Annotated in this window: 35 protein-coding genes and 2 pseudogenes; 13 read left to right on the top strand and 24 right to left on the bottom strand. The window is 74.8% G+C overall.

The window, feature by feature from the left end; translation table 11 throughout:
* Positions 1-213 precede the first annotated feature (213 nt).
* Positions 214-621 (top strand): FKBP-type peptidyl-prolyl cis-trans isomerase, encoded by a 408-nt coding sequence (locus ACWDVG_RS27845; RefSeq protein WP_451703083.1) that lies wholly within the window; start codon positions 214-216, stop codon positions 619-621.
* Between the two features lie 61 nt (positions 622-682).
* Here ACWDVG_RS27845 and ACWDVG_RS27840 read toward each other — a convergent pair whose 3' ends face one another.
* A complete protein-coding gene (locus tag ACWDVG_RS27840; RefSeq protein WP_451703080.1) occupies positions 683-2179 on the bottom strand; it encodes a long-chain-fatty-acid--CoA ligase in 1497 nt (498 codons plus the stop codon).
* A 159-nt stretch (positions 2180-2338) separates the two neighbouring features.
* Between ACWDVG_RS27840 and ACWDVG_RS27835 the strand changes: the two genes are divergently transcribed.
* Both ACWDVG_RS27835 and ACWDVG_RS27830 read left to right on the top strand, forming a co-directional pair.
* On the top strand, positions 2339-3484 hold the full coding sequence (locus ACWDVG_RS27835; RefSeq protein ID WP_451703078.1) for a helix-turn-helix domain-containing protein: 1146 nt from the start codon (positions 2339-2341) through the stop codon (positions 3482-3484).
* Between the two features lie 50 nt (positions 3485-3534).
* Positions 3535-4452 (top strand): hypothetical protein, encoded by a 918-nt coding sequence (locus tag ACWDVG_RS27830; RefSeq protein WP_451703077.1) that lies wholly within the window; start codon positions 3535-3537, stop codon positions 4450-4452.
* Between the two features lie 34 nt (positions 4453-4486).
* On the opposite strand, the pseudogene ACWDVG_RS27825 reads toward ACWDVG_RS27830, so the two are convergent.
* From ACWDVG_RS27825 to ACWDVG_RS27810, 4 genes and pseudogenes are all read right to left on the bottom strand, one after another.
* Positions 4487-5697, bottom strand: a pseudogene (locus tag ACWDVG_RS27825) (glycosyltransferase).
* 64 nt (positions 5698-5761) lie between these two features.
* Positions 5762-6514, bottom strand: coding sequence for a DUF4232 domain-containing protein (locus tag ACWDVG_RS27820; RefSeq protein WP_451703075.1), 753 nt, complete (start codon positions 6512-6514; stop codon positions 5762-5764).
* Between the two features lie 165 nt (positions 6515-6679).
* Positions 6680-7495, bottom strand: a complete 816-nt coding sequence (locus tag ACWDVG_RS27815) for a pyridoxamine 5'-phosphate oxidase family protein (RefSeq protein ID WP_451703074.1) — start codon at positions 7493-7495, stop codon at positions 6680-6682.
* Positions 7492-8817 (bottom strand): globin domain-containing protein, encoded by a 1326-nt coding sequence (locus ACWDVG_RS27810; RefSeq protein WP_451703072.1) that lies wholly within the window; start codon positions 8815-8817, stop codon positions 7492-7494. Before ACWDVG_RS27810 ends, ACWDVG_RS27815 begins: the two co-directional genes overlap by 4 nt.
* Before the next feature lie 410 nt (positions 8818-9227).
* Here ACWDVG_RS27810 and ACWDVG_RS27805 point away from each other — a divergent pair, with 410 nt between their 5' ends.
* Both ACWDVG_RS27805 and ACWDVG_RS27800 read left to right on the top strand, forming a co-directional pair.
* The gene (locus ACWDVG_RS27805) at positions 9228-9665 is read left to right on the top strand and encodes an SRPBCC family protein (RefSeq protein ID WP_451703070.1); all 438 of its coding nucleotides are present in this window, start codon (positions 9228-9230) and stop codon (positions 9663-9665) included.
* 61 nt (positions 9666-9726) lie between these two features.
* On the top strand, positions 9727-10803 hold the full coding sequence (locus ACWDVG_RS27800) for a MerR family transcriptional regulator (RefSeq protein WP_451703068.1): 1077 nt from the start codon (positions 9727-9729) through the stop codon (positions 10801-10803).
* A 68-nt stretch (positions 10804-10871) separates the two neighbouring features.
* On the opposite strand, the gene ACWDVG_RS27795 is transcribed toward ACWDVG_RS27800, so the two are convergent.
* The 7 genes from ACWDVG_RS27795 to ACWDVG_RS27765 form a co-directional block, all read right to left on the bottom strand.
* Positions 10872-11696: a DUF1295 domain-containing protein gene (locus ACWDVG_RS27795; protein WP_451703066.1), complete on the bottom strand. Its 825-nt coding sequence runs from the start codon at positions 11694-11696 to the stop codon at positions 10872-10874.
* Entirely contained in the window at positions 11693-13072 is a 1380-nt protein-coding gene (locus ACWDVG_RS27790; RefSeq protein WP_451703063.1) for a class I SAM-dependent methyltransferase, read from the bottom strand. Before ACWDVG_RS27790 ends, ACWDVG_RS27795 begins: the two co-directional genes overlap by 4 nt.
* Positions 13069-13824, bottom strand: coding sequence for a DUF1365 domain-containing protein (locus tag ACWDVG_RS27785; RefSeq protein WP_451703061.1), 756 nt, complete (start codon positions 13822-13824; stop codon positions 13069-13071). The genes ACWDVG_RS27790 and ACWDVG_RS27785 overlap by 4 nt, the downstream gene beginning before the upstream one ends.
* On the bottom strand, positions 13821-15077 hold the full coding sequence (locus tag ACWDVG_RS27780; RefSeq protein WP_451703058.1) for an NAD(P)/FAD-dependent oxidoreductase: 1257 nt from the start codon (positions 15075-15077) through the stop codon (positions 13821-13823). The genes ACWDVG_RS27785 and ACWDVG_RS27780 overlap by 4 nt, the downstream gene beginning before the upstream one ends.
* A 274-nt stretch (positions 15078-15351) precedes the next feature.
* Positions 15352-16017 (bottom strand): sigma-70 family RNA polymerase sigma factor, encoded by a 666-nt coding sequence (locus tag ACWDVG_RS27775; RefSeq protein ID WP_451703055.1) that lies wholly within the window; start codon positions 16015-16017, stop codon positions 15352-15354.
* A 188-nt stretch (positions 16018-16205) separates the two neighbouring features.
* A complete protein-coding gene (locus tag ACWDVG_RS27770) occupies positions 16206-17579 on the bottom strand; it encodes a cryptochrome/photolyase family protein (protein WP_451703053.1) in 1374 nt (457 codons plus the stop codon).
* Positions 17580-17748: 169 nt separating this feature from the next.
* Positions 17749-19416 (bottom strand): molybdopterin-dependent oxidoreductase, encoded by a 1668-nt coding sequence (locus tag ACWDVG_RS27765; RefSeq protein WP_451703050.1) that lies wholly within the window; start codon positions 19414-19416, stop codon positions 17749-17751.
* A gap of 300 nt (positions 19417-19716) precedes the next feature.
* On the opposite strand from ACWDVG_RS27765, the gene sigK reads away from it, so the two are divergent.
* Both sigK and ACWDVG_RS27755 read left to right on the top strand, forming a co-directional pair.
* Positions 19717-20304, top strand: a complete 588-nt coding sequence (gene sigK / locus ACWDVG_RS27760; protein ID WP_451703085.1) for an ECF RNA polymerase sigma factor SigK — start codon at positions 19717-19719, stop codon at positions 20302-20304.
* Positions 20301-21056, top strand: a complete 756-nt coding sequence (locus ACWDVG_RS27755; protein WP_451703048.1) for an anti-sigma factor — start codon at positions 20301-20303, stop codon at positions 21054-21056. The genes sigK and ACWDVG_RS27755 overlap by 4 nt, the downstream gene beginning before the upstream one ends.
* Before the next feature lie 117 nt (positions 21057-21173).
* Here the strand turns inward: ACWDVG_RS27755 and ACWDVG_RS27750 are convergent, their stop codons facing one another.
* Complete coding sequence (locus ACWDVG_RS27750) at positions 21174-23249, bottom strand: MMPL family transporter (protein WP_451703046.1); 2076 nt, start codon at positions 23247-23249, stop codon at positions 21174-21176.
* A gap of 105 nt (positions 23250-23354) precedes the next feature.
* Positions 23355-24281 (bottom strand): SDR family oxidoreductase, encoded by a 927-nt coding sequence (locus ACWDVG_RS27745; RefSeq protein WP_451703044.1) that lies wholly within the window; start codon positions 24279-24281, stop codon positions 23355-23357.
* Between the two features lie 242 nt (positions 24282-24523).
* Between ACWDVG_RS27745 and ACWDVG_RS27740 the strand changes: the two genes are divergently transcribed.
* Both ACWDVG_RS27740 and ACWDVG_RS27735 read left to right on the top strand, forming a co-directional pair.
* Positions 24524-26023 (top strand): cryptochrome/photolyase family protein, encoded by a 1500-nt coding sequence (locus tag ACWDVG_RS27740; protein WP_451703042.1) that lies wholly within the window; start codon positions 24524-24526, stop codon positions 26021-26023.
* Positions 26024-26116: 93 nt separating this feature from the next.
* Entirely contained in the window at positions 26117-27370 is a 1254-nt protein-coding gene (locus ACWDVG_RS27735; RefSeq protein WP_451703040.1) for an NAD(P)/FAD-dependent oxidoreductase, read from the top strand.
* Between the two features lie 91 nt (positions 27371-27461).
* Here the strand turns inward: ACWDVG_RS27735 and ACWDVG_RS27730 are convergent, their stop codons facing one another.
* From ACWDVG_RS27730 to ACWDVG_RS27720, 3 genes are all read right to left on the bottom strand, one after another.
* Positions 27462-28121, bottom strand: coding sequence for a fasciclin domain-containing protein (locus ACWDVG_RS27730; RefSeq protein ID WP_451703039.1), 660 nt, complete (start codon positions 28119-28121; stop codon positions 27462-27464).
* Between the two features lie 181 nt (positions 28122-28302).
* The gene (locus ACWDVG_RS27725) at positions 28303-29853 is read right to left on the bottom strand and encodes an SDR family oxidoreductase (RefSeq protein ID WP_451703036.1); all 1551 of its coding nucleotides are present in this window, start codon (positions 29851-29853) and stop codon (positions 28303-28305) included.
* 125 nt (positions 29854-29978) lie between these two features.
* Positions 29979-30554, bottom strand: coding sequence for a fasciclin domain-containing protein (locus tag ACWDVG_RS27720; RefSeq protein ID WP_451703035.1), 576 nt, complete (start codon positions 30552-30554; stop codon positions 29979-29981).
* Between the two features lie 179 nt (positions 30555-30733).
* On the opposite strand from ACWDVG_RS27720, the gene ACWDVG_RS27715 reads away from it, so the two are divergent.
* Positions 30734-32245: a DUF4246 domain-containing protein gene (locus tag ACWDVG_RS27715; protein WP_451703033.1), complete on the top strand. Its 1512-nt coding sequence runs from the start codon at positions 30734-30736 to the stop codon at positions 32243-32245.
* Positions 32246-32294: 49 nt separating this feature from the next.
* Here the strand turns inward: ACWDVG_RS27715 and ACWDVG_RS27710 are convergent, their stop codons facing one another.
* Together ACWDVG_RS27710 and ACWDVG_RS27705 are read right to left on the bottom strand one after the other, a co-directional pair.
* Positions 32295-32663: a VOC family protein gene (locus tag ACWDVG_RS27710; protein ID WP_451703031.1), complete on the bottom strand. Its 369-nt coding sequence runs from the start codon at positions 32661-32663 to the stop codon at positions 32295-32297.
* Positions 32664-32721: 58 nt separating this feature from the next.
* Positions 32722-34179: an MFS transporter gene (locus ACWDVG_RS27705; protein WP_451703029.1), complete on the bottom strand. Its 1458-nt coding sequence runs from the start codon at positions 34177-34179 to the stop codon at positions 32722-32724.
* 98 nt (positions 34180-34277) lie between these two features.
* Between ACWDVG_RS27705 and ACWDVG_RS27700 the strand changes: the two genes are divergently transcribed.
* A complete protein-coding gene (locus tag ACWDVG_RS27700; RefSeq protein WP_451703027.1) occupies positions 34278-34886 on the top strand; it encodes a helix-turn-helix domain-containing protein in 609 nt (202 codons plus the stop codon).
* A 46-nt stretch (positions 34887-34932) separates the two neighbouring features.
* Here ACWDVG_RS27700 and ACWDVG_RS27695 read toward each other — a convergent pair.
* Both ACWDVG_RS27695 and ACWDVG_RS27690 read right to left on the bottom strand, forming a co-directional pair.
* A pseudogene (locus ACWDVG_RS27695) lies at positions 34933-35679 on the bottom strand (cytochrome c oxidase assembly protein); the annotation flags it as partial.
* Positions 35676-36167, bottom strand: coding sequence for a DUF2243 domain-containing protein (locus tag ACWDVG_RS27690; RefSeq protein ID WP_451703024.1), 492 nt, complete (start codon positions 36165-36167; stop codon positions 35676-35678). The pseudogene ACWDVG_RS27695 and the gene ACWDVG_RS27690, both read right to left, overlap by 4 nt.
* Before the next feature lie 475 nt (positions 36168-36642).
* Between ACWDVG_RS27690 and ACWDVG_RS27685 the strand changes: the two genes are divergently transcribed.
* On the top strand, positions 36643-38661 hold the full coding sequence (locus ACWDVG_RS27685) for an ABC transporter ATP-binding protein (RefSeq protein WP_451703023.1): 2019 nt from the start codon (positions 36643-36645) through the stop codon (positions 38659-38661).
* Positions 38662-38685: 24 nt separating this feature from the next.
* Here ACWDVG_RS27685 and ACWDVG_RS27680 read toward each other — a convergent pair whose 3' ends face one another.
* Positions 38686-39774, bottom strand: a complete 1089-nt coding sequence (locus tag ACWDVG_RS27680) for a polyprenyl synthetase family protein (protein ID WP_451703021.1) — start codon at positions 39772-39774, stop codon at positions 38686-38688.
* Complete coding sequence (locus ACWDVG_RS27675; RefSeq protein WP_451703019.1) at positions 39771-40910, bottom strand: tetratricopeptide repeat protein; 1140 nt, start codon at positions 40908-40910, stop codon at positions 39771-39773. Before ACWDVG_RS27675 ends, ACWDVG_RS27680 begins: the two co-directional genes overlap by 4 nt.
* Positions 40911-41198: 288 nt before the next feature.
* Between ACWDVG_RS27675 and ACWDVG_RS27670 the strand changes: the two genes are divergently transcribed.
* Positions 41199-42350 (top strand): AI-2E family transporter, encoded by a 1152-nt coding sequence (locus ACWDVG_RS27670; RefSeq protein WP_451703017.1) that lies wholly within the window; start codon positions 41199-41201, stop codon positions 42348-42350.
* A 60-nt stretch (positions 42351-42410) separates the two neighbouring features.
* Here the strand turns inward: ACWDVG_RS27670 and ACWDVG_RS27665 are convergent, their stop codons facing one another.
* Positions 42411-43115, bottom strand: coding sequence for a hypothetical protein (locus ACWDVG_RS27665; RefSeq protein WP_451703016.1), 705 nt, complete (start codon positions 43113-43115; stop codon positions 42411-42413).
* Positions 43116-43229: the final 114 nt, after the last annotated feature.

Below are 43229 nucleotides of genomic sequence, written 5' to 3'. Positions count from 1 at the left end.
GCCGGATCAGGGAGCGGCGGCTGGTGCGTGCGATCGCAAGGCGGAGGAGGGAGGCGATGCGGAGCATCGGGCGACCGACGACAACGCGGCGAGCGTGCGTGCCAGCCGCCGCGAGCCCGGCATGATCGGCGAGACACCCCCTAGGCTGCTCGGGGATCCATGGGTCCGGACGGTCCGTACGGGGGACTTCCGGTGGAGAGAGTGAGGCCGCTGATGGGTGAAGCGACGAAGCCCCGGGTCGAGGTGCCGGAGGGTGCGGCCCCCGCCGAGCTGACCGTCCGGGACCTGGTCGTCGGTGACGGTCCCGAGGCAAGGCCGGGCATGGTGCTCAAGGTGCACTACGTGGGCGTGACCTTCGCGACCGGCAGGGAGTTCGACTCCTCCTGGGACCGCGGCGAGCCGTTCAAGTTCGCCCTCGGCGGCGGCCGGGTCATCAAGGGCTGGGACCGCGGGGTGCGGGGCATGCGGGTCGGCGGTCGACGCGAGATCGTCGTCCCCCCGCGCCTCGGCTACGGCAGGGAGTCGCCCTCGGCGCTGATCCCCCCGGGCTCGACGCTGGTCTTCGTGGTGGACCTGGTGGACGCGTACTCCCCGACCGGCGGGTGGAGCAGCGCGTCGTGAGCCCGCCCCTCCCGCCTCCCTCCGAGGGCAGGAGGCGGGAGGGGCGGACCCAGCGCCCCGATCACGACCTCCCGGCCGCCGGGAGGGTGATCTCGCGCTTGAGGATCTTGCCGCTGGGGCCCAGCGGCAGCGCCTCCACGAGCTCCACCCTGCGGGGGTACTTGTAGGCCGCGACGCGCTCCTTGACGTACTCCCGCAGCTCGTCCGGCGTGGCCTCGGCGGTGGGGCGCAGGACGACGGCGGCCGCTACCTCCTCGCCCAGTTCGGCGTGCGGGACGCCGACCACGGCGGCCAGGGCGACGGCCGGGTGCTCGTGGAGGACCTCCTCGATCTCCCGCGGGTAGACGTTGTAGCCGCCGCGGATGATCATGTCCTTCTTGCGGTCGACGATGTAGAGGTAGCCGTCCTCGTCCGCCCGCGCGAGGTCTCCGGTGCGCAGCCACCCGTCGGGTACGGCGGCGGCCGTCTCCTCGGGCCGGTTCCAGTAGCCCTTCATCACGTTGGGGCCGCGGACGGCCAGTTCGCCGATCTCGCCGGGCGCCACGTCCTTGCCCGCCTCGTCCAGGAGGCGCACCTCGACGTCCCGGATGGGGGTGCCGACGGAGCCGGCCTTGCGGGGCCGGTCGGGGTGGTTGAAGGTGACGACCGGGCTGGTCTCGGACATGCCGAAGCCTTCGAGGACGGCGCAGTCGAAGCGCCGCTCGAAGCCGTGCAGGATCTCCACCGGCAGCGAGGCGCCGCCGGAGATGCACATCCGCAGGGTCGAGACGTCCGCGTCCGACGGGTGCTGGAGCAGTGCCGCGTACATGGTGGGGACGCCCTCGAAGACGGTGGCCCGCTCGCGGGCGATGGCGTCGAGGACGGCTCCGGGTTCGAACCGGGGGATCATGACGAGGCAGGCGCCGCTGCGGACGGCCGCGCTCATGGTGCAGATCTGGCCGAAGATGTGGAACAGGGGCAGGCAGCCCACCACGACGTCGTCCGGGGTCATCTGCTGGATCTCGACGGTGTTGACCTCGGTGTTGTGGCGCAGGCCGGCGTGGGTGAGGACGGCGCCCTTGGGGCGGCCGGTGGTGCCGGAGGTGTACAGCAGGACGGCCGTGTCGTCGCCGTCGACCTCGGCGACCTCGGTCAGCGGCTCGTGTCCGGCCAGGGCGGCGGCGAACGCGACGGGTTCGACGGCCGTGTGCCGTACGCCCGCGGCGTCGGCGCCCCGCGCGCCCTCGCCGGGCGCCTGGTGCCACTCGAAGAGCAGTCCGGCACCCGAGTCGGTGAGGTGGAACTCCGTCTCGCGGGTCTTCAGGAGCGGGTTCATCGGAACGACGACCGCTCCGGCGCGCAGGGCGCCGTAGTAGAGGACGACGAACTCGGGGACGTTCGGCAGCATCAGGGCGACCCGGTCGCCCGGCCGCACGCCCTCGGCCCTGAGCAGGGCGGCGGCGCGGGCGCTGCGTGCGTCCAGGTCCGCGTAGGTGATGACCTGCTCCCCCAGGCGCAGTGCGGGGCGCTCGGGCTGCCGCCCGGCCGTCTCCACGAGGAACCCTGCCAGATTGGCCATGACCTGCCTCCGTTGCACGGAACACCAGACGTTCACATCGCCGACATCTTGCAGCTCGGTAAGGGCGCGCCCTATGGCCGGCACGACACCGCTCGGCCCCCGGGTTTGTCCGCCGGAACAAAACGGGGTGGATAAGCTGCGGCTGTGAATCTTTCGGGTGTGGGAGAGGCGCTTCTCGCGAGGCTGCCCGAGCTGGCCGAGGAGATGGCCCTGCGCATCCGCTCGGAGGTCGTCGCGTACCAGGACGAGTCGTTGATCCCCCTGGACTCGCTGCGCCGTTCGTGCGCCGCCAACGCGCGCCTCATCCTGAGCCACCTGCGCGTGGGGGGCGACCCGGACGCGAGTTCGGCGCGGGAGACGGGCCGGGTCCGCGCGGAGCAGGGCGTTCCGCTGGCGGACACGCTGCACGCCTACCGGATCGGTTCGGCGCTGCTGTGGACGGAGATCCTGGCGGAGGCGCGCACCCGCCCGGAGGTCACCGACGGACTCCTGGTGGCGCAGTCCGCGGAGTTCTGGGCCCTGTCGGGGCTGTACGCGGAAGCGGTGGCGGTCTCCTACCGGGAGACGGCGGCGGAGCTGACCGCGCGGGGGCAGGCCAGGCGCTCGGCGCTGGTGGAGGCGTTGTTCACGGGCACGGTCACCGACCGGACCCTGTGGGAGGCGGCCCGTGAGCTCGGGCTCCCCGAGCACGGGCCGTACGCGGTGGCCGTCGCGGAGGCCGCCGCGCCGGGCGAGGAGCCGCTCGCGGGTGCGGAGACGGCCTTGCGGCGGGCGGAACTCCCTTCGGCGTGGCGGTTGTTGCCGGACCAGCAGCTGGCGCTGATCGCGCTGCCCGGAGCGGCCGCGGAGGACCGCTGCCTGCGCGTCCTGCGGCGCAGGCGTGCGCGCGTGGGGTTCAGTCCCTGCTTCGGTTCGCTGCGGGACGCTCCGCAGGCGCTGCGGTTCGCCCGTCTGGCGCTGTCCAGACTGCCGGGGGCCGGGCCCGGTGTGGCGCGGTTCGACGACGATCCGCTGGCGATGGTGGTGGCCGCGGCGCCCGCGGAGGCCGCCCACCTGGTGGAGGTGACGCTCCGGCCGGTGCTCGACCTGCCCGCGGCGGAACGGTCCCGGCTGCTGCGGACGCTGGAGCACTGGTTCGCGTCCGGCGGCTCGGCCAACGCGGCGGCGAGCACCCTGTTCGTCCACCCCAACACCGTCCGCTACCGTCTGCGGCGCGTGGAGGAGCTCACCGGGCGGCTGCTGTCCGATCCCCGGGCGACGGCGGACATCGGCGCGGCGCTCGTGGCGGTCGGCAACCGCGAGTGAGAGCCGTGGGCCGGGGCGGAACGCGCGGCCCCGCCTGGCACGATGGCGTCATGGTCATCGGTACGTCGCCCACGCCTCCCGCTCCGCCCGGTCCCGCCGGCGCCGCGGCCCACGCCCGCGCCCTGCACGACCGTCCCGCCGCCCATGTGGGGGCGCCGGCCGTGCTCGTCGCCCCGTACGGGCCCGGGTCGGGCCGCGCGGTCCGGCGGGAGGCGCTGCGGCCCGTGTACGGGGCGGTGGCGGCCGAGCTCGGCGAGCCCACCCTGTACGGGGGTTCGGCGGCCGGCCCCAGCGTGCGCTGGCACACGGACGGTCACGTGGTGCTGCTGGCGGGCGGTCCGCAGGGCGCGACGCTCTCGGTGCACACGGCGTCGGAGCTGCACGGGCGGGAGTACACCGCCGTCGAGTCGTGTTCGGTCGGGGGGCGTCCCGAGGAGCCGCACGGTTTCGACGCGTTGCCGTATCTGTGGCTGCTGCACCGGGGGCCGGAGCGCGGCTGGCCGGCGTTCCGCTGGGACGGGCACCACACGGCCTCGTCGTGGGAGCACCTGGAGTGCTCGCTCGCGCTGCTCCTGGACTCGTGGATGGAGCAACTGCCGGTGCAGATGCCGGGTGACTGGGCCTCGTTCGTCGTGCAGTGCGCGCGGGACTGGCCGCGGCGCCTGCGGGTGGGGTACGGCCAGGACCCGGGAGAGCTGTCGTTGATGGTGGACCACCGGACCACGCCCGAGGAGCCGGGGTTCGAGGAGACGATGCGGGAGCGGGGGTGGCAGGTGCGGGACGGGGGCTGGTGGCGGGCGGTGTTCGCGGACGAGGACCCCGGGGCGGCGAGGGCGGCGGCCCGGCTGCTCGTCGCCGACGTCCGGGGCCGTGGTTCGGTCTGCCCGGACGAGCTGGTGGCCTGGGAGCTGACGGTCGCCGACCGCGGCCGGCTGTGGCTGCCGGGCATCGGCATGCCGGTGAACTGAGCCGGGAGAGAAGCCGGTTGACGACGGAGTGCGGTCAGGGGGTCAGTCGGTCGAGCGCGGCGAGGACCGGCGCGACGCCGTCCTCGGTGGCCAGGCGGTCGGCCAGCGCGCGGGCGCGCGTGCGGTGGGAGGCGTCGCGGGTCGCGCGGCGCAGGGCGGCGGCCAGCGTGCCGGAGGCGAGGCGGCGCAGCGGCAGCGCGCCGGGCGCGGTGCCCAGCGCGGTCAGCCGGGACGCCCAGAACGCCGCGTCGAACTGGACCGGCACCGGGATGTTCGGCACCCCGGCCCGCAGGACGGCGCCGGTCGTGCCCGCTCCCGCGTGGTGGACCACGGCGGCGGTGCGGGGGAACAGCAGGGCGTGCGGCACCTCGTCGACGGTCAGGATGTCGTCGTCCCCGGCGGCGAGACCCGCCCAGCCCCGCTGGACGATCCCGCGCACGCGCGCCGCGCGCAGGGCGGTGACGATCTCGCGGCTCAGCCGCTCGGGATCGGGCACGGTGGCGCTGCCCAGGCCGACGAAGACGGGTGGGGGCCCGGCGGCGAGGAAGTCCTCCAGGTCCCCGGAGAGCCGCTGCCCGGTCTCGTGCGGCCACCAGTACCCGGCCACCTCCAGCTCGGCGGGCCAGTCCCGGGGCCGGGGGACGACGAGGTCGCTGTAGCCGTGCAGCACGGGCCGCGCCCGACGGTCCCGGGAGCCCGTCGTCACGAGTCCGTGCCGTCGCCGCAGCGACCGTACGGCGTCGGCGAACAGCAACTCCACCGATGCCGACACGGCCTGTCCGCTCAGCCGGTTCCCCACGGCGCCCAGGGGTGTGTCCCCAGGACGGGGGCGGGAAACTCCCGGGTGGGGTGGAGCGGTTGGAGATGGAGCCCCAGGGCGGGGACGGCCAGGCCGTCGGCGATGGCGTGGCCGAGCGGCCCCAGCGACCCGCCGACCAGCAGGACGTCCCCCCGGCGCGCCACCTCGACCAGGCCCGCCGTCATCTCGTCGACCGCGCGCCGCCCCATGGTCACCAGTCGTGCGAGCTTTCCCGCGCCGGTCCGCGCGTCGTGCAGCCGTCGGCCGTGCGGGGAGTGCAGCTCGGCGCGGGGGTCCACCGGCAGCGGGCGGAAGCGCACTCCCGACCCCGCCACCAGGGGCTCGAACAGTCCGTGGGTGGCGAGCGTCACCTCGTGCCCGGCTCGTACGAGACCGGCACCCAGACCCGTGTACGGCGCGACGTCGCCCCTCGATCCCGCCGTCATCATCACGATGCGCACGCCGCCAGTGTGCCCCACCGGGGGGCGCCGCCGCAGGCGACGTGCCCGCTCAGAGCTGGGTGATCGGGCGCATCGCGAGGCCCTCGGTGCCGGCCCAGCCGTTCAGTCGTGCCGCGTCGTCGACGGAGACCGTGCCGAGGCCGTCGGGCAGGTCGAAGACGAGCGTGCCGCTCAGTTCGGTGCCCTCGCCGGCGACGAGGGTCGCGGTGAAGCGGTCGGACTGGTCGTACACCGCCTCGCCGCCCTCGTCGTTGCCGAAGACGTACAGACCGGCGTAGGCCTTGCCGCCGCCCTCGACGACCACGGGCTCGGTGTCCGGCTCCCCGAGCGTCCGGACGATCGGGGCGTCGTTGCCCGCCGTGAGCCGTACGATCGGCGCCTCGTTGAGGACGCAGGGTGTCCGCGCGGTGTTGGTGACGGTGAGGAGGAAGTGGCGGGGGGTGTCACCGTGTTCGTCCTGGAGCTCGGCCGCTGTGGTGAGCCCGTCGGCCCGGCAGTCCGGGTACGTCGTGCCGTTGCCGCCGCTGGTCTCGCCGCTGTCCCCGGTCCCCGCCGCCGTCGGGCTGCTCGTGCCGGTCCCCGAGTCGCCCGTCGGCGCGGTGCTCTCCGGAGCGCTGCCGCCGGTCGACGCGGAGTCCGAGGGGACCGCGATCGACGGGGCGGCGGCGGTCGGCGAGGCGGTGGCCGGGTCGTCGCCCTGGCAGGCGGTGGTCGTCAGCAGGGCCGCGACCACCGCGGCGCCCAGGGCGGCGCCCCGCAGGTGTCGGCGCCGTGAACCGCCCCTGTCCGTCGTGGAGTTCATGCTGGTCCTTCTTCCCCCGTGACCGGCCCGAGACCGGTCCGTGTTCGTGTGACATCGGTATTGTCACCACGCGGGGAACCCGGTTCACCTGCCGTACATCCTCTGTTACAGCCCTCGTACGAACCGGAGGTCGGGGCGTGACCCGGGAGGATCGAGTCCGGTTCGTCAGCCGGTGCCGCGGCTGAACCAGCCGCTGAACTCCCGCGCTCCGGCGGCGGAGTCGGCCCGCTCCAGCACCGTCCGGGCAGCCGCGCGCCAGGTAGGCGCGTCGGCGCGGGGCGGCGGCACGAACGGTCCGCGCTCAGGGGCGGCGGCGGCCGCGCCGAAGAAGTCGCCGCCCTTGCGCCTGACGTCGTCCGTGCCCCAGGACCGGCCGCTGCCGCGGGCGGGGGCCTTCTGGAGGTGCGGGATGTGCTTGGCGCAGTGGATGTACGCCTCGTCGACGGCGATCTCCACCCACACCAGGGCCCGGCGACCCGGCACCGGATCCTCGGGGAGCCGGGCGTCGGGGCGGGCGCGGCGCATCTCGTCGTCGCCGACGACCCTGGCCCGGCCGTTGACGTGGAGGCCGATGCGGTCACGGATGAAGTCGACCATCAGGATGCCGACGTGCGGGTTCTCCTCGATGTTGCCGAGGCTCGCGTGGACGCCGTTGCCCCGGTACTCGGGGTAGGCGAGCGTCGTCTCGTCGAGGACGTGGAGGAAGCCGGGCGGGCCGGCGCGGAAGGTGTTGTCGCAGGCTCCGTGGCGGTCGGCGGTGGCGAGGAAGAACATCTCCTGCCGTGCCGTGAACTCGCGCATCCGGGGGTTCAGCCGGTCGAGGACCTGTTCGGCGTAGAACCGGTCGGCGCGTTCGGCGGTGCCCATGCGCCGCTGCACGAGGTGCTCGCCGTCGCTCCCCGGGCGGGTGGTGCGCAGGGGTGGGACGGGCTCGGGCCCGGTCTGTTCGATGGTGCTCGGGTCCTGCTGGAATGTGCTCACGTCGTTGCCCCGGCCAGTTCCTCTAGCGAGTCGTGTCGTATGCGGTGGGTGGGGATGCCGACGCCCACCAGGGCCTCGACACCGCGGCGGATCATGCCGGGCGGGCCGGACAGATAGGCGTCGTGGGTGTACCACGGGCCGTGTTCGCGGATGGCGTGGGGCAGACCCCCGGAGGGGAGGCCGCCGGGGCCGTCGTCCAGGACCGGCCGGACCGAGAGCCACGCGTGCGACTGCCGGAGCCTGAGCAGCGTCTCGATGTCGTACAGGCCCTCGTTCTCGCGGGCGCCGTAGAAGACGTCGATGGTGCGGCGCCGTCCGTGCCGGGCGACGTCCTCCACGAGCGCCTTGATGGGGGCGATGCCGGTGCCGCCGCCGAGGCAGAGCAGACCGTTGTCGGTGCTGTGGTCCACGGTCATGGAGCCGGCGGGGGGACCGAGCCGGACGACGTCGCCGGGGCGGGCGCGGTGCACGAGCGCCTGGGAGACCCAGCCCGCCGGGACCGCCTTCACGTGGAAGGACAGCAGTCCGTCGGAGCGCGGCGCGGAGGCGAAGGAGTAGTGCCGCCAGACGCGCGGCCACCACGGGGTCTCCAGGGTGGTGTACTGCCCGGCGAGGAAGGGGTACGGCTGGTCGGGGCGGACCGTGACGACGGCGATGTCCGGCGTCCGCATCTCGTGGTCGACCACCTCCGCCTGCCACCAGGCGGGCGAGCGGAGTTCGTCCTCGGTCGCCGCGTCGATCATGATCTGCGAGATCGTGGTGTAGGCGGCCACCCACGCGGCCTCGGTGCGCGGCCCCCAGACGGCGGAGGCGTAGCGGGTCAGGGCGCCGATCAGGGCCTCGCCGACGGCCGGGTAGTGCTCGGGGCGGGTGCCGTACTTCCGGTGGCCGCGGCCGAGGTGCGTGAGGTACGTGGTCAGGGTGGCGGGGTCGTCGGCGTGGGTCGCGGCGGTGAGCAGCGCCTTGAAGAGGCGGTCCCGCTGGGTGTTCATCGCGGCGGGGAACAGCTCCCGCAGGTCGGGGTGGCGCAGGAAGAGCAGGGCGTAGAAGTACGAGGTGACCTGGTCGGCAACGGGCTCGATCTCGGCCATGGTGCGGCGCAGGAGCGCCGCGTCCGACATGTCCGCCAGGTCCGACGCCCCGTTCACGGCCGGGGCCGCCCGGCCGTCCGCCCCGGGGGCCGTCGGCGTGGGGCGTCCCTGGAGCGGCGGGTGCGGACGGGACGCGGGAGGCGGGTGAGCGGGCCCCTGGGTGGGCTTTCGGGTGAACCAGCCCCCGCCTTCACCGGGTCCGTCGGGCGGCGGAGTGGTCGGTGTTCCCATGGATGCGCCTCGCCTCGCCTCGAATCGCCTCGCCTTCACGCCCGTTCCTATGCGGGCGGCCCGACCATACATCGGCAGCACGGCGGCGCGGGGCGGCCACGAGGAACCGGCCGACGGAGGCGTTCCTCCAGGTCAGCGGCGGGTTACTCATCAGTTGGACGGGTGCGTACGGACGTTCGGTGCCCCTTGGGGCGGCTATTCCGCGACGGAATAGTCACGGGGTCACCAGAACTCCTCCACATCCGCGGAGCGATGCGCTCCGCGGATCCCGAGGCCGGCGGTCGGGTCCTCCGGCCGGGCCGGGTCCGCGAGCCCGGCGCGGCCGGTGCATCCGGTCCGGCCGCCGGGCCGGAAACCCTGGGTGACCGGGGCCGAGGCGCGCACCGGTACGACGCGGAGGAGACCGTACGGTGATCAGTGTGGAGCGGGTGCTCGTGGTGCGACGGCCCCTGGCGGAGGTCGTCGCCTATCTGGAGGACTTCGCCCGCGCGGAGGAGTGGGACCCCGGCACGGTCCGCTGCGTGCGGCTCGACGACGGGCCGGTGCGACCGGGCGCGCGGTGGCGGAACACGTCCCGGTTCCGGGGCCGCACGACCGAGCTGCGGTACGAGCTCGTCGTGCGGGAGCCCGCGCGGCTGGTGTTCAGCGGCGAGAACAAGACCGTGACGGCGCTGGACGACCTGCGGTTCACGGAGGAAGGGACGGCGACGCGGCTGACGTACCGGGCGTCGCTGACCTTCAAGGGCTTCGCCCGGCTGGCCGCGCCGCTCCTGCGCGGGGAATTCGAGCGGCTCGCCGACGGCGTGGCCGACCGCCTTCCGCAGGCGGCCGCGGCGTGGCGCTCCTGACCGTGCGTCCCCGCACCGAACGCTCCGCCTCGCATCGTTTCCGCACCGTACGGTGGTGACCATGTACGACAGCGACCACGGGATCACCACGGGCGCCGTGGCCCGGCGTCTCGGCGTCTCCCCCACCACCGTGCGGTCCTGGGACCGCCGGTACGGGATCGGCCCCGCCGTCCGCGGGGACGGCCGCCACCGGCGGTGGAGCCCCGCCGACGTGGCGATGCTGGAGGAGATGTGCCGTCTCACGGCGTCGGGCGTCCCGCCCGCCGAGGCGGCGCGGGCAGCCCGAGCGGTGCGCTCCTCACCGGCCCCGCCGGACGCGCCCCCCGCCGCTCCTGCCCCGGTCGCCGTCACCGGGCCGGTCGCACCCGCCGAGGAGGCGGTGCCGGAACCCGTGGCGCCTCCGGCTCCGCCCGCCCGGCGGCCGGTGGCCGGCAGCGGTCTGCCGCTGGGGGACGTCCGGCAGGAGTGCCGCGGGCTGGCCCGTGCCGCGGTGCGCCTCGACGCGCCCGCGATGGAGGAGCTGCTCCGGGCGGCGCTGGCCGAGTACGGCCTGGTCACCTCCTGGGAGGAGATCATGGCACCGACGCTGCACGCGGTGGGCCGGAAGTGGGAGTCGTCGGAGGACCGCTACGTCGAGGTGGAGCACCTGCTCTCCTGGCACATCTCCACCACGTTGCGGCGGGCCGCCGTTTCGGGACCCGGGGCCACCTCGCAGGTTCCTCCGGTCGTGCTCGCGTGCGTCCCCTCGGAGCAGCACACGCTGCCTCTGGAGGCGCTCGCCGCCGGCCTCGCCGAGCGCGGACTGCCGACGAGGATGTTCGGCGCGGCGGTGCCCGCCGAGGCCCTCGACGCGGCGGTGCGGCGTTCGGGGCCCGCCGCCGTCGTCCTCTGGTCCCAGGCCCGGTCCACCGCCAACCACGCCCTGGCCCAGCACGTGGCCCGGACGGCGTTCGGTGTGCGGGGCGCGCGCACGGCGCCCCTGGTCCTCCTCGCGGGTCCGGGCTGGCTCGGCCGGACGCCCGCCCCCGGCACGGTGCGTCCCACCGGCCTGCGCGAGGCGCTCGCCGTGATCTCCCGGCTGTACGGGGAGGGCGCGGGCGCCGAGGAGCGCCTCGGGCAGGAGGAGCGCGCCGGCTAGAGGAGGAGGCCGGGCCGGTGACCGGGGAGGAGGGGCGCCGGCGCCGCCGGGGCCCCGGCCCCGACGCCTCAGGGACGGGGCGCGCCCGTGGTCGGTCGTTTGGGTGGCCGCGGCAGGAAACCGCTCGTGCGGGCCCGGTACTCCGGGTATCCCGGCCGGTCCGCCATGTGGGCCTCCAGGAGCCGTTTGCCGCTGCCCCAGATGAGGAGGCCGCTCATCACGAGCGGGGAGACCAGGGCGAGCAGGGCGGTCTGCCAGGTGGCGCAGGCCGTGAGGTACAGCCCCCACCAGACGAGGAAGTCACCGAAGTAGTTCGGGTGCCGGGTCCAGCTCCACAGCCCCCTGTCCATGACGCGCCCCCGGTTCGCAGGATCGGCCTTGAAGCGGGCCAGCTGGTGGTCCCCCACCGCCTCGCAGGCGAGGCCGGCCGCCCAGACGGCGAGTCCGGCGTACGCGGTCACCCCCAGCGGGTCGGGCAGCAGGACCGCGAGCTGGACGGGCAGGGAGACGAGCCAGACGAGGGCGCCCTGGAGCAGGTAGACCTTCCACAGGGCGTGGAGGGTGGGGTTGCCGCGGGCGCGGGCGAGCATCCGCGCGTACCGGGGGTCCTCGCCGTGGCCGCGTCCCCGCCGGGCGATGTGGACGGCGAGCCGCACTCCCCAGACGACGGTGGCGAGCGCGACGACGGTCCGCCGGACGCCGTCGCCGTGCCCCGCCGCCAGGCTCCAGGACACGCCCGCGACGCCCGCGAAGGCGATCCCCCAGGCGACGTCGACGATCCGGTGCAGCCGCCGCGCCGTGCCGACGGCGAAGGCGACCAGCATCACGGCGAGGGCGGCGGCCGCCGAGGCGGCCAGGACGGAACAGAGCGTCGCGGTGTCGACGGCACTCACGACGCGTCCCCGTACCGCTGCGCCGGGGAGGAGGACACCGTGGCCGGGTCGTCGGCGGCGGTGAACCGGAGCTGTCGGACGTCGAGGTAGCGGGCGCGGAACCCGGCCTCGGACCAGGCCAGGTAGAACTCCCACATGCGCCGGAAGACGCGGTCGAATCCGAGGGCCGCCACCGCGGCCTCCTGGTGGCGGAAGCGGGCGCGCCACTGGTGGAGGGTCTCGGCGTAGTGGTCGCCGAACCCGGTGTCGTGGGTGATGCGCAGACCGGCGGCGTCGGACGCGCGGGCGACGGCCTCCGGTGAGGGGATGAGGCCGCCGGGGAAGACGTACTTGCTGATCCACGTGTGGGTGCGGGCGGTGGCGAGCATCCGTTCGTGCGGCATCGTGATGGCCTGCAGGGCGACGCGTCCGCCGGGGGCGAGGAGGCGGCGGAGCGAGGCGAAGTAGTCGGGCCAGAACTCGGCGCCGACGGCCTCGATCATCTCGACGCTCACGACGGCGTCGTAACGGCCGCGCACGTGGCGGTAGTCGAGGAGTTCGACGGTGACGCGGTCGGCGACGCCGGCCCGGGCGGCGCGGTCCCGCGCGAGGGCGAGCTGCTCCTCGGAGAGGGTGACGGTGCGGACGCGGGCGCCGCGGGCCGCGGCCCGGAGCGCGAGTTCGCCCCAGCCGGTGCCGATCTCCAGGAGCTCGGTGCCGGGGCCGGTCTCCGCCAGGTCGAGGAGGCGGTCGATCTTGCGGTGCTGGGCGGCGGTGAAGACCGCGTCGGGGAGGACGCCGGGGGTGTCGGGGAGGGGCTCGAAGACCGCCGACGAATAGCTGAGGCCGGGGTCGAGGAAGAGGGCGAAGAGCTCGTTGGAGAGGTCGTAGTGCCGGCGGATGTTCTCGCGGGACCCGTCGGGGGTGTTGAGGTCGGCGCGCGGTCTGCGACGGACCCAGGCGCCCCGGAACCGGTGCAACGCGGCGGGGACGAGGTCGTCGACGTGGCGGGCGAGGACCGTGAGGACGCCGACGAGGTCGTCGGCGTCCCACTCGCCGGCCATGTACGACTCCCCGAAGCCGATCAGCCCGTCGGCGGCGATCCGCCGGTGGAAGGCCTCGGGATCGTGCAGCGTGAGCGTCGGCGTCGGAACGGCGCGGTCGTCGCCGTTGCGCGGCGCGGGGACGGTGGTGCGCCCGGCCGTCCGTATCCGCAGGGGCAGCCGGTCGAACGCGCGTCCCACGAGGAGGCGGGCCACCGCGGTGCGCGCGGCGGAGGCGTGCGGCACTCGGGCCACGTCCGGCCAACGGTCGGGATCGACCTCGACGCGGCCCCCGTGGACGTCGTGGGTGGCCGGGGCGTCGAGGGTGGCGGGCGGTGGGGACGAGGGGTTCACGGGGTGCCTTCCTGCGGGGTGGGGGTGGTGCGGGGCCGCACGCGGAGTCCCTTGAGGTAGAGGTGGACTCCGTGGCGCCGGATGCCCAGGGAGACGGCGGCGGTCGGCCACGGGTGTCGGAGCGCGGCGGCCAGGAGGCCGCGGGGGCCGGCGGGTCGCCGGACGCCGCGGACGGTGGCGGTGAGGGGGCGGGTGCCGTCGGTGTGGCGGAGCTGGACGGTCAGGTCGAGGCGGTCGCCGGGGAGCGGCAGCCGCATCCGGTAGCTGCCGGCGACGTCGAGGAACGGCGAGACGTAGAAGTCCTTGGCCGTCTCGGCGCGGCCGTCCGCGTCGGGGCGCAGCAGGTAGGTGTGCCGTCCGCCGTAGGTGTTGTGCACCTCGGCGACGACGCAGACGGGGTGCCCGGCGCGGTCGTGGCACCAGTAGAGGGTGAGCGGATTGAAGACGTGGCCCAGCACGCGCGCGTGGGCGAGCATCAGGACCCGGCCGTCGGCGTCGTGCACGCCGTGCGCGGCCAGGCGGGCGTCGAGCCCGGCCCGCAGGGTGGGGGCGTCGCCGTCGAAGTGGTCGGCCGGGTCGAAGCGGGCGAGCGCCCGGAGCGGTCGCGGCAGGAGGGGCAGGTCGTCGAGGTCGACCAGCCACATGTACGTGCGGTGGTGGAGCGCGTGCCGGATCGGGGTGACGCGGGTGTGCGCGATCTCCGTCTCGTACAGGGCCGGGACCGGGGACGGTTCCGGCGCGGCGGTCGTCACGTGCCGGCTCCCAGGTGGCGGGCGGCCTCGACGCCCGAGCGGCAGCCGTCCTCGTGGAATCCCCAGCCGTGGTAAGCGCCCGCGTACGCGGTGACGGCGGTGCGGAGGGTGGGCAGGAGGCGCTGGGCCGCCACCGACTCGGGCGTGTAGACGGGGTGTTCGTACGTCATGCGGGCCAGGACGGCCGAGGGGTCGACGCGGTCACCGGGGTTGAGGGTGACGACGTGCGGCTCGTCGGTGCGGAGTCGCTGGAGCCGGTTCATGTCGTAGCTGACCTGGACGGAGCCCGGGCGGGCGGCACAGGAGGGCAGGAGGTAGTTCCAGGAGGCGCGGGCGTGGGGCGATCGCGGCAGCAGGCTCGTGTCGCGGTGCAGGACGGTCGGGTTGTGGGAGTAGGTGAACGCGCCGAGGACGCGCCGCTCCCGCTCGGTGGGGTCGGCGAGGAGCCGGAGGGCCTGGTCGGGATGGACCGCGAGCACGACGGCGGCGTGTTCGGCCGACTCGCCGTCCTCCGTGATGACCGTGGCACGGTCGGCGCCCCGGACCACGGCGAGCACCGGGGTGGCGGTCCGCACGGAGGGGATCGACTTGGCGAGGCGTTCGACGTAGGCCGCGGAGCCGCCGGTGACGGTCTTCCACTGCGGGGATCCCTTCACCGAGAGGAGCCCGTGGTGGTCGAGGAAGCGGAAGAGGTACACGGCGGGGTACCTCAGGGCCGTGTCGGGGGCGCAGGACCAGACGGCCGAGACGAGCGGGATCGCGAAGTGGCTGACGAAGTGGGCGGAGAAGCGGTGGGCGCGCAGGAAGTCGCCGAGGGTGAGGGTCATGTCGTCGGCGGCGAGCAGGCCGCGGGCGGCACGGTGGAACCGCGGGACGTCGGCGAGCATCAGCAGGTGCCTGCCCCGGCGGGCGTTTCCGCCGCCGAGCAGGCCGCGGAGGCCGCGCGCGCCGGCGTACTCCAGCCCGCATCCGTCGCAGCGCACGGACATGCTCATCTCGGCGTCCTGCGTGGTGACGCCCAACTCGCGGAAGAGGCGCAGGAGGTGGGGGTAGGTGCGCTCGTTGTGGACGATGAAGCCGGTGTCGACGTGGAGCGTGCCGCCCTCCGCGGCGGGCAGTCCGTGGGTGTGCGCGTGGCCGCCGAGCCGGTCGTCCGCCTCGTACAGCACCACGTCGTGCACGCGGGACAGGTAGTGGGCGGCGGTGAGGCCCGCCACCCCCGCCCCCACCACGGCGACGCTGCGTCTGTCCATCGTTCCCCATCCCCTTGTGCGACGCTCCCGTGACGTTCGGGGCGCGCTGCGTAGAGCCGTCGTCCCCGTGCGGGGGGGCGACGGCGTGTGGTGTGCTGTGCTCGGTTGTCCGGCCGTCGGGCCGTGGGTGTGTTCGGAGCCGCCGGCCGGCCGGACGGGTCGGATCGCGAACGGATTCGGGACCGGGTCGACGACCCTGGTCGACCGGACGCTCGGGCGCGTGCCGCGGGATCGTGCGGCGGCGCCGGAACGGCCGGGCGGACCTGGCGGACGGTCAGGCGAGGTGGCCGGCGCCGGCGAGTTCGAGGCTGTGCCGCATGCGCTGGAGGCCGCGGCGGGCGTGGCTCTTGACCGTGCCGAGCGGCATGCCGGTGCGGTCGGCGATCTGCGTCTGGGTCAGGTCCGCGAAGTACGCGAGTTCCAGGACGTCCCGCTGGACGCGGGGCAGCCGGGACAGCTCCTCGGTGACGACCAGCCGGTCGAGGACCCGCTGGGGTTCCTCGTGCCCGCGGCTCTCGTGCTCCAGGGACGCGCCGAGGTTCGCCGCGAGTTCGGTGCGCCGGGTACGGGCGGTCAGGGCGTCGGCGATCTTGCGGCGGGTGATGCCGGTGAGCCAGGCCGGCAGGCTGCCGCGCTCGGGGCGGAAGTTGGCCCTGCCGCGCCAGGCGGCGACGAACACCTGCTGGGTGACGTCCTCCGCCTCGCGGGGGTCGCCCAGGGCGCGGGCCGCGAGGGTGTGGACCAGGCGGCCCCAGCGTTCGTAGGCGACGGCCAGGCACTGCTCGTCGCCGCCGACCAGGCCCCGGGCGATCCGGTCGTCGGTGGCGGTGGCGACGTCGGCGGCCGCGAGGGGCGCGGTACGGGCGGTGGCGGCGTCCGTGGTGGCGGCCGCCGTGGACGGGGCGGGGGCGGGGGCTCCGGTCGGCCGGTGTGCGGTCATGGCGCTTCCTCCTCCGGGTGGTGGCGCGGGAGTCCACCGGGTGTGCCGCCGCCGCTTCGCGGGCGGCGGCTCCGGGACCTCGATGACCCCGTGCCCCTCACGTTCCGCTCGGGACCCCGTCCCCCACAACTTGCATCGTTTTCGCATCGATAGATGCGTCGATTCCGAGAAGGCGAGGAAACCGCAGGTCAGGCGGAGCCTCGGAGCTCTCTGAAGCGGGCGAGGCCCTCGGAGAGCTCGATCACCGGGTCCGGGTAGTCGAGGGCCGCCCTCTCGCGTCCGGTGAGCCGCCAGGGCTCGTGCACGGTGCGCCCGTCGAGGCCCGCCAGCTCCGGCACCCAGCGGCGCACGTAGCTGCCGTCGGGGTCGTACCGCTTGGCCTGCAGCACGGGGTTGAGGACGCGGTTGGGGCGGGTGTCCGTGCCGGTACCGGCCACCCACTGCCAGTTGAGCTGGTTGTTGGCGACGTCGCCGTCCACCAGCAGGCCGAGGAAGTGACGCGCCCCCGCGCGCCAGTCGATGCAGAGCGTCTTCGACAGGAAGGAGGCCGTGATCAGCCTGCCTCGATTGTGCATCCATCCCTCGTGCGCGAGCTGCCGCATGGCGGCGTCCACCAGGGGATAGCCGGTCCGCCCCTCCCGCCAGGCGGCGAGGTCCGCGTCGGCGTCCGCGCCCTCCCGCCACCGCCCGGGCCGTGCCCGGTAGTCGGCCTCGGCGGCCCCGGGGCGCGCGGCGAGCACCTGGTGGTGGAAGTCGCGCCAGCACAGCTGTCGTACGAACGCGTCCGCGCCCGTCCCGCCCCGCTTGCGCGCCCGGTGCACCGCTTCGGTGGCGGAGAGCGCGCCGAAGTGGAGGTAGGGCGAGAGCCGGGAGGTGGCGTCGCCCGCGAGGTCGTCGTGACGCTCCTCGTACGCGTCCACGTCCTCGGTCAGCCACGAGCCGAGCCGCTCGCGCCCTGCGCTCTCCCCGCCCACGGGCAGCGCCGGGGAGACGTCCGCGACGGCCGAGCGGCGCGGCAGGGGCTCGGAGCGCAGGCCCGAGGGCACCCGCACCTTCCTCGGGGCGGAGAAGGGGGTCCTCAGCGGCTCGGCGGCCCAGCGCCGGAGGTAGGGCGTGAAGACGGCGAAGTGGCCGGAGCCCTGCGGCACGACGTCGCCGGGCGGGACGACGGTGACGACCCCGTCGTGCACGTACAGACGGCAGCCGTCCTCCTCCAGGGCGCGGCGCAGACGGGCCTCCCGTCGGCGCGCGAAGGCCGTCACGCCCGCCGCCATGTGGACCTCGTCCGCGTCGGTACGCCGCACCAGGGCTCGTACCTCCGAGACGGTGTCGCCCTCCCGCACCACCAGGCGGCCGCCCCGCTCCCTCAGGGCGCGGTCGAGGTCCTCCAGGCAGTCCGCGAGGAAGGCGAGGCGATTGGGCGCCGCGAAGCCCGCCCGGTCCACGGCCGGGTCGCGGACGAACACCGGCACGACCTCCTCCGCCGCGTGGACCGCCGCCCTGAGCGGCGGGTGGTCGTGGACCCTGAGGTCCGAGGTGTACAGAACGACGGAGACGGTCATCGCGCTCTCCCTGCTCGGCCGCCGGTCACGGGCGCGCGGCGCCGCGCCGGGGTACGGATGGGGCACTCCTGCACCTTCGGTTCCCCGTTCACCGGGAACCCGGATGCGGGGCCCCGCCCCTTCGCCCGAGCGGGTGATGACGGCCCGCGCGGACGGGGGGACGGAGCCGCTACGTGACGGTGACGAAGACGCTGTGGTGGCCGCTCGCGCCGTCCGGGACGGTCCTGGTGCGCCGTTCCGTCTGGACCTGTCCGGTGCCGTCGGTGGCGCGGACGGTGAGGGTGTGTCCGCCCGGCGCGGCCTGCCAGCGGTACGACCACTGGCGCCAGGTGTCGACCGTGTCCTGCGCGGCGAGGTCGGCGTCCCGCCAGGGCCCGTCGTCGACGCGGACCTCGACCCGGACGATGCCCCGGCGCTGGGCCCAGGCCACCCCCGCGACCACGACCGTGCCGGCGGGGGTGCGGGCGAAGGGCTTGGGGGTGTCGACGCGGGACTGGGTCTTGACGGGGGCCCTGCGGGCCCACGAGCGCTTCACCCAGTACGGGTCGTAGGCGTCGAACGTCGTGAGCTCGACGGACTCGATCCACTTGCAGGCCGACACGTAGCCGTACAGGCCGGGCACGAGCATGCGGACGGGGAAGCCGTGGGTGAAGGGCAGCGGTTCGCCGTTCATGCCGACGGCGAGCATCGCGTCCCGGCCGTCCATCACGTCCTCCACGGGGGAGCCGAGCGTCATCCCGTCCACCGAGCGGGCGACCAGCTGGTCGGCGGGGCCGCCCCTGGACGGCGGCTCGACCCCGCACTCGGCCAGCAGGGCGCGCAGGGGGACGCCCAGCCAGCGGGCGGTGCCGATGTACGGTCCGCCCACCTCGTTCGACACGCAGGTCAGCGTGATGTCCCGTTCGACGAGCGGACGGGCGAGCAGGTCGTCGAGCGTGAACGTCGGGGGCCGGGTCACTCCCCTGCCGTGGACGCGCAGCCGCCAGGTGTCCGCGTCGACCTTCGGTACGACGAGGGCGGTGTCGACCCGGTAGAAGTCCCGGTTCGGCGTGAGGAACGCGCTGACCCCCGGCACCGCGAGCCGGACGCCCCGGGGCAGCGCGGGGGCGGGGGACGCGGGCGCGGGCAGGACGAGTCCGGCGCGGGATGCCTCGGCGCCCCGCCCCCGGCGGCCGGCCAGCCAACGGCCCAGGGCGCCCGCGCCGGTCGCGGCGACGGCGACGACGGCGGTGGCGGCCAGGAAGCCGCGCCGGTCGCCGCGCGGGCGGGCCGCGGGGCCCGAGGCGTCCGGTTCCGCCGGGTCGCCGTCAGCCGGGCCCTGGTCCCTCGGGGTGCTGTCCATCGGGGTGCTGTCCATCGGGGCCCTGTCCCGCGGGGTCCTGTTCGCCGCGGCGGCCTTGCCCGCCAGGACGGCCAGGACCACCGCGCCCACGGCCGCGCCCGCCAGGGACGGCAGGGCGTCACCGATGCCGGCCGAGTCGGGCCTGCTCAGCGCGGCGGCGGCGCCGACGATCCCGAACCCGAGGACCCCGAGCACGCCCGTACGCCGGTGCCGCAGCGCGACGACCCCCAGGCCTGCCGCGAGGAGGGCGAGCAGGACGAGGATGCCGAGCTGGAGGACGGCCTTGTCGTCCTCCCCGAAGGTGCGGATCGCGAAGTCCTTCACCGGCGCCGGCGTGCGGTCGACGACGGCGCCGCCGACGACCGTCACGGGTCCCGCGGCGGGACGCACCAGGGCCGCGACCAGTTCGGCGACCGCGAGGGCCGTGTAGCCGGCCGCCACGCCGGCGAGCGCGCCGCGCGCGAGGGGGCTGAGGGTGTTCCGGAAGCTGCTCACACCCGGTCCTTCGGCGGCGACCGCCCTGCGGATGGGTCTCACCACCCGTACGGGTGCCGCCACGGAGGAGCAGGCGACACCACCGGCACCGCGACGACATCGTGACCTTCCCGGGCCATCCGGGAGGGCGTCCGCGCCGAAGTACCCCGGGGAGCCGTCCGCAGGCTCTCCGCCGGCCTGCCGAAAGGGCGGACACCGGCCCGCCGAACCGCGAAGGACCAGCATGCGATGGCTCCCCCTTCCGAGGACGACCGCCCGAGGCGGCGGCTCCGTCCGGTCCCGACGACCGGAGCCGGGCCGGTGACCCGGCCGCTGCCCTCGGGTGCTCCCGGCGCCGACGCGCGGGGCGACCTGGCCGACGTGATGCGGGAGGTCGCCCGGGGCGACAAGCAGGCGTTCGCCACGCTCTACGACGCTCTCGCCCCACTGGTGTTCGGCGTCGTCCTGCGGGTGGTGCGCGACCGGGCCCAGTCGGAGGAGGTCACCCAGGAGGTCATGATCGAGCTGTGGCGCCAGGCCGCCCGCTACGAGCCGACGGCCGGAAGCGTGACGACCTGGGCGGCGACGATCGCCCACCGGCGGGCCGTCGACCGCGTACGGTCGGCGCAGGCCGCCTCCGACCGGGAGTACGCCCAGGCGGCGCGGGAGCACACCACCGCCTTCGACGAGGTCGCCGAGCAGGTGGAGACCCGGCTGGAGAGCGAGCGGGTACGCCGTTGCCTGCGCGGCCTGACCGAACTCCAGCGCGAGGCCGTGACCCTCGCCTACTACCAGGGCCTGACCTACCGTGAGGTCGCACAGAGCCTGCAGACCCCGCTTCCCACCATCAAGACACGCATGCGCGACGGACTGATCCGCCTCCGCGACTGCATGGGGGTGACCTCGTGACACAGCAGCACCACTCCGACCTCCACGCCCTCACGGCCGCCTACGCGCTGCACGCCCTCGACGCCGCCGAACGGGACGAGTTCGCCGCCCACCTCGCGCACTGCGAGGACTGCCGCAGGGAGGTGGGCGGGTTCGAGGCGACCGCCGCGCGGCTCGCGGCCGCCGCCGGCCGGACGCCGCCGGAGGCCCTCAGGCAGCGGACGCTCGCCGCGATCGAGGGTGTGCGCCAGCTGCCGCCCCGCGTGCCCGCCGCCGGCCCGGCGGTGGCCCTGGCCCGGAGGGTGAGGCGCAGGGCGGTCCCCCTCGCGCTCGCCGCGAGCCTGGTCGCCGCCGTCACGTTCGCGGGCCTCGCCGCCTGGCAGCACCGGGAGAACGAGGACGCGCGGCAGCAGGCCCGGCAGGCCGAGGAACGGCTGGAGGTCGTGAGCGGGGTGCTGGCCGCGCCCGACGCCCGGACCGTGCACGGAAGGACCACCAACGGCGCCCTGACCACCGTCGTCTCGTCGGACCGGCAGAACCGGGCGGTGTTCACGGCGACCGGCCTTCCGGCCCCGGCGGAGGGCCACACGTACCAGCTGTGGCTCGACCACGACGGCACCATGCGGCCCGCCGGGCTCCTCCACGCCGACGGAACCGTCCTCCTCGACGGCGACCCGGCCGACGCGACGGGGGTGGGGCTCACTCTCGAACCGGCCGCAGGTTCGGCTCAGCCCACCACCCAGCCGCTGCTCCTGCTGGCCCTCCCGGCCTGACCCCTCTCCCCCGTCGTCAGGGCTGCCGCCCGGAGGGCGGGCGGCACGACGCGCCCCCTCGGCCTTGCAGGGCCGAGGGGGCGCGTCCGTTGTCGGACACCGCCCGGGGACGGTCGGTCAGGGACGGTGGCGGAGAGCTCCGGGCCACCAGACGGCGGGGCCGATGTCCCGGACCAGCGCCGGGACCAGGAGCGACCGGACCACGAGGGTGTCGAGGAGGACGCCGAAGGCCACGATGAAGGCGATCTGGACGAGGAACGCCAGCGGGATCACGCCGAGGGCCGCGAAGGTGGCGGCGAGGACGACGCCCGCCGAGGTGATGACACCGCCCGTGGCGACCAGCCCGCGGCGCAGGCCCTCGCGCGTGCCGTGCAGCTCCGTCTCCTCGCGCACCCGTGACATGAGGAAGATGTTGTAGTCGACGCCGAGGGCGACCAGGAAGACGAAACCGTACAGGGGTACGGCGGAGTCCGTGCCGGTGAAGCCGAAGACGTGCTCGAAGACCAGCGCGGAGACGCCCAGCGTGGCGAGGAAGTTGAGCGCGACCGTGGCCACCAGGAGCACGGGCAGCAGCAGCGAGCGCAGCAGCCCGACCAGGATGACCAGGATGATCGCGAGCACGACGGGGACAATGAGCTGCCGGTCCCGCTCGGCCGTCACCTGGGTGTCGTACTTCTGGGCGGTGGACCCGCCGACGAGGGCGTCGGCGTCGGGCACCGCGTGCAGGGTGGTGCGGAGGGCGACGACGGTGTCCCTGGCGGCGTCGGTGTCCGCGGCGTCCGCGAGGGTGACGTCGATCCGGACGCGGCCGTCCGCGACGAGCGGCCGGTCGGAGCCGGGGGCGGTGAAGAGGGTCGCGGAGTCGACGCCCTCCACGGCCGCCGCGGCCGTCCGCACCTTCTCCGCGGCGCCGGCGTCGGCGATCACGACGGCCGGGTTGCCCGCGCCGCCCGGGAAGTGCTCGCTCAGGCGCTCCTGGGCGGCGACGGAGGGGGCGTCCTTGACGAAGATCTCGTCGAACGGGACGCCCTTGGAGTCGAGTGTGAAGGAGAAGGCGGCGCAGGCGACGAGCGCCGCCAGGGAGCCGGCCCAGACCTTGCGGGGGGCGCGGTCGACGAGCCCGGCGACCTTGCGCCAGACGGGGTGGGCCGCCTCGCCGTCGGCGGTGGCCCTGGGCCGGGCCGGCCAGTACGCGGCCCGGCCGAGCAGCACCAGGACGGCGGGGAGGAAGGTCACCGAGCTGAGCACGGCGCAGACGATGCCGATGGCGCCGACGGGGCCGAGGGCCCGGTTGTTGGTGAGGTCGCTGAAGAGCAGGGCGAGCAGGCCGAGGGCGACGGTGGCGGCGCTGGCGACGATCGGTCCGAAGGACTGCTTGAGGGCGGCGCGCATGGCGGGCACGCGGTCTCCGTCGCGCGCGGCGAGCTCCTCCCGGTAGCGGGCGGCGAGCAGCAGTGCGTAGTCGGTGGCCGCGCCGATGACGAGGATGGACAGGATGCCCTGGACCTGGCCGTCGACCCGTACGACGTCGTGGTCGGCGAGCACGTACACCACGGCGCAGGCCAGGCCGAGCGCGAAGACGGCGCCGAGGATGATCAGCAGCGGCAGCAGGACGCTGCGGTAGACGAGGAGCAGGATCACCAGGACCGTCACCAGGGCGACGACGAGCAGGAGGCCGTCGATGCCGGAGAACGCGTCGCCGAGGTCCGCCTGGGTCGCGGCCGGACCCGCGAGCCACACCTCCGTCCCCGGTACGGCGGAGACGGCGGCCTCGACCTCGTCCATGACCACGGGGAGTTCCTCGCCGAGGTCGGGGCGGAGCTGGACGATGCCGCGGAGGGCCTCACCGTCGTCGGAGGGGAAGGCCGGCGACGGTGCTCCGACCACGCCCTCGGTGCCCTTCAGCGAGGCGAGGGCGCGCGTGGCGCTCTCCTGGGCGGCCGGGTCGACGCGGCCGCCGCCGTCGGCGGTCCAGACGACCAGCGCGGGCAGGGTCTCCTCCTGGCGGAACGCCTCCTGCGCCTTGAGGACCTGGGTCGACTCGGCGCTGCGGGGCAGGAAGGCGGCCTGGTCGTTGGTGGCGACCTCGCCGAGCTTTCCGGCGTACGGGCCGAGCCCTCCTCCGACGGCGAGCCAGACGACGAGCACCAACAGCGGCAGCAGTCTGCTCGCCCAGCGCGCGGGTGTGGACATGGAGCACTCCCCGGGAAATGTCTCGTTAATCAACTATCTCGATGATCGAGAGATATTGAACCACGGCGCCGTTGGGGGAGCCGACGCGGTCGACCGTCGCCGCGTTCACTGAGCCGGACGCCCGCGACCGTGGCGCGTGGCTCCCCGCACGGCGGAGCGGTCGATCAGCGTCTCCTCGATGCGGCCGCCCGTACCGAGCAGACCGGTCTGCTCGAAGGTGTGCTCCCGCAGGAGCCGGGGCAGCGTGCGCCGGGAGAGCAGGTCCACCGCGACGGGGTAGAACGGCCGCCCGGCCTGGGCGAGCCGGAGCCACGGCGGGGCGTAGACGGAGGCGCGGCGCCGCTCGATGCCCCGCACCAGCCAGGCCGCGACCCGGTCCACCGGGTACACGCGGCGGGCGGGGGCGGGCATGTGCCCGCGCAGTTCGCGCAGGACCGTGTGGCGGTCGACGTCGCGGACCATGTCGGTGTCGGTCCAGTGCAGGTACGCCACGCCCACGCCGACGCCCAGGTGGGCCACCTCGGCCCGCAGCGAGCGGGCGAAGGCCTCGGCGCCCGCCTTGGAAGCGCAGTACGCGCTCATCATCGGGGCCGCGCCGAAGGCGGCGGTGGAGGCGACCTGGAGGAAGTAGCCGCCGGTGGCCCGCAGTCCGGGCAGGAAGGCGCGCGCGGTGACCGCGCTGCCGACCAGGTTGACCTCCACGACGCGGCGCCAGGTGGCGGGGTCGGAGCTCTCGAAGGGGCCGCCCTCCGCGACGCCCGCGTTGGCGACGACGACCGACGGGGCGCCGAGGGTCCGCGTCACCTCCTCGGCGGCCCGCTCCATCGCCGCGTCGTCGGTGACGTCGACCTCCACCACGTGGCTCTCGGTGCCGAGCGTCACGGCGACGGCGGCGAGCGTGGCGTGCTCCCGTCCCAGCAGGGCCACGCGCATGCCGCGCGCGGCCAGCAGTCGCGCCAGTCCGGCGCCGAGCCCGCGGGCGGCGCCGGTGACGACCGCGACACGGCCTCGGGGTTCCGGGGAACGGGGCATGAGGGCCTCCGATGAGGAGAGGGGAGGACGGGGCCGGGGCCTCGCCGCCTGCCGGAGTACTTCTCCGGGCGCGGGTACCCCGGATGCGGGCGGAGGCCACCTCGCGGCAGCGTCACCCGTTCGGACCGCATCCGGCCGGGGCCCCGTGGGCGAACCCAGTGAGCGCGCACGACGACCGCGCGACCGGCTCGACCTGCTCGACCGGGCAGGCAAGACGTGGCGGGCATGAGGACGGACGAGGCATGACGGACACGCACTGGCTCTTCGGGGACCAACTGGGACCCTCCTTCCTGGAACCCGGCGACGACGGCCCGGCCCGTGACGCGCCCGTGGTGATGGTCGAGGCCCGGTCCGTCTTCCGGCGCCGCCGCTTCCACCGGGCCAAGGCCCACCTGGTCCTCTCGGCCATGCGGCACCGCGCCGCCGAGCTCGGTGACCGGGTCACCTACGTACGGGCCGACACCTACGGGGAAGGGCTGCGGAAGGCCGTGGGCGCCGGCCGGGTGACGGTGCACCACCCCACCTCGCGGGCGGCGCTGCGTCTCGTGCGGTCGCTCGGCAACGTCACCGTGCTGCCGCCGCGCGGCTTCCTGGTCGGTCCCGAGGAGTTCACCGCCTGGGCGGACGGGCAGCGCGCGCTCCGCATGGAGAACTTCTACCGGCACGTCCGGCGCGGCCACGACCTCCTCATGGAGGGCGGCGAACCGGCCGGCGGCACCTGGAACCTGGACCACGAGAACCGCCGGCCGCCGCCGCGCGGAGCCCGCACGCTGGGTGCCCCGGCGCCGTACCGCCCCCGTGAGGACGCGATCGACGAGGAGGTCCGGCGCGACCTGGACCGATGGGAACGCGACGGGGACGTCTCCTTCGTCGGCCGCGACGGTCCTCGGGCGTTCCCCGCGGACCGTCGGCAGGCGCTCGCCGCCCTCCGGCGCTTCCTGGACCACCGGCTCGCCGGATTCGGCGCGCACGAGGACGCGGTGCTCGCCGACGACGGCACCATGAGCCACAGCCTGCTGTCGACGTCCCTCAACCTGGGCCTGCTCGATCCGGCCGAGTGCGTGGAGGGGGCGGAGGCGGTCTGGCGGGCGGGCGGCGCGCCGCTGAACTCGGTGGAGGGGTTCGTCCGGCAGATCGCCGGGTGGCGCGAGTACGTGTGGCACCTCTACTGGTACTTCGGTGAGGAGTACCGCACGCGCAACGCCCTCGGGCACACCGGCGCCCTCCCCCGCTGGTGGCAGGAGCTCGACGCGGACGCCGTGTCGGCCCGGTGCGTGGCGACGGCCCTGCGCCAGGTGCGGGACACGGGGTGGACCCACCACATCCCGCGGCTGATGATCCTGGGAAGCTACGCGCTCCAGCGCGGCTGGGACCCGGCCGCCGTCACGGACTGGTTCCACCGCAGCTTCGCCGACGGCTACGACTGGGTGATGCTGCCCAACGTCGTCGGCATGTCGCAGTACGCCGACGGGGGCCGGATGACGACCAAGCCGTACACCTCGGGCGGCGCCTATATCGACCGCATGAGCGATCTCTGCGGCCCCTGCCCCTACCGTCCGGACCGCCGGGTCGGCGAGGACGCCTGCCCGTTCACGGCCGGGTACTGGGCCTTCCTCCACCGGCACCGGGACCGCCTCGGCCGCAACCACCGCATGGCGCAGCCCGTCCGGGGCCTCGACCGCCTGCGGGACCTGCCCGCCCTCCTGGAGCAGGAGCGGGGACGCGGGGCGGGGCCGCCCTGAGGGCACGGCACGGGGCACGGAACGGGCACGGCCCGAACCGGCGCGCGAACCACGGCACGCACCACCGAACGGACGAGACGGAAAGAGGACGGCATGGCGACGACGAACGGTACGCGGCACGACGTGGTCGTGGTCGGCGCGGGAGCGGCGGGGCTCGCCTGCGCCGGGGACCTGGGCGCGGCGGGTCTGCGGGTGCTGCTCCTCGAGGAGGGCGACGCCGTCGGCGGCCGGATGCGCACGGACCGGGTGGCGGGCTTCACCGTGGACCGCGGCTTCCAGGTCTTCAACACGTCGTACCCGCAGGTGAAGCGGCGCCTCGACCTGAGGGCGCTGCGGCTGCGGCCGTTCACGCCGGGCGTGCTCGTGCACACCGAACGGGGGCCGCGCCGGTTCACCGACCCGAGCCGCCGCCCGAAGGAGAGCGGGGACCTGCTTCCCGGGCGGCTGGCGTCCGGCCGGGACCTGCTCGCGCTCTCCGCGTTGTCGGCGCGCGACGCACTGGCACCGGCGTCCGTGCTGCGCCGCGGTTCCGACGGGACCACGCGGGACGCCCTGGCCGCGGCGGGCGTGTCGCCGCGGCTGGTGGAGACGTTCTTCCGGCCGTTCCTGTCCGGCGTGTTCCTGGAGGACCGGCTGGAGACCTCGGCGCGCTTCTTCCACCTGGTGTGGCGGAGCATGCTGCGCGGCACGCTGTGCCTGCCGGCCGGGGGGATCGGCGCCGTGCCCGCCCAGCTCGCGGCCCGGCTGCCCCCGGGCGTCCTGCGGACCGGCACCGCGGTCGCCGCCCTGACGGCCGGCGGCGTGGCCCTCGCGGACGGGAGCGAGGTGCGGTCCCGCGCGGTCGTCGTCGCCACCGGGCAGCGGGCCGCGGCGCGGCTGCTCCCGGGGCTCCGCGTGCCGGACGGACGGACCGTCACCACGCTGTACCACGCGGTCGGGCGGCCTCCGCTGGACGAGCCCGTGCTGGTCGTGGACGCGGCGCGCAGGTTCCTCAACACCTGCGTCCTCACCGCCGTCCAGCCCGGTTTCTCCACCGACGGCCGGGCGCTGGTCTCCACCTCCGTGCTCGGCTCCCCCGGTCCGGCGGAGACGGACGCGGTCCTGCGGGCGCTGGGCGAGGCGTACGGCGTGGACACGGGCGACTGGGAGGCCGTGCACCGCGTCACGGTCACCGACGCGCTGCCGGCGATGCCCGGCCCCACCCCGCTGTCGCGGGAAACGCGGTGGTCCCGCGGCCGGTACGTGTGCGGGGACCACCGGGCGACCGGCTCGCTGCAGGGCGCGCTGGCCTCGGGGGCGCGGGCCGCCCGGACGGTCCTCGCGGACCTGCGGGCGGGCACGGCCTGACGGCGCGCGCCCGCCCGCGGGGGCTCGCCGGAGCAGTCCCCTCCTCGGGCTCCTCGGGGCGTCCCGGGCTGCTCCCGCCCGGTGCCGCGGGCTACTTGGGCATGAGGACGGTGTCGACGATGTAGACGTTGGCGTTGGCGGTCTTGACGTTGCCGCAGACGACCTTGGAGGTGTCGTTGACGGTGTAGTCCTCGCCGGAGCCCTTCGTCGTGATCATGCCCTTCTGGAGGGTCTCGAAGGAGCCGTTCTCCAGCTGCGCCGGGGCGAGCCTCTGGCCGACGACGTGGTACGTGAGGATCTTCGTCAGCGTGGCCTTGTCGGCGAGGACCTTGTCCAGGTCGGCCTTCGGGATCTTCGCGAAGGCGTCGTTGGTCGGCGCGAAGACCGTGATGTTCTCGGCGTTGTTCAGGGTGTCGACAAGACCGGCCTTCTGGACGGCGGTGACCAGGGTGGAGAGGGCCGGGTTGTTCGACGCGGCCGTCGCGACGGGGTCCATCGCCATGCCCTCGAACGAGCCCGCGCCCTCCTTCGGCACGCCCGCACAGGCCGGACCGAACGGCGCGCCCGCGGCCGTCGCGCCCTCCGCCGGGGTCGCGGCGGTGGTGGGGTCGGCGGCCGGGTCGGCGGCGGCCGAGGTGGGGGCCGCGGCCTTGGTGTCACCGTCGGAGTCCGAGCAGGCGGCGAGCGAGAAGGGCAGAACGGCGGCGGCGGTCACGGCGACGGCGCCACGGCGGATGCGCAGGGAGTTCATGGGTGTTGCTCCTCGGGGGTTCCTCGAAACGGATGCGGGAGCACCGCCCCCGGCGGCCGCGCCACGCGCGGCCGCCCGGGGACCAAGGGGGCTCCGGGTGCCGGGGGTTCGGGCGGTCGAACCGCCGCGGAAGGTGCTCACAACCCGTCATTCGGCGCCGTCCGCCCGGCGGATGGGTCCTTCACTCGAACGAGTGGTGACCGGTCTGTTCCCGCAGGTCCCCGGGCCTTCTCGCGCCGCTCTCCGTCTCTGCGGTCCGGGCGATGTTCCTGGCCATGCCGCCGAAGACCACGGCGTGGAACGGGCTCACGCCCCACCAGTACGCCTGCCCCGCGAGGCCCCTGGGGTGGAAGAGCGCCCGCTGCCGGTAGGTCGTCCGGCCCTGCTCGTCACGGTCGACGGCCATCTCCAGCCAGGCGAGACCCGGCAGGCGCATCTCGGCCCGCAGGCGCAGCAGCCGGCCGCGGTCGATCGCCTCCACGCGCCAGAAGTCCAGCGCGTCGCCGACCCGGAGGTGCTCCGCGTCCCTGCGCCCCCGGCGCAGTCCCACGCCCCCGACCAGCCGGTCGGCCCATCCCCGTACCGCCCAGGCCAGCGGGAAGGAGTACCAGCCGTTCTCGCCGCCCACGCCCTCGATGACCCGCCACAGCGCCTCGGAGCTCGCGTCGACGGTGCGGGAGCGTTCGTCGGTGTACAGGCTGCCGCCCGCCCAGTCGGGGTCGGTCGGCAGCGGGTCGCTCGGCGCGCCGGGCGTCGAGGCGGAGGACCAGCGGGTGGCGACGCGTGCCTCCCGCACGCGGCGGAGGGCGAGGCGGAGGGCCTCGTCGAAGGGGATGGGCCTGCCGGGGCGGTCGGGCACGTACCGTGCGATGTCGTGCTCGGCGCAGACCACCTCGTGCCGGAGCGACTCCGTGAGGGGCCGGGCCAGGGACGCGGGGACCGGGGTGACGAGGCCGATCCAGTGGCTGGACAGGCGGGGGGTGAGGACCGGCACGGGGACGATGAGGCGCTTGCGGAGCCCCGCGACCCGCGCGTACCGCTCCATCATCTGGCGGTACGTGAGGACGTCGGGCCCCCCGATGTCGAAGGTCCGGTTGACGTCGGCGGGCAGGGTGGCGCTGCCCACCAGGTACCGCAGGGCGTCGCGGACCGCGAGGGGCTGGACGCGGGTGCCGACCCAGCTGGGCGTGACCATGACGGGAAGGCGTTCGGTGAGGTACCGGAGCATCTCGAAGGAGGCCGATCCGGAGCCGATGACGACGGCGGCCCGCAGGACGGCGGTGGGGACGCCCGAGTCGAGGAAGATGCGGCCCACCTCCGTGCGGGAGCGCAGGTGCGGCGAGAGTTCGTCCTCCGGCACGCCGCGCGGGGTCAGACCGCCCAGGTAGACGATGCGCCGCACCCCGGCGGAGCGGGCTTCGGCGGCGAAGGTGCGGGCGGCGTGCCGGTCGGCGTCCTCGAAGCGCGACGTCGAACTCATGGAGTGGACGAGGTAATAGGCGACGTCCACGCCGGCGAACGCCTCGCGGAGGCTCTCGGCGACCGTGACGTCACCGCGTACGGTCTCCACCCGGTCGGCCCAGGGGAAGTCGCGGAGCTTCTCCGGATGCCGGGCGAGGCAGCGCACGCGGTGTCCCGCGTCGAGCAGCTCGGGGACGAGGCGGCCGCCGATGTAGCCGCTCGCGCCGGTGACCAGGCAGAGGGCGCCGTCGCCCGGGGTGGGAATGTCCATGGGCTGATCCGTTTCACCGTTCTCCGTGGCGTACACGTGCCGTGGAGTGCTTCGTCCTGACGGAGGCGGGCGGATGCGGACCCCACCGCTCCGCGGGACCGGTCGCGGCCGGTCCCGCGGGCGCCTCACTTCGGCATGAGCACGGTGTCGATGACGTGGACGGTGGCGTTCGACGTCCGCACGTCGCCGCAGACGACGGCGGCGGTGTCGTTCACCTCGTACGTGTCCCCGGACCCGGCGGTGGTCAGCATGCCGCCCTGCAGGGTGGTGAAGGAACCGTCGGCGAGGTCCGCCTTCTCCACCGGCTCGTCGACGACGTGGTAGGTGAGGATCTTGGTGAGCTGCGCCTTGTCGGCGAGGACCTTGTCCAGGTCGGCCTTCGGGATCTTCGCGAAGGCGTCGTTGGTCGGCGCGAAGACCGTGATGTCCTTCGCGTTGTTCAGGGTGTCGACAAGACCGGCCTTCTGGACGGCGGCGACCAGGGTGGACAGGGCGGGGTTGTTCGACGCCGCCGTCGCCACCGGGTCGTCGGCCATGCCGGCGAACGAGCCGGCCCCCTCCTTCGGCACCGCGGCGCAGCCGGGGCCGAACGGAGCCCCGTCCTCGGCGGACGCCTGCGGGGCGAGGGCTCCGAACGAGATCCCGAGGGCGAGGGCCGCCAGGGCGGCCGGGACGCGGCGCCGGGTGAACGTGGTGTTCATGACGTGCTCCTTCCACCGGCCGGCCACCGGGTGGGCCGACCGTGGATCGGTGTGACCTCTCACCGGACATTCGGCGCGCGGCGCCTTCGCGGATGGGGTCGGCGGCGACTTTTCCCGCGCTGTCGGACCCCTGAAGTATTGTTCGCGGCACCGCACACCGACCGTGAGGACCAAGAGAATTGTCCGGCCTTTCCGCCTTCCCGCTGCCGTTTCACGGCTCCCGCTATTCCATAGCGCTTTCCACGCCCCGGACCCTGCGGGAGCTGCAGATGATGCAGTGCAGCGCGCACATCCGGGAGAAGCCGGGGTGGTTCGACAAGATGCACGACGCCGAGATCGCCGGCAGGTGGACGCGGGAGGCGGTCGCGCAGGGCCTCACCGAGGCGCAGGTGCGGTACGTGCTCGCCGAGCTCGCGCACTACGCCGCCCTGCGGGACGGACGGACCGGCGCAGAGGTCTCCGCCGTCGACGGGGTGTGGCAGTCGGACTCCCTGGTCGACGACGCGCTCGGGTCCCGGCTCCGCTCGGCGGTCGAGGTCCTGGAGCGGGTGCCCGAGGCCGATCTCGACTGGCATCCCGGGTCCGACGGCCAGGTGCTGGACCTCGTGCATCCCTCGCTGTTCTGCCTGGTGCGCGAGGTGAGCGGCGGGCCCGAGCGGGCGTGGGAGAACCCGACGAACGACTACTCGAAGTACGAGTTCTCGGAGAGGTTCCAGTGGTTGCCCACGGACGTCGAGGTCAGTGACGAGGGCGACGTCGCCCTCCGTTCGTACGTCAACAACGTCCACCCCGAGAAGCACGCCGAACTCGTCGCCGTGCTGCCGGAGTTGTTCGCGCGGTTCCGCCCCCTCTTCGAGAACGTCCTCACCGATCTGCGGCATCCGCGGCCGCTGCGGATCGAGGCGGATCCGTACGGCTGGTACGACTCGGAGCCGGTGCACCCGGACAGGGCCGACTTCGGTGACGACGAGAGCTACCGCAAGGCCGTCGACGCCTATGACCTGGCGCAGGACGACTGGTGGGACAACCGCCGCCCGGTGGTTCCGGACGCCCCGGAGTTCACGCCGCCCGAGGCGCCCGACGCGTCCGCCCGCGTCGACCTCCGCGGCCGCGGCCTCCAGGTCATCGTCAAGCTCGCCACGATCCACCTCACCCCGGAGAAGCCCGAGTACGCCGGCGGCTCCTGGCACGTCGAGGGCATGCTGAACGAGCGGATCGTGTCGACCGGCATCTACTACTGGGACAGCGAGAACATCACGGAGAGCCGGCTGAGCTTCCGGACGGCCCTCGACGACCCGGAGTACGAGCAGAGCGACGACAACGGCGTGCGCGAGGTGTACGGCCTGGAGACCGAGGACGCGCTGAACCAGCTGCTGGGATCGGTGCCGACCCCGGCGGGCCGGTGTCTGGCGTTCCCGAACCTGCTGCAGCACCGCGTCGACCCGTTCCGGCTCGCGGACCCCACCCGCCCGGGGCACCGCAAGATCCTCGCGTTCTTCCTGGTCGACCCGGAGCGGCGGATCGTCTCCACGGCGGACGTCCCCCCGCAGCAGCCGTGGGCCGAAACCTCGACCATGACGCTCGACGAGGCCAAGGCGTACCGCGAACAGCTCATGCAGGAGCGCAAGTTCTTCGTCGCCGAGCACAACGAGCAGCTGTACGAGCGGGAGTTCTCGCTCTGCGAGCACTGAGCGCCCGCGGCTGACGAGGGGAGGGGGGACGCGTCGGGGCGGCGCGGTGTCAGGGGGCCGGGACCGGCTGGGTGAGGTTCACCGGGTTGCCGTCGGGGTCCTTGATGTGGGCGACGCGCTGCCCCCACGGCATGTCGGTGGGGCCGCCGCGGACCGCGCCGCCCAGCGCCGTGACCCGGCCGAGCGTCGCGTCGACGTCGTCGACAGCGATGCCGAGCAGGATCCGCGGCGCCGTCCCCTCCCCCACGCCCTCCTTGGCCACCAGCCCGAGGTCGGTGTCACCGATGCGCAGGCCGAGGTAGAACGCCGGGCCCTCCTCCGGCACCCGGAAGACCTCCTCGGCGCCGAACAGCTCCGTGTAGAAGGCGCGCAGGACGTCGAGGTCGGCCGTGAGGATCACCGGCTGGATGGTGGACATGGGGCACTCCTGTCGAGAACGGTCGCGTCACAGACCAGACCGCACGACGCGCCGTAACTCATCGGCGGCTGCGCCCGCCCGCGGACGGGGCGGCGCGGTTCGCGGGAGGGACGGCCGTCGGGCCGGACGCATGGGCGACACCGCGGGACGCGTGGGCGACGCAGAGGAGCAGGGCGCCGCAGGCCGCCACGGCCGCCCAGCCCGGACGGGACGCGAGCGCGAGTCCTGCCGGGCCGGCGGAGGCGACCAGGCCGCCGGCGAGGGCGATGCCGAGGGCGGCGCCGATCTGCCGCGCGGTGGAGGTGATCGCACCGGCCACGCCCGCGCGGGCGGGGGGCAGTCCGTTGACGGCGGTGTTGGTGATCGGGGCGTTGGCGAAGCCGAACCCGATGCCGATGAGCGCGAGCGCGGCGAGGAGCAGGGGCACGCTCGTGTGCGGGGTGAGCCGGACCAGGAGCAGTCCGCCGACCGTGACGAACCCGCCGGCGAGGAGCAACGGCAGCCGCGGCCCCGTACGGCCGACCATGCGGCCGGACCAGGGGGCGCAGACGGTCGCGCCGACGGCCAGGGGCAGCGCCGCCGCACCGGCGGCCAGCGGCGTCCAGCCCCGGGTGTGCTGCAGGTAGAGGGTGGTGAGGAGGAGGGTCGTGTTCAGGGCGACGAAGACCGCCACGGCGCCCACGACGGCGCCGCCGAAGGCCGGTCGCCGGAAGAGCCCGAGATCCATCAGCGGGTCGCGGCGGCGGGACTCGACCCACAGGAACCCGGCCGTCGCCGCCGCGGCTCCCGCGTATCCCGCCCACGCGGCGGGAGACGTCCAGCCGACGCGCGGTCCTTCGATCAGCACGCCGACGACGAGGACGAGGACCGCGGTCAGCAGGATCTGTCCGGGCAGGTCGAGTCGTCGGGCCCGCGGTGCCCGGGACTCCGGCACGAACACCGCGCTCAGCAGCAGCGCGGCCGCGACGACGGGCGCGTTGATCCAGAACAGCGCCCGCCAGTCGAGCCCGGCGAGCAGCGCGCCCCCGGTGAGGGGTCCGGCGGCCATGCTCAGGCCGAAGACGGACGCCCAGACGCCGATCGCCCGCGCGCGTTCCCTCGGGTCCGGCATGGCGTTCACCACGATCGCCAGGGCCACCGGGCTGAGCATGGAGGCGCCGACTCCCTGCAGGGCGCGGCCCGCGACGAGCGCGTCCGCCGTCGGGGCGACCGCGCAGAGCAGTGAGGCCGCGCCGAACACGGTCAGCCCGCACTGGAACACCCTGCGGCGTCCGAAGCGGTCCGCCAGGGCGCCGGAGGAGATCAGGAGGGCGGCGAGGACGAGGGTGTAGGCGTCGACGATCCATTCGAGACCGCGGGTGTCGGCGCCGAGGCCGCGGCCGATCGTCGGCAGGCCGACGTTGACGATGGTGGTGTCGAGGCCGACGAGGAACATGCTCAGGCAGCAGACGGCCAGCACCGTCCAGCGTCCGCGTGCGCTCAGTTCGGGTGGTGCGGGGTGTGTCGTCGTGGTCACGGTCTACCTCTGGAGGTACGGGAACAGTGCCCGGCAAGGTTCGGCCCGGACGACGGCCCCGGCCCATCGTTTTTGCGGACCCTGCAAAAATGGCCCCCATGGACACGGGAACGCGGGACGCGGAGCTGGCGCGGATCCTCGACGGCATCGGGCCGCGGCTGCGCCGGCTGCGCAAGGAACGGGGACTCACGCTGGAGTCGCTCGCGGCGTCGACGGGCATCTCCGTCAGCACCCTGTCCCGGGTGGAGTCGGGCCGCCGTCGCCCGACCCTGGACCTGCTCATCCCGCTGGCCCGCGCGCACCGCGTGGCGCTCGACCAGCTGGTGGCGGCGCCGGCCAGCGGTGATCCCCGGGTGCACCTGCGGCCGCTGCGCAAGGAGCGCGGCAGCGTCCTCGTACCCCTGACGCAGTACCCGGGTCGCGTGCAGGTCTTCAAGCAGGTGCTGGCTCCCCGGCCGCCCGAGCTCGTCACCCACGAGGGGTACGAATGGCTGTACGTCCTCGCCGGCCGGCTCCGACTCGTCGTCGGGGAACGGGACTTCACGCTGAGCCCCGGGGAGGTGGCCGAGTTCGACACCACCGAGCCGCACTGGTTCGGCCCGGCGGACGGCTCGGGCGCCGTGGAGATCCTGCACCTGTTCGGTCCGCGGGGGGATCAGGCCGTCGTCCGTACCGGGCCGTCTCACGCCGCGTCGGCGGACGGCTGACACGGCCGCGCGCGGCGAGCGCGCGGCCGGTGGTCCGGTACCAGGAGGCGGCCAGCACGACGGCGAGCGCGGCTTCGACGAGATCGCCGCCGTAGTACATGACCTGGGCACCGGTGTGCAGGTCGGCGGCGGCGACGACGGTGCCGGGCGGCTCGGCGGCGTACAGGGTCTTGGCGAGGACGGCGTGTGCGGCGCCGGCGGCAAGCAGGGTGAGCCCGCGCAGGGCCGGGCTCCAGCGGCGGCGTACGGGGTCGAGCTGACAGACGGCGAGGGTGAACAGCGTGCCGGCGGCCAGGAGGTGCAGGTGGAGCGCCGCGTGCAGCCACCGGTCGTGCTGCGCGGCGGCGAACAGGCCGGTCCTGTACAGCAGCCACAGGCTTCCGACGTCCAGCAGGGCCGCCAGCGGCGGGAAGACGAGCCGGCCCACCGGGCGGGAGTGGGCCAGGGCCAGCAGGCCTCGGCGCGCGCCGGAGGGGGGCAGGGCGCGCAGGGCCAGGGTGAGGGGGCGGGCGAGGACGAACAGCAGCGGGGCCGCCATGCCGACGACGAGGTGCTGGGCCATGTGGACGGTGAACGCCCCGCCCGGCAGGGGGCCCACCGCAGCCCAGGCCAGACCCGTGCTTCCGGCGGTGAACGAGGTGTCGCGCCACCGCGGCCAGGCGTCCCCGCGGCGGCGCAGGCGGGACGCGGCCGCTCCGTAGACGACGGCCGCCAGCAACGCGGCCGCCGCGGTGACCGGCCCGGCAAGACCCGGGCCCGCGTCCGGGCCGGAGTGGACGTGCGCGAGGATCACGACGTCGCCGAGGGCCGGCCGCGGCGGGCCGCGCGGACGGCCAGTCCCGCGCCGGTCAGGAGCAGCACCAGGCCGGCGAGGTTCCACGCCCAGTCGTAGGGGGTGACGTCGACGCCGTAGCGGACCTGGTGCAGGCGCAGCAGTTTGTGGTCCACGATCCCGTCGAACAGCTGGAAGACGCCCGTGCCCAGGAAGAACCCGGCCCAGGCGTGGGCCGGGGCCAGGGCCCGGCGGCGCCGCAGATCGGCGAAGAGGAAGAACCCGGCGACCAGGGCCAGCAGTTCGGCCGTGTGCAGCAGCCCGTCCGAGAGCAGCCCCACGCCGGGGGTGGACCGGTCGTAGAAGTGGTGCCAGCCCAGGATCTGGTGGAAGACGATCTCGTCGACCGCGGCCGTCACCGCGATCCCGATCACGCCGCACACCACCGTCGACCTGCGCGGCTCGGGCCGCGCTTCGGGGGCCCCGGGCGGGTGGGCGGGTGTGCTCATGGGTCTGCCTTCCTGAAACGGACGCGTCTGCTGCCCCGTACGCCTACCCCTCCCACCGGATGTGAGCCCGCCGGTCACCGCATCCGGGTGACCCGCGGGACGGCACGGGTCACGACGCCGGGGGCGCCGGGGTGGCCGCCGGGACGGCGGTGGCGGCCTGGACCGTGGCGGCGCCCGCCACCGCGGCGCAAGGTGCTCGCGCGGTGTCGGCGTTTCGGCCATCGGCAGGGGACGCCGGGGTCCGTGTCCCCCACGGGTCGATGCAGGCGCCACGGACGCGAAGGCGCGTGGCCGCGCGGTTCGCACCCCGTCCGAAACACATGTGTTCGAAAGGCCGGGCGGCCTCGTTGAGCCCCACGACACCCCAACTACCGCTCCTGGAGACCGCCTTGTATCCCCTTCCCGCCACCCCGGTCCCGCTTCCCCCCACCGCCCGCGCCCTCCGCCCCTCACGCCCGGACACGAGGTGGGGGGCATGACGGGCCGCGCCACCGATCCGTCGTCGGCCGCTGCGGCGAGTCCTTCGGACTCGGAGCACCTGCTGTTCGGCGGCGAACTCACCTACGACCACGGCTGGGGCGCCCACGACGGCGCCTGGCTGAAGCTGGGGCTGCGCGCCATGGCCGGTTCGCTGCCGCGTCAGGTCGCGGTGGCGGTCCGGCTGGCCCGCGAGGCCGACCCGCGGGCGTTCACCACGGTCGCCGTGAGCGAGGTCGCGCGCGGCGTCGCCCAGGCCGTCTCCCTGATCGCCGTCAACGCCCTGCTCGTCGAGCTGCTGGCGCCCGGCGACCTCGCCGACCGGCTGCGGGCGGCGCTTCCGTCGCTGGTGCTGGTCGCCGCCCTCGCGGTCGTCGGCTCGGTGTGCCGGTCGGCCACGTCCGCCGCCACCGGCATCCTGGAGCCGAAGGCGCAGCGGGTGGCGACCGAGCGGTACCTCTCCCTGGTGGCGCGCGTGGAGCTGGAGGCCATCGAGGACGACGACTTCCACAAGTTGATGGACTCCGCCCAGTGGGGCGCCGACTCGGCCCGGCGGATGGTCGGCTACTGCACCGCCGTCGTCACCTCCGCCATCTCCCTGACCGCCGCCGCGGGGGTGCTCACCGTCCTGCACCCGGTCCTCCTGCCGCTCCTCGCGCTGATGGCGCTGCCCAGCGCGTGGGGCTCGCTGACCATGGCCCGGCACCGGTACATCAGCTGGCACCGCTTCGTGCAGCACGTCCGCGCCGCCAAACTGATCAGCCAGCTGCTCATCAACCAGCAGGCGGCCGCCGAGATCCGCGTCCACGACGCGGCGCCGTTCCTGCTGCGGCACTTCCGGCGGATGGCCGAGACCAGCGAGCGGGAGCAGACCCGGCTGGCGTGGGCGGGAGCCCGCACCCACACGGTCGCCGACGCGACGCGTGGCGTCGCCACCGTCGCATCGTACGGCGTCCTCGGGTTGCTGCTGTGGCACGGGCAGATGGGCCTGGCCGTCGCCGGCACGGCGGTCCTCGCGATCCGCACGGGGGCGGCGAGCATCACGGACCTCGTCCTGCGCGTCACCGACGTCCAGGAGGAGGCCCTGTTCGTCGCCGACCTGCAGAAGCTGTGCGAGGAGGCAATCCGGCGGGCCATCCCCGTCGGGGGGCTCGACGTGCCCGCCGACGCCGACGTCCGCTTCGAGAAGGTGTCGTTCACCTATCCCGGCGCGGACCGGCCGTCCCTGCGGGAGGTCGACCTCGTCATCCCCCGGGGCCGGACCGTGGCCCTGGTCGGACGGAACGGCTCGGGCAAGTCGACCGTCGTCCGGCTGCTCAGCGGCGCCCGGCTCCCGGACTCCGGGCGCGTGCTGTGGGGCGGCGTGAGCACCGCGGAGGCCGACCGCGCGCAGGTCTTCGACCGTGTCGCGATGGTCGCCCAGGACTTCTTCCGCTGGCCCTTCACCGCCCGCGTCAACATCGGCATCGGACGCAGCGGCGCCGCCATGGACGACCGGACCATCGAGGCGGCGGCGGCGTACGCGGGGGCCGACGAGGTCGTCCGGGGGCTCCCGCGCGGCCTGGACAGCCTGCTCGCCCGCGGCTACAAGGGCGGCCAGGAGATCTCCGGCGGCCAGTGGCAGAAGATCGGCCTGGCCCGGGCCAGACACCGCGACGGCGACCTGCTGATCGTGGACGAGCCGACCAGCGCGCTCGACCCGGCCGCCGAGCAGCGGGTCTTCGACCAGATCCACCGGCTGGCCGACTCCGGCCAGACCACGGTCTTGATCACCCACCGCCTCCACAGCGTCCGGCACGCCGACCTCATCTACGTCCTCGACGAGGGCCGGGTCGTCGAGCACGGCACGTTCGCCGAACTGATGGCGCCCGCCGCGGGCGTCGGCGCGTTCCGGGAGATGTACGAACTCCAGGCACGCCAGTTCGTCGACTCGACGGTCCCGGCGCAGCCGGCTCCCGGGGACGGGGCGCCGCGCCCCGCGCCCGGCAGCGTCACCGAGGGGCACGCCCTGCCGTAACCGCCCACGCCCGCCGTCCGTGCCTCACCAGTCGCGGTCCAGGAGGGAGGTGAACAGCGCGTCCAGGTCGCCGGTGGCTCCCGGTACGAGTGAGGCCCGGCGCAGCGCGCGGCGGGCGGAGTCCAGGTGGTGGCGCGCCTGGTCTCGGGTCGCGGCGCGGCCGCCCGCCTCCTCGACGAGTGCGGCGGCGCGCGCCGCGGCCGCCTCGTCGAGGGGGTCGGGGGACGCGAGGAGCGCCGCGAGGTCCCGCGCGGCCGTGCCGCTTGCGGCCAGTGCGGCGAGCACCGGGTAGGTCTTCTTGCGCTGCCGCAGGTCGGCGTGGACGGGCTTGCCGGTGACCGCCGGATCGCCCCAGACGCCGAGCAGGTCGTCCACCGCCTGGAAGGCGACGCCCAGATGACGGCCGGCCCGCTCCAGCACGGAGACGGTTCGGGCCGGAGCCCCGCCGAGTTCCGCGCCGAGCGCCGTCGCGCAGCCCAGCAGGGCGCCCGTCTTGCGTTCCGCCATCGACCGGTACCGCTGCGGGCCCACCGCTCCCGGGCCGCTCCACGGGCGCCGCTCGAACTCCAGATCGTCCGCCTGCCCGGACACCAGCGTGGTCAGCGTCCCGCACAGGTGGCGCACCGCGGCCGCCGCACGGGGGTTCGGTGACTCCGCCAGCGTCCGCAGGGCCAGGGCGAGGAGCGCGTCACCGGCCAGGACCGCCGGACCCGTGCCGTACGCCGTCCAGGTCGCGGGGCGCCGCCGCCGCAGTCCGTCCCCGTCCATGATGTCGTCGTGGAGCAGCGAGAAGGTGTGGACGAACTCCACGGCCACGGCGCCCTCGACGACGACCCGGGCGTCCGCGCCCACGGCCTCGGCCGCCAGGAGGACGAGCGCCTGCCGCACCCCCTTGCCCTCGGAGCCATCCGGGTCCGGTGTTCCGGCCGTGTCGCTCCAGCCCAGGGCGTACGCCGCCATCTCCCCGGTCCACGGGTGCGACCGGCCGACCGCCTCCACCAGGGCGGGCCGGACGAGGGCGCGGCAGCGTTCCAGGGCCCCGGCGGCCCGCGCCGCGGCGGCGGGCGTGGCGGGCACGGACACCGGCGAGAGCGAGGCCGGGACGGCGTTCATCGCGCACCCTCCGCACCGGCCGCCGCCCGCGCGCCCTCCGCACGGCCCGCGGGCCGCACCGCACCCTCCGCACCCGTGTCGGGCAGCGGGCCGATCCCCAGCTCGACGGCAGCCTTGTCGACCATGTCGCGGGCGTACCGCAGCCCGATGCGGTCCAGCGTCGCGCGCAGTTCGACGAGTTCGGCGGCGGTCTCCGCGGCGGGGCTTCCCAGGCGGGCGGTGGACTTGGCGAGGCCGAGGCGCGACAGTGCCGTGCCGCGCGGCTCGTCCATGGCGCGGAACTCCCCCAGCGCCCGCGCGTACCACTCGCGGGCCTCCTCGTACCGGCCCGCCCGGTACAGCACGTTGCCGCGCATCTTGTGGTTGTAGGCGAGCGCGCCGGAGAGCCGGATCTCGCGGCAGGCCTCCGCCGCCCGGGAGAGCAGCGACAGCGCGCGCTCGACGTCCCCGTCCCGTACGGACACCACGTCCGCGACGCCCCGCAGCGCCCAGGCCCACCCGCGCCGGTCGTCGGCGCCGTACGCGATCTCGGCCGCCTCCTCGAAGAGGGCGAGGGCCTCGTCGTAGGAGCCGGTGTTGCGGTGCATCTGCGCGATGCCTTCGAGGGCCCACACCGTGTGCCGGGCCTCGCCGCGGCGGCGGGCCTCGGCGAGCAGCTGCTCGTGCAGCCGCCGCACCGCCGCGTAGTCGCCCTGGATGCGCCCGGTCTCGGCGAGGCCCGCCAGCGAGTAGCCGCGGGCGACGACGTCGCCGCCCCGCTCGCCGGCCTCGGCGGCGAGCCGGAGCAGGCGGTGGGCGAGCCTCAGCGCACCGCGCTGCCGGGCGAGCGTGCCGCCGCTCCAGAGGGCCCACGCCATCGCGCCCTCGTGGCCGGCCGCACGCGCCGCCCGGTAGCTCGCCTTCCACGCCCGGTCCGCCTCCTCGATCCGTCCGAGCCTGCGGCAGGCCTCGGCGACGGCGAGCCCGCAGCGCGCCGCCTCCCGCAGGTCCCCGGCCGACTCCGCCGCCCGCAGCTCCTCGACGGCGCGGGCGAGGACCTCCGGCAGCGAGGCGTTCACCGACAGCGAGCCGAGTGCTCCCTGGTACTCGGGCGCGGACGCCTTCGCCCGCGTCCGCTCGCGTATCCGATCCACCATCACGTCCTCCCGGTCGTCGCCCCGACGGTCGGGCCGACGCGGGGGAAGACGTCGAGCGGGGGCCCGGGTTCCGCCCGGACCCGGAAGTCCGTCTCCGTACGGGCACGGGGTCGTCCTCACGGGCTACGCGACCGCCCTCGGGTCCCCCGCAAGAGGTACGTCGCGAGTCGGGAGGCTCCGAGGGCACACCAGAGGACCGCAAGAGGGCGCCGAGGGGGGCCGGTGGGAGGGGCGGCGAAGGCGACGGCCGTGCGCGGGGCGGGTCGCGGGGTCCCTAGGGTGGTCCCCATGTCTGCCACCTTGAGTTCCACCAAGGCCGCCGCGGCGCTGCGCACAGCGGCCCGCGTGTCGGCCGAGTCGTTGTTGGTCCTGCTGTTGACCGGGGTGACCCTGTGGCTGGTGGGTCGCATGTGGTCCGTCGTCTGGCCGCTGGTCGTCGCCCTCCTCCTCACCACCCTCACCTGGCCGCTGACGCGCTTCCTGCGACGGCACGGCTGGCCGCCCGCGTTGGCGGCGGCGGTGGTAACGGTCTCGTTCATACTCGTCGTGATCGGTGTCGTCGCGCTGATCGCGGTGCCGGTCGCGTCCCAGTCCGGTGAGCTGTCCAAGGGCGTGGTCGAGGGGATCCAGCGGCTGCGCGAGTGGGCGGCCGGACCGCCGTTGAACATCGGCGACGACGAGATCTCCGGTGCCCTCGACACGGCGATGGGCCGCCTCCAGAACAGCGTCGGCAGCATGGTCACCGCCGTCGCGACCGGCGTCGGCACCGTGTTCAACGGTGTGGTGACGGCCTTCCTCGCCCTCTTCCTGATGTTCTTCTTCCTGAAGGACGGTCCCCGGTTCCTGCCGTGGCTGGCCCGCCAGTTGCCCGGTCGGCTCGCCGTCGACGTCCCGGTCGTGGCGGAGCGGAGCTGGGACACCCTGGGGGCGTTCGTGCGCAGTCAGGCCTTCGTCGGTCTGCTCGACGCCGTGTTCATCGGCCTGGGGCTGTGGGTCCTCGACGTCCCGCTGGTCGTCCCGCTCGCCGTGCTGACGTTCGTCTCCGCGTTCGTGCCGATCGTGGGCGCCCTGTTCGCGGGTCTGGTCGCGGTGCTCATCGCGCTGGTGTCGAACGGGCTGACGGACGCGCTGATCGTGCTGGCGATCATCGTGGTGGTGCAGCAGCTGGAGGGGAACGTGTTCCAGCCGATGATCCAGAGTCGCGGGCTGGGGCTGCACGCGGCCGTCGTCCTCCTCGCGGTGACGCTCGGCGGCAGCCTGGCCGGCATCGTGGGGAGCCTGCTCGCCGTCCCGCTGGCCGCGCTGGTCGCGGTGGTCTGGAACTACCTGCGGGAGCAGCTGGGCGAGGAGCGTCCGGACCCGGGCCCGGACGCGGATCCGCGCTCCGACCCGGAGCCGGACCCGGACGCGGCCCCCGCTCCCGTCCCCGTGACGCCCTGACGCCCTGACGCCCTGGGGTATGGGCGCCCTGGGATATGGGCGCCCGGCGGCGGCAGCCCCTCAGCGCGCGGGACCGAAGGCAGGCGGGTGCTCGTTCTCCCCCGCGGGGCCGGGGTCGCCGGGCGTCCACTCCGGGTCGTACGCGCACGGGGCGCTCGCGCCCCCGGTGAAGTACTCCCGGTCCGCGTACCAGGTGAAGGACATCCGCTCCTCGCCGTCGTCGCGCTGGACGAAGAGGTCCCAGTCCCGGCCCCGTTCGCCCTCGCGGTACGAGGTGACCTCCCAGCCCGTGTCCTTGAGGTGCTGGTGGAGCCGGCGGAGGCCGGCGACCGCGCGGTCGGCCGGGACGTGGTCCAGGGCCCATCGGTGGCTCATCGAGGAGGCGCCGTCGACGGTCTCGTCCGCGAGGCCGAGGAGGCCTCCGTCGTAGCAGGAGGAGGCGCCGAAGGTGTTCTCCGTGCTGACGCCGATCTTCTCGACTCCGGGTGCGATCGTCCGCGTGAAGCCGAGGATCCCGTACGCCTCCCGGGAGCGCTGGAAGGCGCGGTTCGCCATCTCCTCGGGTGCGACGCGCGGGTAGTCCGTCGCGTCGTGGGCCGCCCACGCGAGGGTGCCCACCAGGACGAGGACGGCGAGGAGCGCGGCGCCGCCGCACCCGAGGGCGCCGGTCAGGCAGGACGAGGCCCGGGAGCCGGTCGCGCCCGAAGCGGCAGCGGTGTCGGGGGTGGTGAATGAAGCGGCACTGGGCCCGGTCTCGTTCGGCATGCTCGGAGCCCAGAAGCCGGTGCGGCACGGCGGATGGGTACGAGGAGGGGGGCGGGGTGAGTACGCGTACTCACCCCATCGGTAGAGCGGGGGGGGGGGGAAGGGGGTGTGTTT

The sequence above is a fragment of the Streptomyces sp. NPDC003327 genome (assembly GCF_053589515.1).
Note: the sequence above shows the minus strand (reverse complement) of the source record. Positions and strands in the feature narration are given on the sequence as shown.

Coding starts and splice junctions, on each gene's coding strand:
- ACWDVG_RS27675 (WP_451703019.1), bottom strand. CDS start 40,910: ATGGTGGATCGGATACGCGAGCGGACGCGGGCGAAGGCGTCCGCGCCC.
- ACWDVG_RS27730 (WP_451703039.1), bottom strand. CDS start 28,121: ATGAACTCCCTGCGCATCCGCCGTGGCGCCGTCGCCGTGACCGCCGCC.
- ACWDVG_RS27820 (WP_451703075.1), bottom strand. CDS start 6,514: ATGAACTCCACGACGGACAGGGGCGGTTCACGGCGCCGACACCTGCGG.
- ACWDVG_RS27810 (WP_451703072.1), bottom strand. CDS start 8,817: ATGGGAACACCGACCACTCCGCCGCCCGACGGACCCGGTGAAGGCGGG.
- ACWDVG_RS27710 (WP_451703031.1), bottom strand. CDS start 32,663: ATGTCCACCATCCAGCCGGTGATCCTCACGGCCGACCTCGACGTCCTG.
- ACWDVG_RS27830 (WP_451703077.1), top strand. CDS start 3,535: ATGGTCATCGGTACGTCGCCCACGCCTCCCGCTCCGCCCGGTCCCGCC.
- ACWDVG_RS27770 (WP_451703053.1), bottom strand. CDS start 17,579: ATGACCGTCTCCGTCGTTCTGTACACCTCGGACCTCAGGGTCCACGAC.
- ACWDVG_RS27720 (WP_451703035.1), bottom strand. CDS start 30,554: ATGAACACCACGTTCACCCGGCGCCGCGTCCCGGCCGCCCTGGCGGCC.
- ACWDVG_RS27740 (WP_451703042.1), top strand. CDS start 24,524: ATGACGGACACGCACTGGCTCTTCGGGGACCAACTGGGACCCTCCTTC.
- ACWDVG_RS27780 (WP_451703058.1), bottom strand. CDS start 15,077: ATGGACAGACGCAGCGTCGCCGTGGTGGGGGCGGGGGTGGCGGGCCTC.
- ACWDVG_RS27800 (WP_451703068.1), top strand. CDS start 9,727: ATGTACGACAGCGACCACGGGATCACCACGGGCGCCGTGGCCCGGCGT.
- ACWDVG_RS27745 (WP_451703044.1), bottom strand. CDS start 24,281: ATGCCCCGTTCCCCGGAACCCCGAGGCCGTGTCGCGGTCGTCACCGGC.
- ACWDVG_RS27775 (WP_451703055.1), bottom strand. CDS start 16,017: ATGACCGCACACCGGCCGACCGGAGCCCCCGCCCCCGCCCCGTCCACG.
- ACWDVG_RS27665 (WP_451703016.1), bottom strand. CDS start 43,115: ATGCCGAACGAGACCGGGCCCAGTGCCGCTTCATTCACCACCCCCGAC.
- ACWDVG_RS27735 (WP_451703040.1), top strand. CDS start 26,117: ATGGCGACGACGAACGGTACGCGGCACGACGTGGTCGTGGTCGGCGCG.
- ACWDVG_RS27685 (WP_451703023.1), top strand. CDS start 36,643: ATGACGGGCCGCGCCACCGATCCGTCGTCGGCCGCTGCGGCGAGTCCT.
- ACWDVG_RS27680 (WP_451703021.1), bottom strand. CDS start 39,774: ATGAACGCCGTCCCGGCCTCGCTCTCGCCGGTGTCCGTGCCCGCCACG.
- ACWDVG_RS27725 (WP_451703036.1), bottom strand. CDS start 29,853: ATGGACATTCCCACCCCGGGCGACGGCGCCCTCTGCCTGGTCACCGGC.
- ACWDVG_RS27845 (WP_451703083.1), top strand. CDS start 214: ATGGGTGAAGCGACGAAGCCCCGGGTCGAGGTGCCGGAGGGTGCGGCC.
- ACWDVG_RS27700 (WP_451703027.1), top strand. CDS start 34,278: ATGGACACGGGAACGCGGGACGCGGAGCTGGCGCGGATCCTCGACGGC.
- ACWDVG_RS27690 (WP_451703024.1), bottom strand. CDS start 36,167: ATGAGCACACCCGCCCACCCGCCCGGGGCCCCCGAAGCGCGGCCCGAG.
- ACWDVG_RS27670 (WP_451703017.1), top strand. CDS start 41,199: ATGTCTGCCACCTTGAGTTCCACCAAGGCCGCCGCGGCGCTGCGCACA.
- ACWDVG_RS27750 (WP_451703046.1), bottom strand. CDS start 23,249: ATGTCCACACCCGCGCGCTGGGCGAGCAGACTGCTGCCGCTGTTGGTG.
- ACWDVG_RS27840 (WP_451703080.1), bottom strand. CDS start 2,179: ATGGCCAATCTGGCAGGGTTCCTCGTGGAGACGGCCGGGCGGCAGCCC.